48 protein-coding genes, 3 pseudogenes and 1 riboswitch (1 of these 52 cut by a window edge) are annotated in these 56,486 nt (G+C 71.5%); of the genes and pseudogenes, 23 read left to right on the top strand and 28 right to left on the bottom strand.

From position 1 onward, the window contains the following. The 3 genes and pseudogenes from ABZ848_RS21720 to ABZ848_RS21710 form a co-directional block, all read right to left on the bottom strand. A protein-coding gene (locus tag ABZ848_RS21720) for a glycosyltransferase family 2 protein (protein WP_360834106.1) crosses the window boundary here: on the bottom strand, nt 1-1,118 show its 5' portion. 838 nt of this gene lie to the left of the window's left edge; 1,118 of the gene's 1,956 nt are visible here — the first part of the coding sequence; it begins with the start codon at nt 1,116-1,118; the stop codon falls past the left edge of the window. Between the two features lie 119 nt (nt 1,119-1,237). Beyond that, a pseudogene (locus ABZ848_RS21715) lies at nt 1,238-1,823 on the bottom strand (hydrolase). 59 nt (nt 1,824-1,882) lie between these two features. Continuing rightward, nucleotides 1,883-2,344: a MarR family transcriptional regulator gene (locus tag ABZ848_RS21710; protein ID WP_360834104.1), complete on the bottom strand. Its 462-nt coding sequence runs from the start codon at nt 2,342-2,344 to the stop codon at nt 1,883-1,885. 105 nt (nt 2,345-2,449) lie between these two features. Here ABZ848_RS21710 and ABZ848_RS21705 point away from each other — a divergent pair, with 105 nt between their 5' ends. Together ABZ848_RS21705 and ABZ848_RS21700 are read left to right on the top strand one after the other, a co-directional pair. Next, nucleotides 2,450-2,950, top strand: coding sequence for a metallophosphoesterase (locus ABZ848_RS21705; protein WP_360834102.1), 501 nt, complete (start codon nt 2,450-2,452; stop codon nt 2,948-2,950). Nucleotides 2,951-3,028: 78 nt separating this feature from the next. Then, nucleotides 3,029-4,420 carry an MFS transporter gene (locus ABZ848_RS21700; RefSeq protein WP_360834100.1) on the top strand — a complete coding sequence of 464 codons (1,392 nt, stop codon included), beginning with the start codon at nt 3,029-3,031 and terminating at the stop codon, nt 4,418-4,420. Nucleotides 4,421-4,594: 174 nt separating this feature from the next. Here ABZ848_RS21700 and ABZ848_RS21695 read toward each other — a convergent pair whose 3' ends face one another. The 7 genes from ABZ848_RS21695 to ABZ848_RS21665 are packed head-to-tail and all read right to left on the bottom strand — an operon-like array spanning nt 4,595 to nt 12,128. Then, nucleotides 4,595-5,206 (bottom strand): SRPBCC family protein, encoded by a 612-nt coding sequence (locus ABZ848_RS21695; RefSeq protein WP_360834098.1) that lies wholly within the window; start codon nt 5,204-5,206, stop codon nt 4,595-4,597. An 18-nt stretch (nt 5,207-5,224) separates the two neighbouring features. Beyond that, nucleotides 5,225-6,325 carry an XdhC/CoxI family protein gene (locus ABZ848_RS21690; RefSeq protein ID WP_360834096.1) on the bottom strand — a complete coding sequence of 367 codons (1,101 nt, stop codon included), beginning with the start codon at nt 6,323-6,325 and terminating at the stop codon, nt 5,225-5,227. Beyond that, nucleotides 6,318-7,550, bottom strand: coding sequence for a VWA domain-containing protein (locus ABZ848_RS21685; protein WP_360834094.1), 1,233 nt, complete (start codon nt 7,548-7,550; stop codon nt 6,318-6,320). Before ABZ848_RS21685 ends, ABZ848_RS21690 begins: the two co-directional genes overlap by 8 nt. Nucleotides 7,551-7,555: 5 nt before the next feature. After that, a complete protein-coding gene (locus ABZ848_RS21680) occupies nt 7,556-8,413 on the bottom strand; it encodes a MoxR family ATPase (protein WP_360834092.1) in 858 nt (285 codons plus the stop codon). A gap of 33 nt (nt 8,414-8,446) precedes the next feature. Beyond that, entirely contained in the window at nt 8,447-9,301 is an 855-nt protein-coding gene (locus ABZ848_RS21675) for a xanthine dehydrogenase family protein subunit M (RefSeq protein WP_360834090.1), read from the bottom strand. Continuing rightward, nucleotides 9,298-11,661 carry a molybdopterin cofactor-binding domain-containing protein gene (locus ABZ848_RS21670; protein WP_360834088.1) on the bottom strand — a complete coding sequence of 788 codons (2,364 nt, stop codon included), beginning with the start codon at nt 11,659-11,661 and terminating at the stop codon, nt 9,298-9,300. The genes ABZ848_RS21675 and ABZ848_RS21670 overlap by 4 nt, the downstream gene beginning before the upstream one ends. Further along, nucleotides 11,658-12,128, bottom strand: coding sequence for a (2Fe-2S)-binding protein (locus ABZ848_RS21665; RefSeq protein WP_360834086.1), 471 nt, complete (start codon nt 12,126-12,128; stop codon nt 11,658-11,660). The genes ABZ848_RS21670 and ABZ848_RS21665 overlap by 4 nt, the downstream gene beginning before the upstream one ends. Before the next feature lie 204 nt (nt 12,129-12,332). On the opposite strand from ABZ848_RS21665, the gene ABZ848_RS21660 reads away from it, so the two are divergent. Beyond that, nucleotides 12,333-14,189, top strand: a complete 1,857-nt coding sequence (locus ABZ848_RS21660; RefSeq protein WP_360834084.1) for an endoglycosylceramidase — start codon at nt 12,333-12,335, stop codon at nt 14,187-14,189. Between the two features lie 22 nt (nt 14,190-14,211). Here ABZ848_RS21660 and ABZ848_RS21655 read toward each other — a convergent pair whose 3' ends face one another. Both ABZ848_RS21655 and ABZ848_RS21650 read right to left on the bottom strand, forming a co-directional pair. Further along, a complete protein-coding gene (locus ABZ848_RS21655; RefSeq protein WP_360834082.1) occupies nt 14,212-15,468 on the bottom strand; it encodes an MFS transporter in 1,257 nt (418 codons plus the stop codon). Nucleotides 15,469-15,599: 131 nt separating this feature from the next. After that, nucleotides 15,600-16,853, bottom strand: a complete 1,254-nt coding sequence (locus ABZ848_RS21650; protein ID WP_360834080.1) for a YncE family protein — start codon at nt 16,851-16,853, stop codon at nt 15,600-15,602. A 221-nt stretch (nt 16,854-17,074) separates the two neighbouring features. Between ABZ848_RS21650 and ABZ848_RS21645 the strand changes: the two genes are divergently transcribed. After that, complete coding sequence (locus ABZ848_RS21645; protein WP_360834078.1) at nt 17,075-17,803, top strand: TetR/AcrR family transcriptional regulator; 729 nt, start codon at nt 17,075-17,077, stop codon at nt 17,801-17,803. Between the two features lie 67 nt (nt 17,804-17,870). Here the strand turns inward: ABZ848_RS21645 and ABZ848_RS21640 are convergent, their stop codons facing one another. Next, entirely contained in the window at nt 17,871-19,100 is a 1,230-nt protein-coding gene (locus ABZ848_RS21640; protein WP_360834156.1) for a glycosyltransferase, read from the bottom strand. A gap of 217 nt (nt 19,101-19,317) precedes the next feature. On the opposite strand from ABZ848_RS21640, the gene ABZ848_RS21635 reads away from it, so the two are divergent. From ABZ848_RS21635 to ABZ848_RS21625, 3 genes are all read left to right on the top strand, one after another. Beyond that, nucleotides 19,318-21,285, top strand: a complete 1,968-nt coding sequence (locus ABZ848_RS21635; RefSeq protein ID WP_360834076.1) for an RICIN domain-containing protein — start codon at nt 19,318-19,320, stop codon at nt 21,283-21,285. A gap of 139 nt (nt 21,286-21,424) precedes the next feature. Then, entirely contained in the window at nt 21,425-25,111 is a 3,687-nt protein-coding gene (locus tag ABZ848_RS21630) for a choice-of-anchor D domain-containing protein (RefSeq protein WP_360834075.1), read from the top strand. A gap of 19 nt (nt 25,112-25,130) precedes the next feature. Then, nucleotides 25,131-25,556, top strand: a complete 426-nt coding sequence (locus ABZ848_RS21625; protein WP_360834073.1) for a hypothetical protein — start codon at nt 25,131-25,133, stop codon at nt 25,554-25,556. On the opposite strand, the gene ABZ848_RS21620 is transcribed toward ABZ848_RS21625, so the two are convergent. After that, complete coding sequence (locus ABZ848_RS21620; RefSeq protein WP_360834154.1) at nt 25,553-25,894, bottom strand: hypothetical protein; 342 nt, start codon at nt 25,892-25,894, stop codon at nt 25,553-25,555. The two genes, ABZ848_RS21625 and ABZ848_RS21620, sit on opposite strands and share 4 nt — an antisense overlap. Nucleotides 25,895-25,899: 5 nt before the next feature. After that, nucleotides 25,900-27,507 (bottom strand): cytochrome c oxidase subunit I, encoded by a 1,608-nt coding sequence (ctaD, locus tag ABZ848_RS21615; RefSeq protein ID WP_360834071.1) that lies wholly within the window; start codon nt 27,505-27,507, stop codon nt 25,900-25,902. 105 nt (nt 27,508-27,612) lie between these two features. Here ctaD and ABZ848_RS21610 point away from each other — a divergent pair, with 105 nt between their 5' ends. Then, complete coding sequence (locus ABZ848_RS21610; RefSeq protein WP_360834069.1) at nt 27,613-28,161, top strand: sigma-70 family RNA polymerase sigma factor; 549 nt, start codon at nt 27,613-27,615, stop codon at nt 28,159-28,161. Beyond that, complete coding sequence (locus ABZ848_RS21605) at nt 28,154-29,155, top strand: CU044_5270 family protein (protein WP_360834067.1); 1,002 nt, start codon at nt 28,154-28,156, stop codon at nt 29,153-29,155. The genes ABZ848_RS21610 and ABZ848_RS21605 overlap by 8 nt, the downstream gene beginning before the upstream one ends. Here the strand turns inward: ABZ848_RS21605 and ABZ848_RS21600 are convergent, their stop codons facing one another. After that, a complete protein-coding gene (locus ABZ848_RS21600) occupies nt 29,156-30,004 on the bottom strand; it encodes a bifunctional 5,10-methylenetetrahydrofolate dehydrogenase/5,10-methenyltetrahydrofolate cyclohydrolase (RefSeq protein WP_360834065.1) in 849 nt (282 codons plus the stop codon). Nucleotides 30,005-30,027: 23 nt separating this feature from the next. Then, nucleotides 30,028-30,111, bottom strand: a riboswitch (ZMP/ZTP riboswitch). A gap of 4 nt (nt 30,112-30,115) precedes the next feature. Further along, nucleotides 30,116-30,970 (bottom strand): hypothetical protein, encoded by an 855-nt coding sequence (locus ABZ848_RS21595; RefSeq protein WP_360834063.1) that lies wholly within the window; start codon nt 30,968-30,970, stop codon nt 30,116-30,118. A 61-nt stretch (nt 30,971-31,031) separates the two neighbouring features. Between ABZ848_RS21595 and ABZ848_RS21590 the strand changes: the two genes are divergently transcribed. Next, complete coding sequence (locus ABZ848_RS21590; protein ID WP_360834061.1) at nt 31,032-31,535, top strand: MarR family transcriptional regulator; 504 nt, start codon at nt 31,032-31,034, stop codon at nt 31,533-31,535. A gap of 45 nt (nt 31,536-31,580) precedes the next feature. On the opposite strand, the gene ABZ848_RS21585 is transcribed toward ABZ848_RS21590, so the two are convergent. Continuing rightward, entirely contained in the window at nt 31,581-31,949 is a 369-nt protein-coding gene (locus tag ABZ848_RS21585) for a nuclear transport factor 2 family protein (RefSeq protein ID WP_360834059.1), read from the bottom strand. Between the two features lie 173 nt (nt 31,950-32,122). On the opposite strand from ABZ848_RS21585, the gene ABZ848_RS21580 reads away from it, so the two are divergent. Then, nucleotides 32,123-32,413, top strand: a complete 291-nt coding sequence (locus ABZ848_RS21580; protein ID WP_360834057.1) for a hypothetical protein — start codon at nt 32,123-32,125, stop codon at nt 32,411-32,413. 133 nt (nt 32,414-32,546) lie between these two features. After that, complete coding sequence (locus ABZ848_RS21575) at nt 32,547-34,007, top strand: aldehyde dehydrogenase family protein (protein ID WP_360834055.1); 1,461 nt, start codon at nt 32,547-32,549, stop codon at nt 34,005-34,007. A 40-nt stretch (nt 34,008-34,047) separates the two neighbouring features. Here the strand turns inward: ABZ848_RS21575 and ABZ848_RS21570 are convergent, their stop codons facing one another. The 4 genes from ABZ848_RS21570 to ABZ848_RS21555 are packed head-to-tail and all read right to left on the bottom strand — an operon-like array spanning nt 34,048 to nt 39,425. Further along, nucleotides 34,048-35,802 carry an ABC transporter ATP-binding protein gene (locus ABZ848_RS21570; RefSeq protein WP_360834053.1) on the bottom strand — a complete coding sequence of 585 codons (1,755 nt, stop codon included), beginning with the start codon at nt 35,800-35,802 and terminating at the stop codon, nt 34,048-34,050. Between the two features lie 28 nt (nt 35,803-35,830). Next, nucleotides 35,831-37,327, bottom strand: coding sequence for a TIGR00730 family Rossman fold protein (locus ABZ848_RS21565; RefSeq protein ID WP_360834051.1), 1,497 nt, complete (start codon nt 37,325-37,327; stop codon nt 35,831-35,833). Beyond that, complete coding sequence (locus ABZ848_RS21560; protein WP_360834049.1) at nt 37,324-38,616, bottom strand: FAD-binding protein; 1,293 nt, start codon at nt 38,614-38,616, stop codon at nt 37,324-37,326. The genes ABZ848_RS21565 and ABZ848_RS21560 overlap by 4 nt, the downstream gene beginning before the upstream one ends. 50 nt (nt 38,617-38,666) lie before the next feature. Further along, on the bottom strand, nt 38,667-39,425 hold the full coding sequence (locus ABZ848_RS21555; protein WP_360834047.1) for an isopentenyl transferase family protein: 759 nt from the start codon (nt 39,423-39,425) through the stop codon (nt 38,667-38,669). A gap of 227 nt (nt 39,426-39,652) precedes the next feature. Between ABZ848_RS21555 and ABZ848_RS21550 the strand changes: the two genes are divergently transcribed. The 5 genes and pseudogenes from ABZ848_RS21550 to ABZ848_RS21530 all read left to right on the top strand — a co-directional run bounded on the left by ABZ848_RS21550 (nt 39,653) and on the right by ABZ848_RS21530 (nt 43,549). Continuing rightward, complete coding sequence (locus ABZ848_RS21550; protein ID WP_360834045.1) at nt 39,653-40,231, top strand: transketolase; 579 nt, start codon at nt 39,653-39,655, stop codon at nt 40,229-40,231. Between the two features lie 88 nt (nt 40,232-40,319). After that, on the top strand, nt 40,320-41,405 hold the full coding sequence (locus ABZ848_RS21545; protein WP_360834043.1) for an S-(hydroxymethyl)mycothiol dehydrogenase: 1,086 nt from the start codon (nt 40,320-40,322) through the stop codon (nt 41,403-41,405). After that, nucleotides 41,405-42,034, top strand: coding sequence for an MBL fold metallo-hydrolase (locus tag ABZ848_RS21540; RefSeq protein WP_360834041.1), 630 nt, complete (start codon nt 41,405-41,407; stop codon nt 42,032-42,034). Before ABZ848_RS21545 ends, ABZ848_RS21540 begins: the two co-directional genes overlap by 1 nt. Nucleotides 42,035-42,128: 94 nt before the next feature. Continuing rightward, nucleotides 42,129-42,539: pseudogene (locus ABZ848_RS21535) on the top strand (DUF4180 domain-containing protein). A gap of 95 nt (nt 42,540-42,634) precedes the next feature. Beyond that, entirely contained in the window at nt 42,635-43,549 is a 915-nt protein-coding gene (locus tag ABZ848_RS21530) for an SDR family oxidoreductase (RefSeq protein ID WP_360834039.1), read from the top strand. Between the two features lies 1 nt (nt 43,550). Here the strand turns inward: ABZ848_RS21530 and ABZ848_RS21525 are convergent, their stop codons facing one another. Then, nucleotides 43,551-44,084, bottom strand: a complete 534-nt coding sequence (locus tag ABZ848_RS21525) for a hypothetical protein (RefSeq protein ID WP_360834037.1) — start codon at nt 44,082-44,084, stop codon at nt 43,551-43,553. Nucleotides 44,085-44,133: 49 nt separating this feature from the next. On the opposite strand from ABZ848_RS21525, the gene ABZ848_RS21520 reads away from it, so the two are divergent. Continuing rightward, complete coding sequence (locus ABZ848_RS21520; RefSeq protein WP_360834035.1) at nt 44,134-44,928, top strand: SDR family NAD(P)-dependent oxidoreductase; 795 nt, start codon at nt 44,134-44,136, stop codon at nt 44,926-44,928. A gap of 3 nt (nt 44,929-44,931) precedes the next feature. Here ABZ848_RS21520 and ABZ848_RS21515 read toward each other — a convergent pair. After that, nucleotides 44,932-46,232 (bottom strand): annotated as a pseudogene (locus ABZ848_RS21515) (aminotransferase class I/II-fold pyridoxal phosphate-dependent enzyme). A gap of 158 nt (nt 46,233-46,390) precedes the next feature. On the opposite strand from ABZ848_RS21515, the gene ABZ848_RS21510 reads away from it, so the two are divergent. Continuing rightward, entirely contained in the window at nt 46,391-47,089 is a 699-nt protein-coding gene (locus ABZ848_RS21510; RefSeq protein ID WP_360834033.1) for a L,D-transpeptidase, read from the top strand. 99 nt (nt 47,090-47,188) lie between these two features. On the opposite strand, the gene ABZ848_RS21505 is transcribed toward ABZ848_RS21510, so the two are convergent. From ABZ848_RS21505 to ABZ848_RS21495, 3 genes are read right to left on the bottom strand one after another with little or no spacing between them, the layout of a single operon-like run. Further along, a complete protein-coding gene (locus tag ABZ848_RS21505) occupies nt 47,189-47,608 on the bottom strand; it encodes a hypothetical protein (protein WP_360834031.1) in 420 nt (139 codons plus the stop codon). Nucleotides 47,609-47,649: 41 nt separating this feature from the next. Continuing rightward, on the bottom strand, nt 47,650-48,513 hold the full coding sequence (locus ABZ848_RS21500) for a sensor histidine kinase (protein WP_360834029.1): 864 nt from the start codon (nt 48,511-48,513) through the stop codon (nt 47,650-47,652). Between the two features lie 20 nt (nt 48,514-48,533). Further along, nucleotides 48,534-48,803, bottom strand: coding sequence for a hypothetical protein (locus ABZ848_RS21495; RefSeq protein ID WP_360834027.1), 270 nt, complete (start codon nt 48,801-48,803; stop codon nt 48,534-48,536). A 195-nt stretch (nt 48,804-48,998) separates the two neighbouring features. Between ABZ848_RS21495 and ABZ848_RS21490 the strand changes: the two genes are divergently transcribed. From ABZ848_RS21490 to ABZ848_RS21475, 4 genes are all read left to right on the top strand, one after another. After that, nucleotides 48,999-51,866, top strand: coding sequence for a BTAD domain-containing putative transcriptional regulator (locus tag ABZ848_RS21490; protein ID WP_360834025.1), 2,868 nt, complete (start codon nt 48,999-49,001; stop codon nt 51,864-51,866). 79 nt (nt 51,867-51,945) lie between these two features. Then, entirely contained in the window at nt 51,946-52,194 is a 249-nt protein-coding gene (locus tag ABZ848_RS21485; RefSeq protein WP_360834023.1) for a hypothetical protein, read from the top strand. A gap of 11 nt (nt 52,195-52,205) precedes the next feature. After that, nucleotides 52,206-54,095, top strand: coding sequence for a RiPP maturation radical SAM C-methyltransferase (locus ABZ848_RS21480; RefSeq protein WP_360834021.1), 1,890 nt, complete (start codon nt 52,206-52,208; stop codon nt 54,093-54,095). A 5-nt stretch (nt 54,096-54,100) separates the two neighbouring features. After that, nucleotides 54,101-55,570, top strand: coding sequence for a S8 family serine peptidase (locus ABZ848_RS21475; protein WP_360834019.1), 1,470 nt, complete (start codon nt 54,101-54,103; stop codon nt 55,568-55,570). 50 nt (nt 55,571-55,620) lie between these two features. On the opposite strand, the gene ABZ848_RS21470 is transcribed toward ABZ848_RS21475, so the two are convergent. Continuing rightward, nucleotides 55,621-56,355, bottom strand: a complete 735-nt coding sequence (locus ABZ848_RS21470; RefSeq protein WP_360834017.1) for a hypothetical protein — start codon at nt 56,353-56,355, stop codon at nt 55,621-55,623. Between the last annotated feature and the right edge of the window lie 131 nt (nt 56,356-56,486).

The following is a 56,486-nucleotide window of genomic DNA, read 5'->3' as shown; positions in this document are numbered from 1 at the left end:
TCCGGCGGCGGACCGCCCAGCGGGGCGCGCACCCCGCCGCCGGGGAACGTCAGCGGCGCGCCGCCCGCGGTGAACTCCGCGGCCAGGTCGATGCGCAGCGCGCCCTCGTGCCACCGGATGCTCCCGGGCGTGGCCTTGAGGGTGAGCCCGGCCTCCCACTCGGCGAACGTGACGACGTCCTCGTACCGGTCGGCGGCGATCAGCGCGGAGACCACCTGCTGGGTCGGCTGGAGACCGGCGGCGACACCGGGGCCGAAGCGCTCGGCGGTGATGTGGTGGATCTCCTGGAACAGCTTGCGCCGGTAGTCGTCCGGCATCTTCAGGAACCGCTTGCCGCGCAGCCGCTCCACCATCTCGACCCGCAGCCACCGCCGGTGCAGGCTGTCACGGACGTCGCCCGGCTCGGTGTACTCCTCGACGACGTCGAGCGCCTCGCGCAGGTTCTTGAAGTAGCCGGCCGGGTCGAACTGCTGGATGCCCGCGTTCGCCTCGTCGTCGCGCCGGATGTGGTAGTAGCAGACGTAGTCGCCGATCACGGAGACGTTGGCGGCGCGCAGAAACGCCTCCACCACGAAGACGTGGTCCTCCAGGCGCCGCCTGCCCTCCGGGAAGCGCAGCCCGGTCTCGTCGAGGAACGCCTTCCGGAACATCTTGTGCGGGGTGAGGCTGTCGATGAGCGGGGCGTTCTCCACGGAGGCGCGCGGGCGGTTCTGCCGGAACAGCTCCACCGGCACGGACCGGCCCTTGCCCGCCATCTTGCCGACGATCACGTCGGCGCCGTTGGCCACCCCGTAGCCGTACATCCGCTCCAGGGCCTCTTCGCCGAGCGAGTCGTCGTTGTCGACGAACATCACGAACTCGCCCCGGGCGGCGGCGATACCGACGTTGCGCGGCTTGCCGGACCAGCCGGAGTTCTCCTGGTGTATGACCTGGACCCGGGGTTCCTTGGCGGCGAGCTCGTCGAGCCGGGCCGGGGTCTGGTCGGTGGAGCCGTCGTCGACGAAGATGACCTCGTACTCGTCCGGAGGCAGGGACTGCTTGAGCAGCGAGGCGATGCAGTCCTCGATGTAGGGCCCCGGGTTGTAGACCGGGACGATGACGCTGACCTTGACCGGCATCGGGCTTCCGAGCCCCCTCGGTTCGCTCGCCGTGAGTTGTGGTGCGGTGGCCAGATGCTATCCCGGCCGGGGGCTTTGTCCCACCTTCCCCTGCCTGTTTGATCCCTTTCGGGTCTCGCTCAGCCGTGCGTCTTTGCGAGGAGTTGAAGGATCTCGTCCGTGCTGCCGGTCTCGCCCAGCCGGGGGAAGATCCGCTCCACGCTGTTCCTGTGGCCCTCGGGGCTCATGTCACTCATCGCGTCCGTGGCGAGAGTGACGTGATAGCCGTGCTCATGGGCGGCGCGCGCGGTCGACTCCACGCCGATGCCGGTGGCGATGCCGGTCAGCACGATCTGCGTGACACCGCGGCGGCGCAGCTGCACGTCGAGACCGGTGCCGTGGAAGGCGCCCCAGTTTGCGCTTGGTGACGGTGATGTCCCCGGGGTGACCGGCCAGTTCGGGGACGATCTCGTCCCAGCCCTCGGGCCGGGCGCCTGCTCGCGGGGCTGCCTCGGTGCGCCCGGGCACGATGTCCGCGCCGTCGGCGGCGAAGGAGACCCGCACCAGGACGACGGGCAGGCCGTGGGCGCGGAACGCGTCGGCGAGCCGGGCCGTGCGGGCCACCACTTCGGCGCCGGTGTACGGCTGGGTGGGGGCGCCGACGATGCCGGCCTGGAGGTCGATCGCCACGAGGGCGGTGCGCTGGTCGAGGGCGGTGACGGTCATGGGAATGCGGGCCTTTCGAGTGTGCTCGGGGGAAGCGGCGGGGGCGTCGGGCGCCGCTGTCACGGTCCGGTCAGGCGCTCCAGCAGCGCGAGGCCGTCCAGGACCGTCTGCCGCTCCGCCTCCGTGAACCGGTCCTGCAGGGCCCGCGCGAGCCATTCCTCGCGGGCCTGCCGGTCGCCCGCGACGCGCAGGCGTCCGGCCTCGGTGAGGGTGACCAGCTGGCGGCGGCCGTCGTCCGGGTCGGGACTGCGCCGGATGAGCCCTTGCCGGTCGAGGGCGGCGAGCGTCGTCGCCATCGACTGCGGGCGTACGCCCTCCGCCGTGGCCAGCGCGCTCGCCGTGGCGGCGCCGTGCTTGGCCACCAGGGTGAGCGCGGAGACCTGCGGCGGAGTGAGCTCGTCGTCCTCCGCGACCTCCCGGATCCGGCGGCGCAGCCGGCTGAACACCACCCGCAGATCCCGCGCGGCACGCGCGGCGGACTCGGTGATGCCCTCGGAAGGGCCGGCGGGCTGTACGTCCATGCCCTCACCGTAAAACCATCAGCCGAAACTGTCCAGTCCAGACTGAACAGCCCCAGCTGTAGATCTGGATCGCCACACCGTCGGACGCGCCCCTAGGCTGAATCCGTGCGCCTGCTCCTCATGTCCGACACCCATCTCCCCAAGCGCGCGAAAAGGCTGCCCGACCAGCTCCTCGCCCAACTCCCGCGCGTCGACGTCGTGTTCCACGCCGGGGACTGGGTCGACACGGACACCCTCGACCTGCTGGAGAGCCGCAGCCACCGGCTGGTCGCCGTGTACGGCAACAACGACGGGCCCGCGCTGCGCGAGCGGCTGCCCGAGGTGGCGTACGCCGAGATCGGCGGCCTGCGTTTCGGGGTCGTGCACGAGACCGGCGCGGCGCAGGGCCGCGAGGCGCGCTGCGCGGCCCGCTTCCCCGACCTGGACGTGCTGGTCTTCGGGCACAGCCACATCCCGTGGGACACCACCGCCCCCGGCGGTCTGCGGCTGCTCAACCCCGGCTCACCGACCGACCGCCGGCGCCAGCCGCACTGCACCTACCTGACCGCCACCGCGGCCGACGGCCGGCTCACGGACGTACAGCTGCACCGGTTGCCCCCGAGATAGCCGCCGGTTTCGGCGCACCCGCGCGGGGCACCCGCCGGGAACATGGCTGATACACCGGTAACGCTTCTGAGGCGCGCGGTGGATCCCGCCCGGCACGCGGGATCGCCGCGCACCGTCCTCGTCGTGATGTGCGCCGGGTACTTCCTGGTGCTGCTCGACGTCACGATCGTCAACGTCGCGCTGCCCGCCATCGGTTCGGGCCTGGGCGCCGACGTCGGCGGCCTGCAGTGGGTAGTCGACGGCTACGCGCTCGCCCTCGCCTCCCTCATGCTGACCAGCGGCACGGCCGGCGACCTCTACGGGCACCGGCGCGTGGTCCTCGCCGGCCTCGCCGTGTTCGGGGCGGCCTCGCTCGCCTGCGGGCTGGCTCCCGGCATTCCCGTGCTGGTCGCCGCGAGGGTGGCGCAGGGCGTGGGTGCGGCGCTGCTGCTGCCCGGCACGCTGGCCATCATCAGCCGGGCCTTCCCCGACGACGCGGCCCGCGCACGCGCGATCGGCGTCTGGGCGGGCATCGGCAGCCTGGCGCTGCCCGCGGGCCCGCTGCTCGGCGGCGCGCTCACCGAGGCCTTCGGCTGGCGGGCGATCTTCCTGCTCAACGTGCCGATCGTGCTGGTCGCCCTGGTGTGGGCCGCCGCGACCGTGCGGGAGAGCCGCGAGGAGCGGGCCCGCCGCCTCGACCTGCCCGGCGTGCTGCTCGGCGGTCTGCTCCTGCTGGCCACGACGTACGCCTTCATCGAGGGCGGACGCGCGGGCGCCGGCAGTCCGCAGGTGCTGGTGGCCGTCCTGGTCGCGGTCCTCGCCCTGCCCGCGCTGGCCCTGGCCGAACTCCGGCGCGGGGACGACGCGATGCTGCCGGTGTCGCTGCTGCGCCGCCCCGCCTTCGACGCGGCGAACGTGACCGCCGGGATCATGAACCTGGGCACCCTCGGCACCCTCTTCGTGCTGATGCTGTTCCTGCAGTCGGTCCAGCACCGCTCGGCGCTGCTCGCGGGCCTGGCGGTCATCCCGCTGTTCGCCCCGCTGGCGGTCATCGCGCCCTTCGGTGGCCGTATCACCAGCCGGATCGGCGCCCGCCTGCCGGCCGCCGCCGGACTGCTCATCGCCACCGCCGGCCTCGCCCTGCTGGTGCGCGCCGGAGCCCACTCGGCGTATCCGGTCCTGCTGCCCGGGTTCCTGTTGTGGGGCACCGGCATGGGCCTGCTGACCCCGGCCGTCGTCGCCGCGGCCATCGAGGCGGTACCCGGCGAACGCGCCGGGCTGGCCTCCGGCATGAACAACACCGCACGTCAGACCGGCGGCGCGATAGGCATCGCGGTGGCGGGCGCGGTCGCGGGGCAGCCCGCCGACGGGACGCGCTTCGTACGGGGATTCCACGCCGTCGCACTGGGAGCGGCAGGTCTCTACGCCGCGGCCGCCGTGCTGGCGCTGGTCCTGCTGCCCGGGGCGCTGTTCCCGGGCGGCGAGAGGTGATCCGATCGGCGCCGGGGCAAGATCCGGGCCGCTTCAGGAGAATGGAAGCGGCCCGGGCGCTGCGAGTGTGTGTGCGCTGTCACGGACCTCCTTCCCACAGAGGTGCTTTGTGCCGCGACTACCCTTCCGGGGGCCGGCTCACACATCCCGGTGCGGGGGAGTTCGAAGGCGCCGTCAGTGCCGCCGCCGGCGCCGTATCCGAGCGAACACCACCGCCACCAGAACCACACCCGCCACCCCCACGGCGGCCCGTTTGGCCACCGGCACCCCCGCGGTGCGGAACAGGTCGAGGGGCTCTGGCTCCTCCCGTTTCTGCTCCTGCTCCTCCGTCACCGGCACGGCCGGCTCGGTGATCCGCTCGGACAGGCACTGCGCGAACTGGCCGACGAGACGGTCTCCCACCTCCGCCATCACCCCACGCCCGAACTGCGCCGGACGCCCGGTCACCGTCAGATCGGTGCGGACCGAGACGGTCGTACCGCCGTCGCTCTCGCTCAGCGTGCCGGTCACCGTGGCGCGTGCGGTGCCCTGGCCGCGGGTCTCCCGGCCACTCGCGATCAGCACCATGCGGTGCGCCGACTCGTCCTGCTCCTCGAAGACGGCGGTGCCCTTGTAGGTCACGGTGATCGGGCCCACCTTGACCTTCACCGAGCCGGTGACCGTCTTGCCGTCGTACTCCTCGACGGCGGCCCCGGGCATGCAGGGCGCCACCCGCTCGATGTCGAGGAGTGTGTGCCAGGCGTCGTCGACCGGGACCGGCACGGTGAACTCGTGGTGCAGTTCCATGACTTCCTCCAACGGGCCTTACGTCGACGGATGGATGGCCCCGGCCGTGGCCGCGAGCGGTGTGCCGCTGCCGCCCCAGCGCAGGGCGACGATCTCGGCGGCGACGGACACGGCGACCTCCTCGGGCGTACGGGCCCCGAGGTCGAGGCCGACGGGGGAACGCAGCCGGGCCAGCTCGGCGTCGGTGAGCCCGGCTTCGACCAGGCGTTTCATCCGGTCGTCGTGGGTACGGCGGCTGCCCATCGCCCCGATGTACGCGGCCGGCCGGCGCAGCGCCTCCTCCAGCAGCGGTACGTCGAACTTGGGGTCGTGGGTGAGGACGCAGATCACCGTGCGCTCGTCGGTGTCCGTGTCCCGGAGGTAGCGGTGGGGCCAGTCGACGACCACCTCGACGGCGCCCGGGAAGCGCTTGGGCGTGGCGAACACCGGGCGGGCATCGCACACGGTGACCCGGTAGCCGAGGAAGCTGCCGATGCGGGCGACGGCGGCCGCGTAGTCGATGGCGCCGAAGACCAGCATGCGCGGGGGCGGCGCGAAGGAGTGCAGGAAGACGGTGACGGTGTCCTCGCGGCGCTCGCCGCGCGGGCCGTAGTGGCGCAACCCCGTGGCGCCGAGGGCCAGTTCGCCGCGCGCGTCGGCGGTGACGGCGACGTCCAGGCCGGTCGAGCCCAGCGTGCCGGCCACCCTGTCCGGCCAGACGGCGAGGGTCGCTCCAACCGACGCGGGCCCGTCGGTCACCGTCGCCACGGTCACCGGGCGGCCCGCGGCGACCGACTCCGCGACCTCGGCGAACCCGGGGTCGGTCGCCCGCGTCACCGGACGGACCAGCAGGGTGATCTCGCCGCCGCAGGTCAGGCCTACCGCGAAGGCGTCCTCGTCGCTGTACCCGAAGGTCTCCAGACGGGCCTCGCCGCTCTCCACGACCTCCTTGGCCAGTTCGAACACCGCGCCCTCGACACAGCCCCCGGACACGCTCCCCACCGCCTCGTCGCCGGGCCCCACGGCCATGGCCGCGCCGGGGTCGCGCGGCGCGCTGCGGCTCACGCCGACGACCGTCGCCAGGCCGAACGGCACCTCGGCCGCGTACCACTCGGCCAGCGTCGGCAGAATCTCACGCACGTTCCGCTCCTTCCACGGGGGCCGCCTCGGCCCCCTGGGCCCTGTCGTCGGATTCCCGCCTGCCCGGCTGTGCCTGGCACGCACGCTCGCCCCGCACCACCGCGGCCAGCCGCTCCAGCGCCGCCAGGCTGTGTCCCTCGACGAACGCGTCCACGCTCGGCAGGGCCGCCGCCATCCCGGCCGCCAGCGGCGCGTAACCGGGCCGCGCCTTGCGGGGGTTGGCCCAGATCACCCGGTGGGCGAGCCGGTGCAGACGGCGCATCTGGGCGCCGAGCAGCTCCGGGTCGCCGCGCTCCCAGCCGTCCGACAGCAGCACCACGACCGCGCCGCGCGCCATGCCCCGCTGCCCCCAGCGGTCCAGGAACTCCCGCAGCAGCTCTCCGAGCCGGGTGCCGCCGCGCCAGTCGGGCACGGCCGCCGCGAGCGCGGTCATCGCCAAGTCGGGGTCGCGGTGCGAGAGTTCACGGGTCACGCGGGTCAGCCGGGTGCCGATCGTGAACACCTCCGTACGGCTTCCACGGGTGGCCGCGTGCGCGAACCGCAGCAGCGCGTCGGCGTACGGAGCCATCGAACCGCTGACGTCCACGAGCAGGACCACCCGCCGCGGCCGGTCCGTCCGGGCGTGCCGCCGCAGCCGCGCCGGTTCCCCGCCGCGCCGCAGCAACTCCCGTACCGTCCGGCGCGGATCGACCTGCCCGCGCCGGGCCGGCCGCCGCCGCGCACTGCGACGCGTCTCGCCACGCAGGGCGAACGCGGCCAGCAGCCGGCGCAGTTGCTCCCGCTCGGCGGAGTCCAGCTCGACGACGTCGCGGTGGCGGAGCACCTCGGTCGAGCTGGCAAGCGCAGCGGCGGGCGGGGCGGGTTGGTGGTCGGGCCGGGTGGTGCTACGAGGCACGGGACCGTCCCTGACGACGAGCCGCGGCCGGGGCGGGGGAGCCGTGGCCATGGTCCGCCCGTTGGGCACGGCGCCGTCGAAGTAGGCGGCGAAGACCCGCTCGTACCGCTCCAGATCGTCCCGCCCACCGCACAGGGTCAGCCGCCCCGCCCAGTACACGTCCGCCCGCAGCCCCGGCCGCAGCTCGCCGACGGCCCGCAGAAAGGCGTACACCCGCTCGGAGCTCGCATCCACTCCGGCCGCCCGCAGCGCACGGGCGAAGCCGAGGAGGACCGCGTCGCCCGGCGCGGGCTCGGGCCACCCGCTTCCCGGCCTCGACCCGCCGCCCATGCCGCTCACGCTCCCCGAGCGGCGAGCACCGCGGTCAGATCCAGTCCCCGCGCCCGTTCCGCGTCCTCCCGGTACTTCAGGACCGAGCCCAGTGTCGCCACCGCCAGCTCCGCGTCCACCTCGTCCGCGCCCAGCGCGTCGAGAGCCTGCGCCCAGTCGATCGTCTCGGCCACGCCCGGCGGCTTGAGCAGGTCCTGCGAGCGCAGCTCCTGCACCAGCGCGGTCACCTGTTCCGCCAGGCGGGCCGAGACGCCTGGCAACCGCCGCCGTACGATGGCCAGTTCGCGGGCGAAGCCGGGATGGTCGAACCAGTGGTACAGGCAGCGCCGTTTGAGCGCGTCGTGCACCTCGCGGGTGCGGTTGGACGTCAGCACGACCACCGGGGGAGTCTCGGCGCGCAGGGTGCCGAGCTCCGGGATCGTCACCGAGAACTCCGACAGCAGCTCAAGGAGGAACGCCTCGAACTCGTCGTCGGCCCGGTCGATCTCGTCCACCAGCAGCACAGACGGCTGTGTCTCCAGCGCCTTCAGCAGTGGCCGGGCTACCAGGAAGCGGCGGTCGTACAGCTCGCTCTCGAGGCGCTCCGCGTCCTTCACGCCGGCCGCCTCGGCGGCCCGCAGGTGCAGCAGCTGACGTGGGAAGTCCCAGTCGTACAGGGCCTGCGAGGCATCGATGCCCTCGTGGCACTGCAGGCGGATCAGCGGTGCACCGAGCGCCTCGGCGAAGGCCGAGGCGAGCGCCGTCTTTCCGACGCCCGCGTCGCCCTCGCAGAAGATCGGCCGGTGCAGCCGCAGGGCCAGGAAGCAGGCGACGGCCAGCCCGTCGTCGACGAGGTACCCCGTCTCCTCCAGGCGGGCCCGCACCCGCTCCGGGCCGTCGATGTCCGCGATCGCCTCTCACCCCATTCCGGAGGCGGCCAGCACCGCCCGTTTGGTCAGCACCCGCGCCAGCTGCTCCCGGTACTCGGACGACGCGGACACGTCCTGCGCGGGCCGGGTCCCCTCCGCCGCCGCGTCCGAGGCCTGGGTGATGGCCTGCGCGTCCCCGGCCCCGGCGAGGGCCTCCTCGGCCGCGGTGGCCCGCAGCGGGGTCGCGCCCATGTTGGTCAGGCCGACCCGGGCCTCGGCGATCCGCCCGTTGTCGCGCCGCACCAGCGCGGCCACGCCGACGATCGCGTAGGCCTGCGCGACCCGGTGGAACTTCTCGTAGTGGAAGCCCCAGCCGTCCGTCTTCGGCACCCGCACCTCGACGAGGAGCTCGTCGGGTTCCAGGGCGGACTGGAGGTAGTCCACGAAGAAGTCCCGGGCCGCAATCGTGCGCCGACCGCGCGGGCCCTGCGCGACCAGTTCGGCGTTCAGCGCCAGTACGACCGCCGGGAGGTCCCCGGCCGGGTCGGCGTGCGCGAGCGAGCCGCCGAGCGTGCCCCGGTGCCGTACCGCCGGATCCGCGACCGTCGCCGTGGCGGCCGCGAGCAGGCCCGCGTGGCGGCGGACCAGCGGGTCCCGGACGACGTCGTGGTGGGTGGTCATCGCGCCGATGGCGAGGGTGTCGCCGTCCTCGCGCACCCCGCGCAGCTCGGGGATGCGGCCGACGTCCACGACCAGCTCGGGGAAGGCCAGCCGCAGCCTCAGCAGCGGCAGCAGGCTCTGCCCGCCGGCGAGCACCTTCGCGTCCTCGCCCGCGTCCGCGAGGGCGCGCACCGCCTCGTCGACGCTGCTCGGCCGGGCGTAGTCGAATGCCGGAGGAATCATGACCGGGCCTCCCTCACCGCTCGCCAGACCCGTTCGGGCGTACAGGGCATCCGGATGTCGTGGACGCCGAAGGGCCGCAGCGCGTCCACGATCGCGTTCACCACGGCCGGAGTCGAGGCGATCGTGCCCGCCTCGCCAACTCCCTTGACCCCCAAGGGGTTCGAGGTCGCCGGCGTCTCCGTCCGCTCCGTCGTGAACTCGGGCAGGTCGACCGCCGACGGCACCAGGTAGTCGGCCATCGTGCCGGAGACCAGGTTGCCTTCGTCGTCGTACACGGCCTCCTCGTAGAGCGCCTGCGCGATGCCCTGCGCCAGCCCGCCGTGCACCTGGCCCTCGACGATCATCGGGTTGACGACCTTGCCGACGTCGTCGACACAGACGTACGACCTGATCCGCGTCTGTCCTGTCTCGGTGTCGACCTCGACCGCGCACAGGTGGGTGCCGTGCGGGTAGGAGAAGTTGTCGGGATCCACCAAGTGCTCGGCGTTGATGGTGGGTTCGAGGCCGTCGGGCAGGTCGTGCGAGGTGAACGTCTCGAAGGCGATCTCCTGGATCGTCTTGCGGGCGTCCGGCGAACCCTTCACGGAGAACACGCCGTTCGTGAACTCCAGGTCGTTCTCGTTCGCTTCGAGCAGATGCGCGGCGATCTTCCGTGCCTTGTCGACCACCTTCCGCGCCGCGTGGTGCACGGCCGCCCCGCCCACCACCAGCGAGCGCGAGCCGTACGTGTCCATGCCCTGCGGGGCCGCCTTGGTGTCGCCGTGCACCACTTCGACGTCCTCGAACGGCACGCCCAGCACATCCGCGGCGATCTGGCTCCAGCAGGTCACATGCCCCTGCCCGTGCGGGCTGGTGCCGGTGACCACCTCGACCTTGCCGGTCGGCAGCATCCGGATGGTGGCCGCGTCCCAGCCGCCGGCCGCGTACCGCAGATCCCGCAGCACCCGGCTCGGCGCGAGCCCGCACATCTCGGTGTACGTCGACACACCGATCCCGAGCCGCACGGAGTCCCCGCGGTGATTGCGGTCCGCCTGCTCGGCACGGAGTTTGTCGTAGTCGAACAGGGCGAGGGCCTTCTCGGTCGCCGCCTCGTAGTTGCCGCTGTCGTACGTCAGACCCGCGATGGACGTGTAGGGGAACTCCTCGTGCCCGATCCAGTTCCGGCGCCGCAACTCGACCGGATCCAGGCCGAGTTCGACCGCCAGCTCGTCCATGATCCGTTCGATGGCGTACGTCGCCTCGGGGCGCCCGGCGCCGCGGTAGGCATCGGTCGGCGTCCGGGTCGTGAAGACGCCGGTGCACGTGAAGTCGTAGGAGTCCATCTTGTAGATCGCCGGGTACATGAAGGCACCGAGGAGCGGGATGCCCGGGGTGACGAGCATCAGGTAGGCGCCCATGTCGGTGAGCAGGTCGACCTTGAGGCCGAGCAGCCTGCCGTCCCGCATCGCGGCGATCTCGACGTCCTGGATCATGCCGCGGCCGTGATGGGTGGCCAGGTAGCCCTCGGAGCGGGACTCGGTCCACTTCACCGGGCGGCCGATCTTCCGGGCGACCGCGAGGGCCAGGGCCTCCTCGCCATACACCTGGAGCTTGGAGCCGAAGCCGCCGCCCACGTCGGGGGCGATCACCCGGATCTTGTGCTCGGGGATGCCGGTGACCACGGCCATCATCACCCGCACGATGTGCGGGATCTGGGTGGAGGAGTAGAGCGTGTACTCGCCGGAGGAGGCGAGCGGGGTGACCACGACCGCGCGTGGCTCCATCGCGTTCGGGATGAGCCGCTGGTGGTGGTAGCGGCGCTTGACCGTGACCTCGGCGCGCTGCCGTACGGAGTCGAAGTCCTCGCCCGTCTTCAGGGGCCAGACGTAACTGCGGTTGGTGCCCTTGTCGGAGTGGACCAGCGGGGCGTCCTCGGCGAGCGCGGCCTCCAGGTCCAGGACCGGGGGCAGCGGCTCGTAGTCGACCTCGATCGCCTCCAGCGCGTCGGCGGCCGTGTACCGGTCCCGGGCCACCACGAGCGCCACCGGGTCGCCGGCGTAGCGCACCTCGTCGACCGCGATCGGCGGATGGTCGGGCAGCACGATGTCCTCGGTCACCGGCCAGGCGCAGGGCAGTGAGCCGAGGCCCTCGGCCAGGTCGGCGCCGCTGAACGCGGCGATGACGCCCGGGCGTTCGCGGGCCGGTGAGACGTCGACGCGGGTGATGCGGGCGTGCGCCATGGGGCTGCGCAGGATCGCCATGTGCAGCAGTCCGTTGACGCTGATGTTGTCGGTCCAGTTGGTCTGCCCGGTGATCAGCCGGGCGTCCTCCTTGCGCGGCCGGGCGCGCCCGACCTCCGGTTCCACGGTCTGGTCGGTCATGCCGGGACCTCCTGTTCGGAGGCGGCCTGGACGGCCCGCACGATGTTCTGGTAGCCGGTGCAGCGGCAGAGGTTGCCCTCCAGGCCGTGCCGGATCTCGTCCGCGCTGGGGTGCGGGTTCTCGCGCAGCAGGTCGCGGGCCGCCATGAGCATGCCCGGGGTGCAGTAGCCGCACTGCAGGGCGTGCTTCTCGTGGAAGGCCCGCTGCAGGGCCGACAGCTCCCCGTCCTTCGCCAGCCCCTCGACGGTGGTCACCTCACCGCCGTCCGCCTGGACGGCCAGCACCGAGCAGCTCTTGACGCTCACGCCGTCCAGTTCGACCGTGCACGCCCCGCAGTTCGAGGTGTCGCAGCCGATCGGGGTGCCGGACAGGCCGAGGCGGTCACGCAGGTAGTGGATCAGGAGAAGACGGGGTTCCACTTCGTCCTGGTAGGTCGTGCCGTCCACCTTCACCGAGATGTGGGTCATGTGCCCTCCAGTGGCCGTACGGGCGGAAAGTGAGGGAAACCAGCGACCAATCGTGATGTAGGTCACTCTATGACCGCGCACGTGAGGGGGCGAGTGGTCGGGCGGTGTTCGTTGACCGCTCAAAGAGCGGGTACGAAAATCCTGAAACTTACTCAATAGTCAGAAGTATTGACGATGTCCGGAGATCGCCGGACTGTAGTGGACATGCCGAATATCCGGGCTCGTCTGCTCGTTGTTCTGGTTGTCCTCAGTGGATTGCTCGCGGTCGTGGGCGTCTCACCCGCCTCCGCCGCCACCGTCCCCGACTCCCTCTCCTTCGACGGCACGGCGCTCACCGTCTCGAACGGCCACTTCGTCGACGGCAACGGCCGCGAGGTCGTGCTGCGCGGCTACAACGTCTCCGGCGAGACCAAGCTGGAGGAGAACAGCGGCCTGCCCTTCGCCTCGGTCGCCGACGCGAAGAAGTCGGCCACCGCACTGCGCGCCCTGGGCGGCGGCAACTCCGTCCGCTTCCTGCTCTCCTGGGCCCACGCCGAACCCGCGCAGGGCCAGGTCGACACCGCGTACCTGGCCGCCGCCACCGACCAGATGCGCGCCTTCCTCGACGCCGGTATCCGCGTCTACCCCGACTTCCACCAGGACCTCTACTCCCGCTACCTGTTCAACTCCGGCAGCTGGTACACCGGCGACGGCGCTCCCGAGTGGGCGGTGGAGCTGGGCGACTACCCGCAGGAGTCCTGCGGGATCTGCCTGTTCTGGGGTCAGAACATCACCCAGAACGGGGCGGTCAAGGCCGCCCAGTACGACTTCTGGCACAACAACCACGGTCTCCAGGACGCCTTCCTGGCCACCGCCCAGAAGACCATGACGTACATCCGGCAGAACCTGAGCACCGAGGAGTTCACCGGCGTCGTCGGCTTCGACCCCTACAACGAGCCGTACGCCGGCACCTACGACTCCGGGCAGACCTCCCGCACCTGGGAGCAGAGCCTGCTGTGGCCCTTCTACCAGAAGTTCCGGGCCCGGATGGACGCGGCCGGCTGGCAGGACAAGCCCGCCTTCGTCGAGCCGAACCTCTTCTGGAACGCCAACATCGACTCCCAGAAGCAGGAGGGCGGACTGCTCGACGCCGGCACGCTCGGCTCGCGCTACGTCTTCAACACCCACTTCTACGACCAGAAGGCCATCTCCGGGATCCTGATGTGGGGCAACGCCTCCGACGGGCAGTACTCGACGGACTTCGGCACGATCCGCGACCGGGCGTCGGCCGCGGCGACGACGGCGATCGTCAGCGAGTTCGGCCACCCGCTGTCCGGGACGGTCGCGGGCAAGGCGCCCACCGTCCTCAAGGCGATGTACCAGGCCCTCGACTCCCGTCTGCCGGGCTCCAGTTGGTGGTCGAACCCGTCCGCCTCCGGTCCGGTGCTCTCCGGCAGCCAGTGGCAGTGGGACATCTACAACGGCCGTCACCACGAGCTGATGAACGACAACCCCGACAAGGTGCAGACCTCCGGCGACGCCTGGAACGACGAGGACCTGTCGGCCGTCGACATGACCGACTCGGGAACGGTGACGCTCCGTCAGGACGCCCGTCTCCTCGACCGTCTCTACCCGAGCGCCACCGCCGGCACGACCCTCGCCTTCACCTACGAGGACCGCTCGCGCGACGGTTCGACCACCCTGACCTGGAACCCGGTGCCGAGCTCACTGCCGAACGTGTCCCAGCTGGTCGGCTCCGGCCAGTACGGGCTGCTGGTCTGGAAGTCGGGCTCCGGCTCGGCACCCACCGAGCTCCACTTGCCGGCGTCCTTCCCGACCGCGGCGACCACGGTGGTCTCCGACCTCGGCACGGTCTACGGCCCGCCGTCGTACACGAGCTCCACACCGGTCGGCGCCGCTCTCGAGCCGGGCGGCACCGGCAGCCGCCGGCTGCTGCTGACCGACTCCGACTCGGGCGTCCTGCACTACGCGCTGGTCACCAACGGGGCGACCTCCCCGTCGGCCAGCCTGCTCAGCGCGGCCAAGTCCGAGCTGGCGGCCTGGGCGGCGGCACGCTTCTGACCGGGCGATCCGGGCGGGCCCGCTAGCCGGGGACCTTCTCCGACACACCCGCCCGGGACTCCTCCGCCGGGGCGCCACGACCCGCGTCGCGCATACGGCCGTACGCATAGACACAGCCCGCGAGCGCGAGGTCGGACAGCAGCATGAAGCCGATCGAGTACGAGTTCTTGGCGCTGTAGACCGCACCCATCACCAGCGGCGGGACGAAGCCGCCGAGGCCGCCCATCGCGCCGACGATGCCCGTCACGCTGCCCACTTGCGGCTGCGGGGTGACCCGAGCGACCAGGGCGAACACCGAGCCGCTGGCCGTGCCGAGGCCGGCCGCCATCACCAGCAGGCAGATCGTCGCGCCGGGCGTCAGCGCGGGGTCGAAGGCCTGGACGACCGCGAGGAGCGCCACGACGCCCAGGGCGAAGGAGGTGACCACCGCCGGGTGCACGCGGTCGGCGAGCCAGCCGCCGATGGGCCGGAACACCACGGTGACCACCGCGAACCCGGCCGCCTTGGTGCCCGCGTCGGTGGGGCTGAGCTCGTACCAGGTCTTGAGATATGTCGGCAGGTAGACGCCGAACGCGACGATCCCGCCGAAGCCGATCGCGTAGAGCGCGGACAGCTCCCAGGTCACCCGCAGCCGGCCGGCCTGAGCGAGGCGCTGGGCGAGCGGGGTGGACGGGATCGGGCGGCCGGGGCGGTCGTTGATCAGCAGGGCCGCGAGCACGGCGTAGACCGCGAGGGCGATCGCGAGGACCAGGAAGGGGAGGTTCTCGCTGTGCTTGAACATGCGCGGCGTGAAGTACCCGGACGCGGCCACACCGCCCATGCCCATGCCGAAGACGCCGAGTGCGGCGCCCCGGTGGGCCGGCGGGAACCAGGCGTTGACCAGGGGGACGCCGATGGCGAAGGTCGTACCGCCCAGGCCGAGGAAGAAGCCGACCGCGATGAGGGCGCCGTAGGAGCTCTTCGCCGGGATCAGCAGCAGGACCGGCACGATCGTCAGCGCGCTCAGCAGCGGGAACATCAGACGGGCGCCGTAGCGGTCGGTGAGGGCGCCGACCGGGATACGGCCCACCGAGCCGACCAGGACCGGGACGGCGACCAGCAGCGACTGGGCGGACGAGCTCATGTGCAGGCGGTCGTCGAAGTCGCCGGCCAGCGGGGCGATCAGGTTCCAGGCCCAGAAGGTCAGACCGAAGCCGAGGGTCGCCATCACCAGGTTGCGCCAGGCCGCGGCGGGCGGCCGGTCCGTCGTGGCCGACAGGTCGCTGATGGGGCCGGTCATGGGCACGCTCCCAGCTACGCCGTGCGGGCACCCGCGGCCGACGGCGGCGCGGGCGCATCCGATCTCCCGACAATCGATCCCATGATCGGCGGTGACCGGTGCGCCCGCATCTCGGAGCGTGCGGTGCAGGCTCAGCCGGTGGCCGGCCCCGTCCAGTCGGCCTGCACATGCCCCAGCCGCACCCGCTGCGGATGGTCGCCGACGGATACGGAGGTGACCTTCTGGCCGGTCGCGAAGTCGATGGCCGTGACCTGGTCGGCGCCGCTCTCGGAGATGATGCAGTCCTTGCCGTCGCCGCTGACCGTGGCCCAGTAGGGCTTGGAGGCGGTGACGAGGGGACCCTCCTGGAGGGTGCTGCGGTCCACGACGGTCGCGTAGTCGTCCATCGTCCCGGCGACGCAGAGCTTGGTGCCCGCCGGGTTCATCGAAATGCCGTGGTGGCGCGAGTCGTTGACCCAGGTGGTGCGGTCCTCGCTGGTCGCCGGGTTCTTCGGCAGCGTCTTCATCCGGGTGATCTTGTCGGTGGCGACGTCGTACTCCAGGAAGCCGTTGAAGAAGGACACCTGGAAGTAGAGCTTCGACTCGTCGGGCGAGAAGACGGCCGGCCGGACGGCGTCGGAGAAGTCCGTCAGCCCGAAGGCGTCGAGCCGGTCCCGCATGTCGATGATCTTCACCTGCTTGTACGTCGTCGCGTCCACGACGGTGATGTGCCGGTCGCCCTTGGTCCAGTCCCAGGCCGGGTCGTCGAGGGAGGTGTTGACGTCCCCGATGGCCATGTTCCAGATGTACTTGCCGTCCTTGGTGAAGATGTTCTCGTGCGGCTTGTCGCCCGTCGCGAACGAGCCGAGCTGCTTGCCGGTGTTGATGTCCAGCACGTGCACGGTGTTCGCGGTCGAGGCGGAGACCGCGACCCGGGTGCCGTCGGGGGAGACCGCCATGTGGTCGGAGCGGTAACCCGACACGGGGAAGCGCCAGTTGATGGTCCCGGTGGCGAGGTTGATCGAGACGACGTCGGCGAAGCTCGGCCGGGAGACGACCACCGACTTGCCGTCCGGCGTGGAGTACATGTCGTCGGCGAACTGGTCGTGGCCCTCGCCGACGCCGTTGCGGATCGCCATGAAGTAGATCCACTTGATCGGGTCGGCGTTGATCTCCGCCATCCGGGCGTCCTTGTCCGGGATGACGTTGAGCCGGCCGACCTTGGCGAAGTCGCCGGAGGACTTGATGACGTCGGCGGTGCCGTCCCAGTTGTTGCCGACGAACAGCACCTCGCGCAGGGCGGCGGCGGAGGAGTCGGCGGCGGTGGCGGCGGTCGCGGGGGCGGCGATGGTCAGGACGAGGGCGGCGGCTACGGAGCAAAGGTGCCTGGTTCTGAAGGCAGGCATGGCTGCTCTCTCCTCTGGGGTGCGGCGGGTGGCGGGTGACGGGGGCATGCCAAGCAGGTCACACGGGCGCTCGGCGTGAAGGGCGTGGCGTGAAGGGCTCGGCAAGAATCTGAAAAGAAGCTCCTTCAGATTCTTACTTACTGGAAAGTAAGGAAGAGGCGCCCTTCTCCACAAGACTGCGTACACGACAAAATTGGGGATCGGGCGACAAAGGAGGGTCCGTGACGGGGAGGCTCAAGGCGCCGACAGGGCGGTACGGAGGCAAGACCGCCGCTCAGCGGCAGGCCGAGCGGCGCAGCAGGTTCCTGGCCGCCGCGCTGGAGCTGTTCGGCGCCGACCCCGGCTACCGGGCGACCACGGTCGCCGCGCTCAGCGAGGCGGCGGGGTTGTCGACCCGTCAGTTCTACGAGGAGTTCCGCACGCTGGAGGACGTGCTGGCCGCGCTGCACCTCCAGGTCAACGACTGGGCCGAGGAGGCGGTGCTGACCGCGTTCGCCGAGGCGGAGGGCCGCCCGCTCGCCGAACGGGTCACCGCGATCTTCCGCGCCTACGCGGCGAACGTCACCGGCGACCCGCGCCGCATCCGCATCACCTTCGTCGAGATCATCGGCGTCAGCCCCCGCCTTGAGGAACAGCGCCTGGCCCGTCGGGCCCGCTGGGTCGACCTCATCTGCGCGGAGGCGAACGCGGCCGCGGCGCGGGGGGAGGCGGCCCGCCGCGACTACCGCATCGCGGCGACGGCCTTCATCGGCAGCGTGAACGGGCTGCTCCACGACTGGAGCGCGGGGTGGGTGGAGGCGACGCTGGACGAGGTGGTGGACGAACTGGTCCGGCAGCTGCTGGGGATTCTGCGGCCGGCGGGGTGGGATCTGTCGGCGGGGGAGGGCGGGGTGGCTGACGTGGCCGACGCGGCGGCCGTGCCCGACGTGGCTGACGGAGCCGGTCAGTGAGGCGGCTGCGTTCGGCGGGCGGGTCGAGCCGGGTCCGGAGGCGGCTGCCTCTTGATGCAGCGCGCCGCTAGGTCCCCGACCGACTCACCGCCTCCAACACCGGCCCCGCGCCGTCTTCCGCCCGAATCCGCGCCCCGACCTCTGCCGCGCGCCGCTCGAACGCCGGATCGCGGGTCGCTCGCATCAGCGCGGCGCCCAGGGCGTCGGCCGTCAGTCGGCGCAGCGGCAACGCGCGCGGCGCCACGCCCAGTTGCACCAGGCGCGATGCCCAGAAACCCTCGTCGAACTGGATCGGCACCGGGACCGCCGGGACGCCTGCGCGCAGGCCCGCTGCCGTCGTGCCCGCGCCCGAGTGGTGGACCACCGCGGCCATGCGGGGGAACAGCGCCGCGTGCGGGACCTCGTCGATGGTGAGCATGTCGTCGCCGGAGGCCTCCAGGTCGGCCCAGCCGCGCTGGATCACGCCCCGCAGTCCGGCCCGGCGCAGGGCGCGTACGACGGCCGTACTCAGTCGCGCCGGGTCCGGCACGGTCGCGCTGCCCAGGCCGACGTACACCGGAGGCGGGCCCGCGTCGAGGAAGTCCCGTAGCTGCGGCGGGAGTTGGGCTTCGGCGTCGTACGGCCACCAGTAACCCGTCACCTTCAGGCCCGGGCGCCAGTCGGACGGGCGGGGCACCACGAGCGGGCTGAAGCCGTGCAGGATCGGGTGCCGCTGCCGTTCCCGCGCCCGCCAGGCCGTCGTGGTCCGTACGCGGGGCAGGCCGAGACGTTGCCGTACCTCGGGCAGGGCCCCGGCGAAGACCAGCTCTACCGCCAGGCCGACCCCGTGCCCGGCGACGCGGTTGCCCGCGGCCCCCAGCGAGCGGACGCCCAGCATCGGAGGGCCGAACTCCCTTGTGGGAGCGAGGGGTTGGAGCGGCACATCCAGATACGGCAGCGACAGGCCCTCGGCGATGGTGTGGCCCAGCGGGCCCACCGAACCGGACAGCAGCAGCATGTCGCTTTCGCGGGCCGCCGCCAGCAGGTCGTCCGTCATGCGTCCCGCCAGGGCCCGCGCCATCGCCACGACCCGGACCAGCTTGCCTACTCCGGTCCCGCTGCGATGGAGCCCCTGCCCGCGCGAGGACTCCAGTTCGGCCCGCGGGTCCACCGGCAGCGGGTGGAAGCGGACACCCGACCCGGCGACCAGTGGTTCGAAGCGGGCGTGTGTCACCAGGGTGACCTCGTGCCCGGCTTGGCAGAGCCGGTGGCCCAGTCCGGTGTACGGGGCCACATCACCCCGCGAGCCCGCCGTCATGATCGCTACGCGCACGACGCCAGTATGGCGCCGGGAAGCGCCGCGGGACGAGAACGACCCGTCCACAACGGCCACTTCACGCCTGTCACATCCGTTGACTTCCCTCTCCCGGTGGCTCTAGTTTCGGCGCGCGACGCGTTCGGTTCACCGATCCTTGTTCGGTATATCGAATAGCCGCCTTTGTTTACCCGGGAGTTCCCCCGCCCGAAGGAGCCGCATGTACCCCCCGCCGCGCACCACCCGCAGAGGTCTCGTACGACGCCTCAGAGCCACCGCCGTACGCCTCGTCGTCCTCGCCCTGACCGCAGCCGCCGCGCTTCTGTTCGCCGCGCCCGGCCCGGCGCAGGCGGCGACGAGCCGTCAGATGGCCGTGCCCACAGCCCCGATGGGCTGGGCCTCCTGGAACAGCTTCGCCGCCAAGATCGACTACAGCGTCATCAAGCAGCAGGTCGACGCGTTCGTGGCCGCGGGCCTGCCGGCGGCCGGCTACAAGTACATCAACATCGACGAGGGCTGGTGGCAGGGCACCCGGGACAGTGCCGGGAACATCACCGTCGACGAGTCCGAGTGGCCGGGCGGCATGAGCGCCATCGCCGACTACATCCACAGCAAGGGCCTCAAGGCCGGCATCTACACCGACGCCGGCAAGAACGGCTGCGGCTACTACTACCCGACCGGCCGCCCCGCCGCCGCGAACACCGGCAGCGAGGGCCACTACGACCAGGACATGCTCCAGTTCTCCGAGTGGGGCTTCGACTTCGTGAAGGTCGACTGGTGCGGCGGTGACGTGGAGGGCCTGGACGCGGCGACGACGTACCAGTCGATCAGCGACTCGGTCGCGAAGGCCGCGGCCGCCACCGGCCGTCCGCTCACCCTCTCGATCTGCAACTGGGGCAAGCAGAACCCCTGGAACTGGGCACCGGGCCAGGCCCCGATGTGGCGCACGAGCACGGACATCATCTACTACGGCAACTCGCCGTCGATGACGAACCTGCTCTCCAACTTCGACCAGACCCTGCACCCCCTGGCACAGCACACCGGCTACTACAACGACCCGGACATGCTGATGGTCGGCATGTCCGGCTTCACCGCCGCCCAGAACCGCACCCACATGAACCTGTGGGCGATCTCCGGCGCACCCCTCCTCGCGGGCAACAACCTCGCCACGATGACGACGGAGACCGCCGACATCCTCAAGAACCCCGAGGTCGTCGCCGTCGACCAGGACGCGCGCGGCCTCCAGGGCGTCAAGGTCGCCGAGGACACCACCGGGCTGCAGGTCTACGGCAAGGTCCTGTCCGGCACCGGCAACCGCGCCGTCGTCCTGCTCAACCGCACCTCCTCCGCGCAGAACATCACCGTGCGCTGGTCGGACCTGGGCCTGACGAACGCCTCCGCGACCGTCCGTGACCTGTGGGCCCGTTCCAACATCGGCTCCTACGGCACGAGTTACACCACGAGCGTCCCTGCGGGCGGCTCGGTGATGCTCTCCGTCACCGGCGGCACGGAGGCGTCGAGCAGCACCTACACGGGCACGTCGAGCTTCTCCGGCGTGGTGGCCGGCAGTACCGGTGTGAAGGTCGTCGACGTCGCCTACACCAACAACACCTCCGCCGCCCGCACCGCCACCCTCAAGGTCAACGGCCAGGGCACGACGACCGTCTCCTTCCCGCCGACCGGCTCCTCGCAGGGCACGATCTCGGTGATGGTCGGCCTGGCCAAGGGCTCCTCGAACACGCTGACCTTCTCGAACGCGCCGACCCTCGCCGACATCACGGTCCGCCCCCTGCCGGGTGCCAACGGCAGCCAGGTCGTCGGCAGCCAGTCGAGCCGCTGCCTCGACATCTACAACAACACCATCACCAACGGCACCCAGGCCGAGCTGTGGGACTGCAACGGCGGCCAGAACCAGGCCTGGACGTACACCTCCCGCAAGGAGCTCGTGGTGTACGGCAACAAGTGCCTGGACGCCTACAACCAGGGCACGACCAACGGCACCAAGGTCGTGATCTGGGACTGCAACGGCCAGAACAACCAGAAGTGGAACGTCAACAGCGACGGCACGATCACCAATGTCAACGCCGGGATCTGCCTGGACGCGTACAACAACGGCACGGCCAACGGCACGCTCCTCGACCTGTGGACCTGCAACGGCCAGACCAACCAGAAGTGGGCGCTGAACTAGCGCCCTCCGCTTGGCCCGTCCGGGTGGACCCGGGCGGGCCGTGCACCATGATCGCCTCTGCCCGGCACGATCCCGCCGACCATGACGGTCGGCGGGACCTGCCGGTCTCCGCGCCGGGACAGCGAGGGCGGAGGCACGGATGCGCGGCAGAAGAGTCTCGGGCGGGCTGCTGGCCGTACTGCTGACGGTGTGTCCGACACTTCTGTCACCGCAGCCCGCCCGTGCCGACGAGACGACCGTCTCGGCGGACGCCGACCGCACGGGCTGGGACCCCGACGAACCGGGCCTCGCCCCCGACCAGGTCTCCAGCTCCGACTTCGGGCAGCAGTTCTCCACCACCGTCGACGGGCAGGTCTACGCCCAGCCGCTCGTGGTCGGCAGGACGGTCGTCGTGGCCACCGAGAACAACAAGGTCTACGGCCTCGACTCGGCGAACGGCGCCATCACCTGGACCCGCAGCCTGGGCGCTCCCTGGCCGGCCTCGGCCATCGGCTGCGGCGACCTCGTCCCCAACCTCGGCGTGACCTCGACACCCGTGTACGACGCGGCGACCGGCACGGTCTACCTCACCTCCAAGGTCAACGACGGCGCGGACACCCAGCACCCCAGCTGGTACGTCCACGCCCTGGACGCCAGCACCGGCGCCGAACGCGGCGGCTGGCCCGTGAAGGTGGCCGGCGCACCGGTCAACGACCCCGGCCGCCCCTTCAACGCCTTCACGGCCGGGCAGCGCCCGGGCCTGCTGCTGATGGGCGGCTCGGTCTACGCGGGCTTCGCCTCGCACTGCGACGTCAAGCCGTACGTCGGCTATGTCCTGGGCGTCGACACCTCGACCCGCGAGCAGACCCTGTGGGCGACCGAGGACTCGTCCGCCAACGGCATGGCCGGGATCTGGATGAGCGGCGGCGGCCTGGTCTCCGACGGCCCCGGACAGATCCTGTTCTCCACCGGCAACGGTGTCTCCCCGGCGCCCGGCCCAGGCTCCCGGCCTCCCGGCCAGCTGGCCGAGTCGGTGGTCCGGCTGGGCGTCAACAGCGACGGCACCATGTCCGCACAGGACTACTTCAGCCCCAGCAACGCCTCCACCCTCGACCAGAACGACACCGACCTGGGCTCCGGCGGCCCCGTCGCCCTGCCCGCGCCCGCCTTCGGCACGATTCAGCACCCACATCTGCTCGTCGAGATCGGCAAGGACGGGCGCCTGTTCCTCCTCGACCGCGACGACCTGGGCGGCCGCAGCCAGGGCAGCGGCGGCACCGACAAGGTGCTCGGCACCTTCGGCCCGTACGAAGGCGTCTGGGGACACCCCGCGGTGTACGGCGGCAGCGGGGGTTACGTCTACACCATCGGCAGCCGCGGCCCGCTGCGCGCCTTCCGTTACGGCACCACCGGTTCGGGCCTGCCCTCCTTCAGCAACACCGGCACCAGTACCGAGAAGTTCGGGTACACCTCGGGCTCGCCCGTGGTCACCTCGGCCGGGACGACGCCGGGCTCCGCGCTCGTGTGGGCCGTCTACTCGGACGGCTCCAACGGGGCGGGCGGCCAGTTGCGCGCGTACGACGCCGAACCGGTCAACGGCACGCTGAAGCTGCGCTGGTCCGGCCCGATCGGCACCGCGTCCAAGTTCTCGGTGCCCGCGACCGACGGCGGCCGGGTCTACGTCGGCACTCGCGACGGACATGTGCTCGCCTTCGGGCGGCCGTCCAACGCGGCGCTGATCGGGGACGCCGTGGACCTCGGGAAGGTACCGGTGGGGGAGAGCGTCCAGGGCACGGTGACCGTCACCGCCACCCGGGACGTGACGATCAGCGGGGTGAGCACGCCATCCGGGAGCCAGTTCTCCGCAGCACCACCCGGACTGCCGCGCACCCTGCACACCGGCGACACGTACTCGGTCCCGGTGACCTTCTCCCCGACCACACCCGGCGCGGACACCTCCGTGCTGAGCTTCGCCACCGACGTCGGCGACATCGGTCTCGGGCTCACGGGATACGGCACCAGACCCGGCCTCGTCGCCTCGCCGTCGAGCCTGGTGTACGGCACCGTCGCGACCGGCACGAGCAAGACCTTCGGCGTCAGCTTCACCAACACCGGCACCGAGGCCGAGACGGTCTCGGCGAGCGTGCCGCCCGACGGCCCGTTCAGCGCGGAAGGGCTGCCCGCCGACGGGACGGTCGTCCAGCCGCAGCAGTCGGTCACCGTCCAGGTGGCGTACACGCCGACGGCGGCGGGCGACGACTCCGGCACGCTGTCCGTCACCGGGCAGAACGGCACCGCGAGCGTCGCCCTCACCGGCACCGCGGTCGTCGGCGTGGCACGGCTGGCCGTCACGCCCTCCTCGACCGACTTCGGGCAGGTGAAGGTCGGCCAGTCGGTGACCAGGACCTTCGACATCAGCAACACCGGCAACATCCCGCTGACCATCACCAAGGCGGCGCCACCCGCGGCCCCCTTCCGTGTCACCGACCCGATCAGCGAGGGCCAGGTGCTCGGTCCGGACGACGTCGTGCACCAGTCGGTCACCTTCTCGCCGACCTCCGTAGGCGCCGTCACCGGCACCTACCAGCTGACCTCCGACGACGGCCGCGGCCCGCAGAACGAGACGCTCACCGCGACCGGAACCGCCGGCACCGGAGTCGTCCTGCCGGCCCCCGGAGCCGGCGGCTGGAAACTCAACGGCTCTGCCCAGCTCTCCGGCGACGACCTCCAGCTCACTCAGGCGAGCCCCGACCAGGCGGGCTCGGCCGTCTTCCCCGTCCCCGTCCTCACCGACGGCCTCAAGGCCGCGTTCACGACCGTCGTCGGCGGCGGCACCGGCGCCGACGGCCTCACCTTCAGCCTGATCGACCCGGCCCGGGCGACCCCGACCGCCCTGGGCGCCAAGGGCGGCGGCCTCGGCTGGACGGGAGTGCCGGGAGTGGCGGTCACCTTCGACACCTACAAGAACGGCACCGACCCCTCGGCCAACTTCGTCGGCATCGCCACCGCGGGCACCGGCACCTCCCTCACCTACGCCTCGACCACGACCGGCGTGCCGAATCTGCGCGCGGGCCCGCACACCGTCGTCGTGTCCGTCGCCGGCAAGACCCTCACCGTCACCATGGACGGCGTCCAACTCCTCAGGACGACAGTGGCCTCGCTGAGTCCGACGGCCTTCGTCGCCTTCACCGGCGGGACCGGCGGGAAGACCGACATCCACACCGTACGGGACGTGGCCGTCACCGCCGGCTCGTACGCCGTGCCGCCGCCCGGTCCGAACGGCTGGACGTACAACGGCAGCGCGGCCTTGTCCGGCACCAGCCTGGTCCTCACCCCGGCCACCGCCTCCGTCAAGGGCTCGGGTATCCAGGCCACCGCCGTACCCTCGGCCCGGCTGCGCGCCCGCTTCAGCGCCACGATCGGCGGCGGCACCGGCGCCGACGGCCTCGCCCTGCTGCTGCTCGACGCGTCCAAGGCGACCCCGAAGGCGCTCGGGGCGGGCGGCGGCGGGCTCGGCTACGCGGGCCTGCCGGGTCTCGCCGTCACGCTCGACACCCACAGGAACGGCACCGAGCCGTCGAGCAACTTCGTCGGCATCGCCACCGCCGCCACCGGATCGACCCCGCACTACGTCGCCACCTCGACGGCCGTGCCCAACCTGCGCTCCGGCACCCACACCATCGACGCCAACGTCACCGGCGCCGGGCACCTGGTGGTGAGCGTCGACGGACAGCAGGTCCTCGACCGGGCGGTGACCCTGCCGAAGAACCTGCTCGTCGGATTCGCCGCCGCCACCGGCTCCAGCACCGACAAGCACACCGTCACCGGCGTACGCATCGCCTACTGACCGCCCTAGGAGAGACATCGTGCGCAGACTGCTGACGCTCCTGCTGGCCGCCGCGGCCGTGTTGTCCTGCCTCGGTGCGGCACCGGAACCCCCGCCCCTGACCGTCATGCTGGGCGACAGCGACACCCTGGGCCGGGTGCTCACGGACCTGTCCGGCCACACCCTCTACCGCTACGACCCCGAGACCGCCGCCGGTGCCGTCGTGTGCCTCGGCCCGTGCACCGAAACCCGTCACCCCCTGCTCACCGAGCCCGCCGCCGAACTCCGGCTCCCGCCCGGCATCGCGGGCACCCTCGGCCGCATCACCCGCCCCGACGGCACCGGCGACCAGGTCACCTACGACGGCTCGCCCCTGTACACCTACACCGGCGACGTCCAGCCCGCCGCGACCGAGGGCGTGACGCTGGACTGGCACGCCGTCCAGCCGAAGGACGCGGCGCGTTAGCGCAGCGGCAGGACCACCACGCCCAGGGCCACGCAAAGGGCCGGCCCCAGCAGGCAGAGCGCCAGCGTCCGCTCGCGGAGTCTTCGGTACATCGCCTCGTACTCGGCGCGCAGCTCCCGGCCCCGCGCGGCCGTGTGCTCCCAGGAGGCGCGGGCGAGTCTCAGGTGCTCCGCCTCGAAACGGCGTTCCACCTCGGCCCGTTGACCCTCCGTGAGCCAGTCGAGCGGGGCGGTGAAACGGCGGGCGGCCGCCCGGCTCTCGGCGCGGACCGAGGCGAGGAGCAGATGGCCCTCGATGTCGTTGAGGAAGGCCTCCGTGTCGACGGGGTGTTCGTCCATGGCGGTCACAGCGACGTCAACTCCCGGGCGGGAGAGGCGGTTTCGGGGTGGTGCAGGTCGAAGGCCGGGGACTCGCTGCGGATGCGGGGGAGGGTGGTGAAGTTGTGGCGCGGGGGCGGGCACGAGGTCGCCCATTCCAGGGAACGGCCGTAGCCCCAGGGGTCGTCGGCCTCGACCCTCTCGCCGTACTTGGCCGTCTTCCAGACGTTGTAGAAGAAGGGAAGCAGCGACGATCCCAGCAGGAACGAGAAGATCGTCGAGACCGTGTTGAGCGTTGTGAGCCCTTCGGCCGCCAGATAGTCGGGGATCCGGCGCTGCATGCCCTCGGCGCCCAGCCAGTGCTGGACCAGGAACGTGCCGTGGAAGCCGATGAACAGCGTCCAGAACGTGATCTTGCCGAGGCGCTCGTCCAGCATCCTGCCGGTGAACTTGGGCCACCAGAAGTGGAATCCGGAGAACATCGCGAAGACGACCGTGCCGAAGACGACGTAGTGGAAGTGCGCGACCACGAAATACGAGTCCGAGACGTGGAAGTCGACCGGCGGGGACGCGAGCATCACGCCGGTCAGACCGCCGAAGACGAAGGTCACCAGGAAGCCGGTGGCCCACAGCATGGGCGTCTCGAACGACAGCGAGCCCCGCCACATCGTGCCGATCCAGTTGAAGAACTTCACCCCGGTCGGCACGGCGATCAGGAAGGTCATGAAGGAGAAGAAGGGAAGCAGGACGCCACCGGTGACATACATGTGGTGCGCCCAGACCGTCACGGACAGCCCGGCGATCGCGATGGTCGCCCCGATCAGGCCCATGTAGCCGAACATCGGCTTGCGCGAGAAGACCGGGACGACCTCGCTGATGATGCCGAAGAACGGCAGCGCGATGATGTACACCTCGGGGTGGCCGAAGAACCAGAACAGATGCTGCCAGAGCAGTGCTCCGCCGTTGGCCGCGTCGAAGACGTGCGCGCCGAACTTTCGGTCCGCCTCCAGCGCGAACAGCGCGGCGGCCAGGACGGGGAAGGCGAGCAGGACGAGCACCGCCGTGAGCAGGACGTTCCAGACGAAGATCGGCATGCGGAACATGGTCATTCCGGGCGCTCGCATACAGATGATCGTCGTGATGAAGTTGACCGCGCCCAGGATCGTGCCGAACCCGGACAGCGCCAGACCCATGATCCACATGTCGGCGCCGACGCCCGGTGAGCGGACCGCGTCGGACAGCGGCGCGTAGGCGAACCAGCCGAAGTCGGCCGCGCCCTGCGGAGTGAGGAAACCGCCGACCGCGATGGTCGAACCGAGCAGATAGAGCCAGTAGGCCAGCATGTTCAGGCGCGGGAACGCCACGTCGGGGGCACCTATCTGCAGTGGCATGATCCAGTTCGCGAAACCCGCGAACAGCGGGGTGGCGAACATGAGCAGCATGATCGTTCCATGCATCGTGAACGCCTGGTTGAACTGCTCGTTCGACATGATCTGCAGGCCCGGGCGGGCCAGTTCGGCGCGCATGAACAGGGCCATCACGCCACCGACACAGAAGAACGAGAACGCCGTGACCAGATAGAGCGTTCCGATCGTTTTGTGATCCGTGGTCGTGAGCCACTTGAGGTTCCTCATGCCCCGCCTGTGTCCGGACCGGTCGAAGCGGTCACACTCGACCGGTGCGACGAGCGTCACGGAGGAGGGTGTGACGATCCGGAAGGTGCCGGACATGAACGGGACATGAGCAACGACGAGATCTTCGCCGCTGCCTATCGCGAGCACTACTGGGCGGTCAGCCGCTATGTCGCGCGGCGACTGGACGGGCGGACCAGCGAGGTGGAGGAAGTGGTGGCGGAGGTGTTCACGGTCGCCTGGCGCCGCCGGGCCGACCTGCCGGGAGCCCCGCTGCCCTGGCTGTACGGCGTGGCACGCAACTGCCTGGCCAACGCGGTGCGCGGGTACGGGCGGCGGCGCCGGCTGATGGACCGGCTGGGCAACGACGACACCGCGCACGGCCGGCAGGTCGTGATGGGCCCCGAGACCGAAGCGCCCGGCGCCTGGGTGCACGAGGCGCTGGCCCGGCTCTCCGAGGCCGACCGGGAGGTGCTGCGCCTGACGGCCTGGGAGGAACTCGGCGTCGACGAGGTCGCCGTCGCGCTCGGCTGCGGCAAGCGGGCCGCGGCGATGCGGCTGCACCGGGCCCGGCGCCGGCTGAGAGCCGAGATCGACCGCATGCGCCCCACCCTCACGACCGGTACGACAGCCACGAAGGAGCACCACCATGGCTGACGAACTCGAACTCCTGCGCCGCGCGAACCCGATGCCGGTCGACGGCCCCCACTACGGCGACGGACCCCTGGACCACAACGGCGAACGGCACCTCGCAGAGCTGTTGCGGCAGCGGCCCGCCGGCCGCCGCACATGGCTGCGCCGCACGGCGGGGGTCCACCGTGCCCGGTTCGCCTGGGGCCTCGTCGCCGCGGCCGTCGTCACCGCCATCACGCTGACCCTCGTCGTCAGCGGTCCCGGCACGCCGCCCGCGGTGGCCGCACCCCGCCCGCTGGTCGTGCAGGCCGACTCCACCCCCGTACCCCTGAAGGTTCTGGCGGAGCGGGCGGCGGCTGCCGCTGGCGACGGGGAGCCGGAGTTGCGCAAGGGCACGCATGTGCAGTCCTGGAGCATGGGGATGAGTGACGACAAGCCGCCGGTCACCCTCCCGGAGGAGCGGGTCGTGCGCTGGAAGGCGGACGGCAGTCACACCGAGCTCGTGGTGGCCACTGATCCGCGGCACCCGGGTCGGCCGGTGCTGCGCGACGACGGTGGCGATCCCCACCTGGTCGAGGACGGGCACGTCATCAGCCGGCAGAGCTATCCGCCGAGCTGGAGCGACGCCCCGCCGGAGTCCCCGCCGCCGCACGACGTGGACCGGCTGCGCGGCTACCTCCAGGAGGCCGCGTCCCTCCACACCACGCCGGACACCGGTGAACTCCTCGACGCCGTCGACGTGTTGCTCGACCACTGGACCCTCGGCGCCCGAGAGTCCGCGACGCTCGCCCGGCTGCTGGCCGGCACCGAGGGGCTGCGGCCGGTGGGGCAGGTGACCGACCGGCTCGGCAGGCGCGGGCAGGCGTATGTGTACGAGGGGTCCGGTACCCGCCGGATGCTGATCATGGACCCGGCGACGGGCGCCGTACTCGGCCTGGAGACCACGTTCACGCAGGCCGAGCCCGAGTACGGCGTGCGAGCGGGGGATGTCATGGACTACAGCGCCTGGATGCGCTGATCACACCCCGAGCTGCCGGGCGGCGGCGTCCACGGTCTGCTCCAGCAGCGTGGCGATCGTCATCGGACCGACGCCGCCCGGCACCGGTGTGATCAGGCTTGCCCGCTCCACGGCCGAGTCGAAGTCGACGTCGCCGACGTTGCCCGGGTTGTAGCCGGCGTCGATCACGACCGCGCCCGGCTTGATGTCCTCGCCGCGGATCAGGCGGGGCCGGCCGACCGCGGCGACCACGATGTCCGCCTCCCGTACCACCGACGACAGATCCCGGGTGCGGGAGTGGCAGTAGGTCACCGTGGCGTCGCGGGCGAGCAGCAGCATCCCGGCCGGCTTGCCGAGGATGGCGCTGCGGCCGACGACCACCGCACGCTTTCCGGCCGGGTCGACGTCGTACTCGTCGAGCAGCCGCATGATGCCGCCGGGCGTGCACGACACGAACCCCGGCAGGCCGAAGCTCATCGTCGCGAACGAGGCGAAGGTGACGCCGTCGACGTCCTTCTCGGGCGCGATCGCCTCGAACGCGGCTCGCTCGTCGATGTGCTCGCCCATCGGGTGCTGGAGCAGGATGCCGTGCACGGCGGGGTCGTCCGACAACTCGCGCAGAGCGGCGGTGAGTTGGGCGGTGGTCGTGGCCGCGGGCAGTGCCACGTGGCGGGACTCGATGCCGGCCTTGCGGCAGCGGTTCTGCTTCATCCGGACGTAGGTGACGGAGGCGGGGTCCTCGCCGACCAGCACGGTCGCGAGACAGGGCGCCGTGCCGGTGCGCTCGGTGAGGTCGGCCGCCTTCTTGGCGGTGGCCTCGACGATGCGCCGGGCGAGCGCGGAGCCGTCCATGAGACGTGCCTGGGACATGATCCACTCCTGGGCTGTGGTGACCGGATCGCCCAGGCGCACGGCATCGACTCTGCGGGACCGCTCCCCGGTGGTACTCCACCTCAGCGCCAGTCACGGCCCGCCACGAGCCTAACCGACGCTCTCGTCCTCCTTCGGCGAGCCCATCGGATCGATCCCGGCGAGGAAGGCGGTCGCCTGTGCGTTGAGGCGGTCGGCGCCGATCGCGCCGGCCCAGCGGGCGACCTCGGTCGCGAGGGCCCTGGCCCCGGGCTCGTCGCCCGTGTCGCGTGCCAGCATCGCCAGCAGCAGTTGCTGGGAGAGCGTGCCGGGCAGGTTGCCCGCGCCGGCGCCCAGCTCGGTGGCCCGGCGCCAGCGTTCCAGGGCTCGGTCCTGGTCGCCGGTGGCGTGGGCGTGACCGCCGAGGTGACGCAGGGCCTCCCGGGCCAGCAGGGGATCGGCGCCCGACTCGCCGGCCTCCAGCGCGGCCGTGTAGTGGGCGGCCGCGGCGTCGCCCTCGCCGAAGTGGTTGTCGGTGATCAGACCCAGGTACATCGAGGCCCAGCCGCCGCGCACCACGTCCGGGGATCGGTCCCGCAGCGCGTACACCTCGCGTCGAACCGCGGCCAGGGCCTCGGGATCCTTGCCGTCGGGGCCGAAGCACACGGTGCCGTCGATGCGGAGCAGCCCGAAGTAGGTGTGTCGCAGCCGTGCGAAGCCGAGGTCCCAGTCGTCCTCGGGCAGCAGCTGGGCCGCGGCCCCGACACGGGCCGGAGTGAGGTCCGTACCCGCGAACCAGTCGCTCTCCAGGGCGACTTCGGCCGCTGCCAGCGCGAGCCGGGCGCGGTCGGCGGACTCGGTGACGGCGGTCGAGTCCAGCAGTGCGAGGGCGCGGGGCCAGCGGGCCGCGAGGGACAACTCCCGTGCGGAGGCGATCAGTTCGTCGAGATCCACGGATGTGCGCGAAGCACTCGTCGTGTTCGTCATGACGGGAGAAGGTAGTTATGCGGAAAACCATCCACAAGAAAACCACTGCGGGAGACAGACGATGGAGGACTCGGCCGACCGGCACGTCGAGGAGTGGCAGAAGGAACTGGCCTGGATGGACCCGGTCAAGGAGGCGATCTTCGTCCGGCTGGCGTTGCTGGCCCGGCACGCGACACAGGCCCGGCGCGAGGCCCTGGACTCCGACGGACTGCGGCGCTGGCAGTACAAGGTGCTGCTCACGCTGCGGCGGCTCGGCCCGCCGTACACCGCGAGTCCCTCGCTGCTCGCCGAGCGGCTGGGGCTGACCCGGGGCGCGCTGTCGGCGCGGCTCGGGCCGCTGGAGGAGGCGGGGCTGATCAGTCGTACGCACGAGACCGCCGACCGGCGGCGGGTGCGGGTCCGGCTCACCGAAGCCGGAAGTGCCGCCTTCGAGCAGCATGCGGCGACGGAGGAAGCCGGCGAGGTCGCGCTGCTCTCAGCACTGACCGCAGCAGAGCAGCGGACGCTAGCCGACCTGCTGCGGAAGCTGGTCGTGGCGGCCGAGGCCGACCGAGCCGGGCGGTGAAGGTCCAGGTCAGCCGGGTGGTGACCTGGACCCTCGGGGCTCTCCCTACTGCTCGTCCCATGCCTGGATCAGGATTTCCTCGGCGATCTTCCCGTCGCGCAGCGTGATCATCGACTCGGCCAGGACCCGGGTCCCGTCCGCGTACTGGCACGACTGGCTGTAGGCGGCGTGGTCGCCCTGGATGATGCACTGGTCGACCTTGTGCGTCATGTCTCGGCTGTATATGTCCTCGAACAGCGCGCCGATCTCGGCACGGCCGTGCAGGACCTTGGGTTGGCTCGGCTGGGTGTTGCGGTCCACGATGCGCACTTGCGCGTCGTCCGCGTAGAGCGACAGAAGATCCGTCGCCGTGTGTCCTTCGACGCCCTTGCGCAGCGTATCGGCGCTGAAGGCGGTGCTTGCCGCGGTGCCCATGGTTGACCTCCTTCGAGGGCCGCGACCCGGCGAGGAGCGGGCCGCGAAGGGCCTCTCCCTCCGAGACTCCTCCGCCCCGGCAGGCTCGGCAAGCGCAGCGGCGTGCTGCGCCTGACGGGTGAGCGGCGCGGCACGCCCGTGACCGCCGGGCGCCGGCCGCCGTTGCTGAAAGCATGATCTCAACACGACGTATCGTCGCCGCCGTTGGCCTCGCAGCGGGCATCACCGGTCTGGCGGCCCCGATGGCGAACGCGGCCACGGTCGCGCCGAACGAGGGCCGGATCAACCCGATGGCCACCCTCGACTCGCTGACCGTGAGCGACATGCCCGAGGAGCACAAGGCGCAGATCCCGCGGCCGTCCGCGCAACTGCAGCAGCTGAACCGGCTCAACGACCTCAACCAGCTGCACCAGGTGACCGACATGGCGGCCCCCGCGTACGGGCTGCTCGGCGCCTTCGAATAGGCCGCGCCCCAGCGCACCTCTCCCTCAAGGGCCGCCCGGGAACGGGCGGCTCTTGACTTTGCCGCGACCTGCTCGGAGCATGCAGATCGAAAGGTGAATGAAATTTCACACGGCGAACGCAAAGGTGCGGACGATGCCCATCACCCGTGAACTGTTCATCGGCGGCAAGGACGTCCCGGCGGTCTCCGGCCGGACCACGGACGACCTCGCCCCCTACACGGGCGAGGTGTACGCGACGGTGGCGGCCGCGGGGCCGGAGGACGTGCGGCGGGCGGTGGACGCGGCCGACGCGGCGTTCGAGGAGTGGGCGGCGCTGGCCCCGTTCGCCCGGCGCGCGATCTTCCTGAAGGCGGCCGACCTGCTGGACGCCCGCGGTGAGCAGGTCGCCGAGCTGATGGCCCGGGAGGCGGGCGGCACCCGGCCGTGGGCCTACTTCAACGTGGCCCTCGCGGCGAACATCCTGCGCGAGGCGGCCGCCGCCGTGACCGCGCCGCGCGGCGAGGTGCTCACCGCCCAGGAGACCGGCGCCCTCGGGCTCGCGGTGCGCGAACCGCTGGGCGTGATCGCCGCGTTCGCGCCGTGGAACGCGCCGGTCATCCTCGGCGTACGGGCGGTCGCGGCGCCGCTGGCCGCGGGCAACACCGTGGTCGTCAAGCCGAGCGAGGACGCGCCGATCGCCTGCGGTCTGCTGATCGCGGACGTCCTGCGGGAGGCCGGGCTGCCGGACGGCGTGCTCAACGTGGTCACCAACGCCCGCGAGGACGCGGCCCAGGTCGCCGAGGCGCTGATCGCGGACGAGCGGGTGCGCGGGGTGAACTTCACCGGCTCCACCGGCGTGGGCCGTATCGTGGGCGAGCTGGCGGCCCGTCATCTCAAGCCGGCCGTACTGGAGTTGGGCGGCAAGAACGCGGTGATCGTGCTCGACGACGCCGACGTGGACTACGCGGTCGACGCCGCCGCCTTCAGCGTGTTCATGAACGCCGGGCAGATCTGCATGTCCGGCGACCGCATCCTCGTACACGAGTCGCTGGCCGAGGAGTTCGCCGGGAAGTTCGCGGCGAAGGTGGCGGCGCTGCGGGCGGGCGACCCGTCCGACCCGCACACGGTGGTCGGGCCGCTGGTGAGCGCGTCGGCCGCCGAGCGGGTGGCCGGGCTGGTCCGGGACGCCGTCGGCAAGGGGGCGAAGGTCCTGGTCGGCGGTGGTGCGCCGGAGGGTGCCGTGCACCCCGCGACCGTGCTGACCGATGTGCCGAAGGACGCCGACCTGTACTACGCGGAGGCGTTCGGGCCGCTCTGCGTGGTCGACACCTTCGCCGACGACGCCGATGCGGTGGCCGTCGCGAACGACACCGACAACGGGCTGACCTGCGGCATCATCACCGAGAACGCCACCCACGGGCTCGCCGTCGCACGCCGTGTCCGCACCGGCATCGTGCACATCAACGACCAGTCGGTCGCCGACGAGCCCCAGGCCCCCTTCGGCGGCGCGAAGGCCTCCGGATACGGGCGGTTCGGCGGGCGCTGGGGCATCGAGGCGTTCTCCAACACCCGCTGGGTGACCATCGCCACCCAGCACGCCCACTACCCCTTCTAGGCCGGTCCCTGCCAGACCGGTCCCTTCTACGAACCGTCCCTCAACCGGCCGTCGCGAGGAACTGCGTGGCGGCCAGCTCCGCGTACAACGGGTCCGCGGCGACCAGTTCCCGGTGCGTCCCCACCGCCCGCACGCGCCCGGCGTCCATCACCACGATCCGGTCCGCCATCGTCACCGTCGACAGCCGGTGCGCGACGACGAGCACGGTCGTCGTACGGGCGACGTCGGCGACCGTGTCCCGCAGCGCGGCCTCGTTCACCGCGTCCAGCTGCGACGTGGCCTCGTCGAGCAGCAGCAGCCGCGGCCTGCGCAGCAACGCGCGGGCGATGGCGACCCGTTGGCGCTCGCCACCGGAGAGTTTGGTGCCGCGGTGTCCCACGAGGGTGTCCAGGCCCTTGGGCAGCCGGGCGATCAGACCGTCGAGGCGGGTGGTCTTGAGCACGCGGGTGATCGTGGTCTCGTCGGCCTCCGGGTTACCCAGCAACAGGTTGTCCCGCAGCGAACCCGACAGCACCGGCGCGTCCTGCTCGACGTAACCGATCGCCGAACGGAGCTGGGGCAACTCCCAGTCCCGCAGGGCGCGTCCGTCCAGGGTGATGGTCCCGGACTCGGGGTCGTAGAAGCGCTCGATGAGCGAGAAGACCGTCGTCTTGCCCGCGCCGGACGGTCCGACGAAGGCTGTCATGCCGCGTGCCGGGACGGCGAACGTGACGCCGTGGTGGACGTAGGGGAGGTCGTCGGCGTAGCGGAAGCGGACCTCGTCGAAGGCGAGTTCGGCCGGCTCCGCGCCGGGGGAGGGGAGCGGGGCGGGGCGGGAGACCGGCTCGGAGGGCAGGTTCAGCGCCTCCTGGATGCGGGCCAGGGCCGCCGCACCCGTCTGGTACTGCGTGATCGCGCCGACCACGCTCTGGATGGGCGACATCAGATAGAAGACGTACAGCAGGAACGCGACCAGCGTACCGACCTGGATGGCGCCGGTCGCGACCCGCGCGCCGCCCACCGCCAGTACCGTGATGAACGCGATCTGCATGGCGAGCCCAGCCGTGTTGCCCGCGGCCGCCGACCACTTGGCGGCCCGCACGCTCTGCCGCCACGACTCCTCGGCGGCGTCGTGCAGCGTCCGCTCCTCGCGGTGCTCGGCGCCCGACGCCTTGACCGTGCGCAGCGCGCCGAGGATACGTTCCAGCGAGGCGCCCATCACGCCGACCGCGTCCTGGGCCCGTCTGCTGGCCCGGTTGATGCGCGGCACGATCACCCCGAGCACCGTGCCCGCGCCCACGATCACCGCGAGGGTGACCCCGAGCAGCACCGGGTCGACCAGACCCATCATCACGATCGTCGCGACCAGCGTGAGCCCGCCGGTGCCCAGGCCGACCAGCGAATCGGTGGTGACCTCGCGCAGGAGAGTGGTGTCGGAGGTGATCCGGGCCATCAGGTCGCCCGGTTCGCTGCGGTCGACCGCCGGGATGCGCAGACGCAGCAGATACGAGGACAGGGCGCGCCGTGCGCCGAGGACGACCGACTCGGCGGTGCGGCGCAGCACGTACGAACCCAGCGCGCCCAGCGCCGCGTTGGCGACCACCAGCGCCGACATGGCGAGCAGCGCGCCGGTGATGGCCCGGTCGTGCGAGAGATCGTCGATCAGACCCTTGGCCACCAGCGGCAGCAGCAGCCCGGTCCCGCCCGTGACCAGCGAGAGGAGGGCGCCCGCGAGCAGGGGCCACCGATGGGGTCGTACGTAGCCGAGGAGCAGCCGCCAGGCGGGCGGGCCGGTCTCGGTCTCAGCGATGCTCACGGCGCTCCTTCGGCAGGCGGGTGAGCATTCAGGCTACGTCGGCACCCTCCCGCGACCACGAACGATTCCGGGCCACCGACACCGCGTACGCCCCGGGCAGACACTCCTCCAGCATGCCCACCAGCACCTCGCCCGGGCCCAGTTCGAGCCAGACGGTGGTGCCGTCCCGGCGCAGCCGGTCGACCGCGTCCGCGAACCGCACCGGGTGGCGCAGCTCCCGCACCCAGAACTCGTCCCGGGTCGCCTCGGCCCCGACCGGCCGCGCGGTCACGTCGGAGACGAGCGGGATCCTCGGCGCGCGCAGTTCCATGGCGGCCACGGTGGCCCGGAACTCGTCCAGGAGCGGGTCGAGATGGGGCGAGTGCGGCGCCATGTCCACCCGCAGCAGATGGGCCCGGCGGCCCTTCGCCGACCACTCGGCGCAGACCCGCGCCACCGCACTCCGGTCGCCCGACACCACGACCGACCGGGGCCCGTTGACCGCCGCGATCACCACGTCGTCCGGCAGCTCCAGCTCACCCTCGGACGCCTCCAGCGCCACCATGCCGCCCGTGCCGGACAGCCCGCCCATGAGCCGCGACAGCGTGCCCACCGCACGACAGGCGTCCTCCAGCGAGAACACCCCGGCGGCATACGCGGCCGCCATCCGCCCCGCCGAGTACCCGAAGAGCACGTCCGGCCGCACGCCCCGGCTCTCCAGCAGCCGGAACTGCGCCACCTGCAGCGCGAAGACCGCCGGATTGCCGTACGCGATCCGGTCCAGCAGCGCGGCCGTCCGCGTGCCCGCGCCCGCGAACATCACGTCCCGCAACGGGACTTCGAGATACTGATCGAGCCGCTCGCACACCTCGTCGAGCGCCTCGGCGAACACCGGGCTGCGGGCGTGCAGTTCACGCCCCATGCCCGGCTGCTGCGAGCCGCCGCCCGAGAACAGGAACGCGGTCCGCCCGGCCGGCAGCCGCGGAGGATCGGCGCGTACGGCGGGCTCCGGAGCCGTCAGCAGCTCGACCACCTCCCGCGGCGACCGGCACACCACCACCCGCTCCAGGTCCCCGTCCCGCAGGAACCCCTCGTCGCGGGCGTGTTGAAGGAAGGCCAGCAGCGGCTCGTAGAAGCCGTCCGAGTCCAGCAGGACGCACGGTTTGCGGTGGATGTTGAGCTGCGCCCAGGCCAGCGCCTCCAGCAGTTCTTCCGCCGTGCCCAGGCCGCCGGGCAACGCCACGAAGGCATCGCCGAGTTCGGCCATGCGCGCCTTGCGGGCGTGCAGGTCCGGCACGATCTCCAGCGCGGTGAGTCCGGCGTGGTTGATCTCGTACGGCAGCATGCGGCGCGGCACGACTCCGGTGACCGCGCCGCCCGCGGCCAGCGCCCCGTCCGCGACGGCGCCCATGAGGCCGGTGCGGGCACCGCCGTAGACGAGTCGCAGCCCCGACTCGGCCAGCGCGCGGCCGAGTTCGCCGGCCGTGCGCAGGTGGGTGGGCCGGTGGCCGGGGGAGGCGCCGCAGAACACGGTCACCGAGGTCACGGCCACAGCCCGTACCCCCGGGTGAGGACGCGGTGGGTGTCGTAGAGGGCCTTGGCGCGCACGAGTTCGTCCCAGTCGGGGCCGAAGTGCGTTCGCCAGTCGGCCGGTGTCATCGGGAGCGCGCCGCCCGGGTGCAGGACTCCGCCGACGGCGGTGGCGCGGGTGTGGAGCGCGCGGTTCGCGGTCACCAACTGCCGTACGACGTCCGGGCGGTCGGGTGGTGCCGTGCGCATCAGGGAGAGCAGGCAGAGCAGTTCGCCGGGCGGCCTGCGCAGCAGCGGCGCGTGCAGGGTGCTGCCCGTGAGGGGGCGCAGCTGGACCGTGCCGCAGACGCGCAGCGCCTGTTGGGCGTCCTCGGACAGCACGGACGGCACGAACGAGGTGGCCGCCTCCTCCGGTAGCAGCAGCGTCAGCCACGGGTGCGGGCGGTGCCACTCGCCGGTCGCCCGCAGCAACCGCTCGTCGCGGTCGAGGCGGTGCAGGTACTCCGCGTAGGTGAGGTCCTCGATCTCCCCGGTGTCCGGGTCGTGGTCGAGGTCGCCGATGAACAGGCCGTCCTCGGGCGGGAGTTGGCCGGTGTGCGGGGCCACCGCCTCGATCATGTAGTGCCAGTCGCCGCCCAGCGCGGGGCGCGCCTGGCCCGCGACATGGCTGAAGCGGGCGTCGCGGGCCAGCCGGCGCTGGTCGGTGAAGAACGTGCCGGGCGTGTGGTGGTAGAGGCGGTAGCGGCGGACCTGGGCCGGTGCGGGCAGGAGCTGGAGCGTGGCCCGGACGATGAGCGCGCACTGGCCGAGACCCGCCAGCACCGCGCGGAACAGGTCCGGGTGCTCCTGCCGCGAGCAGACCAGCCGCTCCCCTGCGCCGGTGACGACCTCCAACTCCCGCACCCAGTCGGCGACAAGGCCGAACCGGTGACTGGAGCCGCCGAAGCCCCCGGTGCTCAGCACCCCGCCGACGCTGCCGCCGAGATGGTCGGGCACCACAGGCGGCGCCAGCCCGTCGGCGAGGGAGGCCCGCACCACGTCGCTCCACAGCGCACCCGCCCCGGCGACCAGCAGCCGGTCCTCCGGCACACAGCGCACCTCGTCGAGTCCCGCCATGTCGACGACATAGCCGCCGTCGGCCTGCCCCTGCCCGTACAGCGCCTGGCCGCCCCCGCGCGCGGTCACCGCGATTCCGCGCGGCCCGGCGAAGGCGACGAGTTCCTGTACGGCGCCCACGGAACGCGCCGTCAGGACGCCGAGCGGACGCGAGCCGACGATGTGCCCGAAATCGGCTGAGGCCCGCAACAGATCCTGCTCCTCGGCATTCGCCGGGGGAACGAGACCGGACGCTCCTTTCACGCAGCACGCTCCAGCAGATCGGCATCGAGACCGGAATCGGCCATTCGTCCCTCGAAAATCTCGGCGAACACGCGGTGCTGGAGAAAACCGTGCTCCGCGTGCCGCTCGGCGATCAGCGCGGCCATACGGTCCAGCAGACGCTCCGGAAGGTGTTCCTCGCCGAGGCTCTCCACGTCGACCGAATACTTCGCGCAGCATTCCAGAACGGCCTCGAAACCGTTGACCGAGGCCGCGAACAGCCGCTGCTCGGGCTCGTGCCACAGCGCGGCCAGCTCCGCCAGAAGACTGCGGCCCGGCGGCTCGGGAGCCAGCATCTCCCGGGCCCGGCGGGTGAGCGCGTCGACGTACACGGCCTGTTCCGGCACCGGGAGCAGTTGGACCGTCAGCCGCCAGGACAGGGCGGGAAGGCGGGCCGACAGCTCCCGCAGCAGCGAGATGGAACCCCCTTCGACGATCACCGGCCGGTGCCGGGCGCCGAGCCGTTCCACCAGCTCCACCAGGGCGTCGGCGGCCCGCTCCGCGCACAGGTCGCCGTCGGCGCAGGTCCGGTCGCCCAGCCAGTGCCGGCGCGCGCCCGGAACGTCGGCGCCGGCCCTGGCGCTCGTGGTGGCCAGGTCGGTGAAGCACTGTAAGCGGTCGGCGACCACGATCGGGGCTCCGGTACTTCGGGCCAGTGCGGTGGCGGCCGCGCTTTTGCCGACGCCGGTCGGTCCCGCGATCAGATGGACATACGGACGTGAAGTGTTCTCGGCCATGACGCCAAAATACGGAGGACCGGCATGGTCAAGAACCAGGCGTACATCTGGACCGGGCAAAGAGATTTCCACATTCCTGTGACCCTGTTAAAGGTTGAATTACCCGGATTGGCGGGCTGCGGTCCGGGGAATCCAGGGAAATATGAACGAGCGTTGAGAAACGCCTTTTGTTTCTTAACCATTTCTTCCCGAATCGAAATGAACGACCATCCCCAGGAGGCCGTCCCGTGCAATCCGACATGCTGCTGGCCGTCGCCGAGACCGTCGCCGAGTCGCGGGGGAGCGGCGCCGTCCTGGTCGGTTACGGAGCCGTGGCGGAGCTGACCAGATTCGCCGCCGACCCGGGCTGGAGCGTGCACGTCCCCGGGCATCCGGCCGAGGTCCGCCGGGTGATCCTGGACGCCGTGCGCGGCGGCGACCGGGCCTACGTCCATGTGTCCGCCGAGTCCAACGCCGAGCCACGGGAGGCGACCGAGGGCTTCCGGATCGTCCGGGAGGGACGCACCGGCGTGGTCCTGGCCGTCGGCGCCACCCTCGACCCCGTGCTGCGCGCCACCACCGGCCTGGACCTGTCCGTCCTGTACGGCGCCACCATCCGCCCCTTCGACGAGATCGGCCTGCGCACGGCGGTCCTCGCCGCGGACCACGCCGACGTGATCCTCGTCGAGCCGGGACTGCCCGGCACCTCGGCCCGCCAGGTGGCCGACACCCTGGTGCACGTACCGCACCGGCTGTGCGCCCTCGGCGGGGCGGACGGCCTCGACGAGCAGGCCCTGGCCCGGTCCGTGCGCGACTTCCTGCGCTGAGCGCCGGTGGGGGCCGCGATGCCGTTACCGATCAGTCACCCGTAGGGTCGAAAGACAGGGACAGCGGCCGACGAAAGGGTTCAACACCATGGCGCAGGAAGTACGCGGCGTGATCGCACCGGGCAAGGACGAGCCGGTGCGGGTGGAGACGATCGTCGTGCCGGACCCCGGCCCCGGGGAAGCGGTCGTACAGGTGCAGGCCTGCGGGGTCTGTCACACCGACCTGCACTACAAGCAGGGCGGCATCAACGACGAGTTCCCGTTCCTGCTCGGGCACGAGGCCGCGGGTGTCGTGGAGTCGGTGGGGGAGGGCGTCACCGATGTCGCGCCCGGCGATTTCGTGATCCTCAACTGGCGTGCCGTGTGCGGTAATTGCCGGGCCTGTCTGCGTGGCCGCCCGTGGTACTGCTTCAACACCCACAATGCCGAGCAGAAGATGACCCTCACCGACGGCACTGAGCTGTCGCCGGCGCTGGGCATCGGCGCCTTCGCCGAGAAGACGCTGGTCGCGGCCGGGCAGTGCACCAAGGTCGACCCGAGTGTGGCACCGCAGGTGGCCGGGCTGCTCGGCTGCGGTGTGATGGCCGGCATCGGCGCGGCGATCAACACCGGTGGCGTCGGCCGCGGGGACAGCGTGGCGGTCATCGGCTGCGGTGGCGTGGGCGACGCGGCGATCGCCGGGGCGAACCTCGCGGGCGCGGCGAAGATCATCGCCGTGGACATCGACGACCGGAAGCTGGAGACCGCCCGGTCCATGGGCGCCACCCACACCGTCAACTCCCGCGAGTCCGACCCGGTCGCGGCGATCCAGGAGCTGACCGGCGGCTTCGGCGCCGACGTCGTCATCGAGGCGGTCGGCCGCCCCGAGACATACCGGCAGGCCTTCTACGCCCGCGACCTCGCCGGCACCGTCGTCCTCGTCGGTGTGCCCACCCCGGAGATGAAGCTCGAACTGCCCCTGCTGGACGTCTTCGGCCGCGGCGGATCGCTCAAGTCCTCCTGGTACGGCGACTGCCTTCCCTCCCGTGACTTCCCCATGCTCATCGACCTGCATCTGCAGGGCCGCCTTCCGCTCGACAAGTTCGTGACCGAGACGATCGAACTGACCGATGTGGAGAAGGCCTTCGAGCGGATGCACCACGGTGACGTCCTTCGCTCGGTGGTGGTGCTGTGATGACCGCTCGTATCGAACACCTTGTCACTTCAGGTCAGTTCAGCCTCGACGGCGGCACCTGGGACGTCGACAACAACGTGTGGATCGTCGGCGACGACCACGAGGTCATCGTGATCGACGCCGCCCACGACGCCGACGCCATCCTCGGAGCGGTCGGCGACCGCCGGCTCAAGGCCATCGTGTGCACACACGCTCACAACGATCACATCGACGCCGCGCCGGCCCTGGCCGACCGCACCGGCGCGACCATCTGGCTGCACCCCGACGACCTGCCCCTGTGGAAGCAGACCCACCCCGACCGCGACCCCGATGCCCATCTGGTCGACGGCCAGGTCATCGAGGCCGCCGGCGCCGACCTCACGGTGATCCACACCCCGGGCCACGCGCCCGGCGCCGTCTGCCTCTACGACCCCGCCCTCGGTGCGGTCTTCACGGGCGACACCCTCTTCCAGGGCGGCCCCGGTGCCACCGGCCGCTCCTTCTCCCACTTCCCGACGATCATCGACTCGATCCGCGACCGCCTGCTCGCCCTCCCGCCCGAGACGAAGGTCCTCACCGGCCACGGCGATTCGACCACCATCGGCGCGGAGGCTCCGCACCTGGAGGAATGGATCGCCCGAGGCCACTGATGCCGGCCGGAGGGGCGCGGCCGGGGCCACTGATCCGGCTGGGGGAGCGCATCGCCCGGCCAGTGACCCCGGGCGCGCAATACGATCACCGGTCATGACCACCAACACGCTCGTGACCCTCCATGACACCCGCGCCCTGGTCTGCGCCCCCGACGGCCCGCCGCTCGACGGGGAGCAGGCCGCGCTCGATCTCATCGGTGACGCGATGGGCCACGACGCCGAGCTGGTCGTGGTGCCTGTGATGGGGGTCCCCCCGCTCGAACGGAGTTGAGAGTGGGGGAGGGTGGCCGAGGACTTCTTCCGGCTGCGGTCGGGGGTCGCGGGCGCGGTCATGCAGAAGTTCGTGAACTACCGGCAGCGCCTCGCCGTCGTCGGCGACATCTCCCGGCACCTCGCCGAGAGCACCGCCCTGCGCGACTTCGTCCAGGAGACCAACCAGGGCGGCCACATCTGGTTCCTCGCGGACCGCGCCGCCCTGGAGGCGAAACTGCGCCCGGCCGGGTGACCGTCCGAGGTCCGCGCCAAAACACGACAGGAGATGTCCGGCTTCCCCGGCACCCTCGACAGTGACAGCAGTCGCAGCGGAACGGGAGGCCGGACATGTCGGCAGCACTCGAAGGCAAGGTGGCGCTGGTCGCCGGGGCGACCCGGGGCGCCGGGAGGGGGATCGCGGTCGAACTCGGCGCGGCCGGCGCCACGGTCTACGTCACCGGACGCAGCACCCGCGCCCAGCGCTCCGAGTACGACCGCCCCGAGACCATCGAGGACACCGCCGACCTGGTCACCGAGGCCGGCGGCCACGGCATCGCCGTACCCACCGACCATCTCGACCCGGACCGGGTCCGTGCCCTCGTCGACCGCATCGCCGACGAACAGGGCCGCCTCGACGTCCTCGTCAACGACATCTGGGGCGGCGAGAACCTCTTCGCATGGGACACCCCGGTCTGGGAGCACGACCTCGACAAGGGCCTGCGCCTGCTGCGGCTCGCCGTCGAGACGCACGCGATCACCAGCCACCACGCCCTGCCCCTGCTGCTGCGCCGGCCCGGCGGCCTGGTCGTCGAGGTCACCGACGGCACCGCCGACTACAACCGCGACAACTACCGGGTCTCCTTCTTCTACGACCTCGCCAAGACGTCCGTACTGCGCATGGCCTTCGCGCTCGGCCGTGAACTCGGCCCGCGCGGAGCCACAGCCGTCGCGCTGACGCCGGGCTGGCTGCGCTCGGAGATCATGCTCGACCACTTCGGCGTCCGCGAGGACAACTGGCGCGAGGCCCTCGACCGCGTCCCCCACTTCGCCATCTCCGAGACCCCGCGCTACGTCGGCCGAGCCGTCACCGCCCTCGCCACCGACCCGGACGTCTCCCGCTGGAACGGCGAGTCCCTCTCCAGCGGCGGCCTCGCCCAGGTCTACGGCTTCACCGACCTCGACGGCAGCCGCCCGGACGCCTGGCGGTACCTGGTGGAGGTGCAGGACGCGGGGAAGCCGGCGGACACGACGGGCTATCGGTAGGTCAGGAGGACTGCACCGGCAGCTGCCACCGCACCGTGAGACCCGGTGGCAGCGCCAGATCCTCGCGTACGGCGGCGTAGTAGCCGTCCCGTCCGCCCCGATGCCGTTCCAGCAGCGCCTGCCAGGCGGCCGGATCGCGCGTCCCGTCGCGCAGGAACTGTTCCATCTCCAGCACCACCGTGACCCATACCCGCGCCTTCTCCACCACCTGCGGGCTCCCCATCAGCAGCAGCGCTTCCCCGTCCGGGTCCCGGGCGAGGGTGGCCGCGGCCAGCTGCGGTGCGGCCTCCTCGGGGGAGAGCGGATGCGGATGGGGATCGTTGCCGAAGTGGGACGCCACCCGGCACGCCAGAGTGATCGTCTTCTTGAGCGTCCGCGCATAGTCGATGTACACGGCCAGCCGCCGTTCCTCCCAACGGGCCGCCTGCTCGCGGCGGAACCGCGCGCGGTCACTGCGCACGACCGCGAAGTACGAACCGAGCGCACCGATCACGACACCGATCAGCGCGGGAAGCTGCTGTATGAACGCGGACATGCGCGCACGCTATCTGCCCGGTAGATCATTCCGGGAGTAGCTTCGGCTCATGGCTGACTCAAAGCGCTTCGAGGGGTACGGGGTTCTCGTCACCGGCGCGGCCCGCGGCATCGGCGCCGCCGTGGCCCGGCGGCTCGCGGAGGAAGGTGCGCGTGTCCTGCTGACCGACGCCGACGCGTCCGAGGCCGAGAAGACCGCGGCCGTACTCCGTGAACAGGGCTTTCCCGCCGAGGCGTTGGGCTGTGACGTGGCGGACCGCACGCAGGTCGAGGCGGCCGTCGCGCACGCGGTCGAGGCCTTCGGCACGCTGGACGTCCTGGTCAACAGCGCGGCCTCCTGCACCCCGGACCCCCCGCTCTTCGAGGACGGCACCGACGAGGCATGGGACCGCGACCTCGACATCACCCTCACCGGCACCTACCGCTGCTGCCGGGCGGCCCTCCCGCACCTGGCCGCCTCCGGCCGCGGCGCCGTCGTCAACATCGGTTCCATCAACGGCCTGCAGAACTTCGGCAACCAGGCCTACAGCGCGGCGAAGGCCGGGCTCCTCTCCCTCACCCGCACCATGGCCGGACACGCCGGCCCGCGCGGCGTCCGCGTCAACCTCGTCGTGCCCGGCACGGTCCGCACGTCCGCGTGGGAGGGTCGCGACGACGAACTCGAGGCGCTCCGGCCCCTCTACCCGCTCGGCCGGGTCGGCGAGCCCGAGGACATCGCCGCCGCCGTCGCCTTCCTCGCCTCCCGCGACGCGGCCTGGATCACCGGCACCGCCCTGACGGTCGACGGCGGCCTCACCTCGATGAACTCCGGTTTCCTCGCGAGGGTCCGATACACCGACGGCTGAGAGTCAGACGACTCGGGCAGCGGCGACCACAGCGTCCGACACCCGCTCCATATCGGCCTCGGACGTGCGCCATTTGCCGAACGCGGCCCGCAGCGCGGGCGTCCCGCGATGGACCGTCGGCGTCAGAAAGGTCTCCCCGGAGTCGGCGACCGCCCGAGCCGGCGCGTCGACGCGTTCCTGGGACGGATCCCCGGCCGGGCCGAAGCAGACGACGTTGAGCCGCACCGGCGCCAGCAGCTCCAACTCCGGCCTCTTCGCGATGCGTTCACCGAGCTTCCGGGCGAGGGCGACATTGCGCTCGACGATCTCGCGATGCCCGTCACGGCCGTACGCCATGAGGGAGAACCAGGCCGGCAGCGCCCGCAGGCGCCGGGAGTTCTCGGGGGTGAGGTGCAGGAAGTCCGGTTCACCGGTGGGGAGTCCGAGGTACGGGGAGGCGTTGTGGAAGACGGCGGTCTGCAGGTCGCGGCGGCGGGTGAACTGGACGGCCGGGTCATAGGGCACGTTGAGCCACTTGTGCAGGTCCACGCAGACCGAGTCCGCCGCGTCGAGTCCGGCGACGAGATGCGCGTGCGCGGGGGAGAGCGCGGCGAAGGCGCCGAAGGCCGCGTCCACGTGGAGCCAGAAGTCGTGCCGTTCCTTGAGGGCGGCGACGGCCCGCAGGTCGTCGAGGTCGACGGTGTTCACGGTGCCCGCGTTCGCCACGACGATCGCGGGCCGCCCGCCCAGCGCGGTGAGCGCCTCGTCCAGGGCGGCCACGTCGACGGCCTCCCGGTTGCCGTCCAGCAAGGCCACCGGCCGCAGTCGATTCCGCCCGATCCCCAGCACCGAAAGGGCCTTGGCGATGCTGGAGTGCGGGCTGCCCGACAGCACGTCGACCGGGCCCAGCGCCGACGCGCCGTCCCGTGACACGTCCACGCCGAGCCGCTCGCCGAGCCACTCCCGGGCGACGGCCGGCCCCACCGTGTTGGACACGGTCGCCCCCGTCACGAAGGCCCTGGAGTGCGCCTCGCCCAGCCCGAACAGCTCCCGCAGCCAACCCACCGTCTCCCGCTCCAGGGCCGCCGCCCAGGAACCCACGGCCCCGGCCACGTTCTGGTCGAACGCGCTGGTCAGCCAGTCACCGGCGACCGCCGCGGCGTCGTACCGCCCGTCACGAAACCGAGACGGCGCGGACCGGCCGACCCCGAGAACCCGGGCGCCCACCGCTCGGCGAACCGCGCGAGCGCGCCCTGGGCCCCCGCCCCGCCGACCGGCAGCCCCTCGGGAAGCCGGGAGAGGTCGTCGGCGAGCGTGCGGTGCATGACCGGCAGCCTAGGCGCGACCGTGTGATCTGCCCCACTGCGATTGTCACCGTTTGGTCTTAGCGTGCGGGGCTCTACAACCGATCACCCCGGACACCGGTCTAGCTGGCAGAGATCGCACAAGGGACGACCATCGAGCGCGAAAGGCAAGGCCGGCCATGGGGGACATACGCAGACGGGGAGCCGTCGTACTGGGGATCACCGGACTGGTGGCACCGCTCACTCTCGCACTGGGCACCGGGTCCGCCCAGGCGTCCACGGGGTGCACGACGTCGACCGGGCCGTACCAGAAGCAGGTGGAGAAGTTCCTCGGCCTGCCGGTCGACGGAAAGCAGTCCGCGAGCGACTGCAAGGCCATCAAGGCCTTCCAGACCAAGCACGGCATCACGCCGAACATCGGCTACGCGGGCTCCGTCACCTGGGGCGTGATGGACCTGATGAACAAGCAGAAGGCCGTGGGGCACAACCCCAACAAGGACGGCAAGTGCCCGACGAACAAGGGCCGCATCGCCTGCGTCAACCTGACCCTCCAGCTCAGCTGGATCCAGGACGGCAACACCCTCGTCTACGGCCCGGTCCCGGTCCGCACCGGCCGCAAGGGGTACGTCACCCGCACCGGCCTGAAGAAGATCTACTGGCGGGACATCGACCACGTCTCGAACATCTACGACGTGCCGATGCCCTACAGCCAGTTCTTCGACGGCGGCCAGGCCTTCCACTCGGTCAACCTCAGCATGTGGAACCCGCCGGGCTCCCACGGCTGCGTCAACATGACCACCAAGGACGCCAAGAAGTACTGGTCGCTCCTGAAGAAGGGCGACGACGTGTTCGTGTACGGGCGGAAGCCGGGCACCTGACGGGCAGTGGCCGGACATGCCCGCGTCCCGCCCTGCCGTGGTGGCGGGACGGGACGCGGACTCCCCCGGTGTGAAAATGGACCGGTGGACCGTCGCCGGTCAGAGCAGGACGTTGACCGTGCCGACGTTCACGTAGCCGCCGAGCGGAGCGGGTCCGCCGGCGGGGTTGCGGTAGGCCAGCGAGGCGATGAGCGAGTAGGTGCGCCCGGCCTGCAGCGACGTCAGGACGATGTCGCGGCGGTAGTCGGGAGCGCCGTTGAGCGGTACGGACACCGGCGTCGGGGGCTCGTTGAAGTCGTGCGGGCCGCCGATCTCGTCCACGCTGACGTGCACGTTCCATGTGCCGCCCAGCAGCGGAACGAGGAAACCGGTGAGGTTCCACTCGATCCGCACGGTGATCGGAGTGCCCTTGTTGACGACGTCGGCCGGGTTGCCGCCGGGGTCCAGGACGATCGCGCTGATACGGCCGTCGAGTGCCGTCGTCGGTACGGGAAGGGACTGGAAGGTTCCAGAGGCCATGTGATGACTCCTTGTAGGGAACTCGCCGTTGATGGCTGACCTCACGGTGCGGCGTCCGACCCGAGGGCAGCAGAGGCAGGAGTCCTCTCCGTGCCGGGACGACGTCCCCTCGGACCCGGGCCCCGCCCGGGCGCCGCGCGGTTGTGCGGCAGCGGGAGCCGCACGCGCACCTCGGTGCCGCTGCCGGGAGCGGTACGGACCGAGAGCCGCCCGCCCGCGGCCTCGGCCCGGTGCCGGATGGACGTCAGCCCCACCCCGGCCGGGGACCGGGCGATCCCGCGCCCGTCGTCGGCGACGCTGACCAGCAGGGAGCGGCGCCGTACGGTCAGCGCGACGGTGGCGTGCCGGGCGTCCGCGTGCCGCACCACGTTGGTCACCGCCTCCGTGACGATCCGGTACACGGTCGCCTCCAGCGACGGGGGCAGCACCGGCAAGGCAGCCGCCACGATCTCGACAGCCGTCGTGGGCGCGACGAACCGGGCGTGCCGGTGCAGTGCCTCGACGAGCCCGTGCGCCTCGACCGCCGCGGGCGGCAGCGCCTCGATCACCCGCCGCACCTCCGTCGCGGCATGGGACAACTCGGCCCGGATACGGTTCAGCAGTGCCCGTTCCGTGTCCCCGCTCCGCTCGCCGAGCAGGTCCGACAGGGCCCGGGCGCACAGCCCGATGCCGGACAACAGAGGACCGAGGCCGTCGTGGAGGTCGTGTCGCAGCCTGGTGCGCTCCACGTCGAGGGCCTCCCGGACACGCAGCTCCGCAGGCGCCCCGGGCCGCGCCCCGAACCGGGCCACGAAGACGACCGCCGCACCCAACGAGCCCAGGCCGCACAGAACAAGCGGTGTGCGAGCCCACTCCAGGAGGAAACCGGAGACGGCGACGACGGACAGGCACGTCTGAACGCCCACGACGAGCCGTGTCGTCCCGTTCACGCGTCGCGCGTCCGCACGAGGCGTGGCAGCGTCCGCGGATAGGCCGCCACGATCTGGCGCAGGGCCCACCGCATCCTGGGCACGGCCGTCTCGGGGCGCTCGCCGTAGGCACGGGCGAGCGTGCCCGCGCAGCCGCGGCTACCGCCGTTGACCTGGATCGCCCGCCGGATCGCAGCGCCGATCTCGGACGGCGTCGGCTCGGACCCGGTGGCCAGTTCACTGCTGAACAGCGCCTCGGCCCGGGCCGCGGTCAGTACGTCTGTCATGGAGAGCCCCCGTGCTCGTAGGGTCGAAAGGGCCGCGCGGGAACGGCACTTCGCATGCCGGCGCGGGCCGGGCACCATGCTGCGAGGCCGGGTTGCAGTCCCCGTTGCAGCAACCGCTGCAGTCCGGGCGGGCGGTGCCGGCGCGGGTTCGGCGCTAGCGTGGACGACAGGCGCTGCTTGAGGTGGGAGCCCGTGATGACTGGGCCGGAGCCGTTCACCGGACTGCGTTTCCAACTGCTCGGACCACTGCGGGCCTGGCGAGGTGCGACCGAGCTCGACCTGGGCCAGATGCAGCAGCGTGTCGTGCTCGCGGTACTGCTCCTGCACGCCGACGCCCCCATCAGCCGGGACCAGCTCGTCGACGCCGTCTGGGGGCAGGCCGTGCCGGCGCGCGCGGCCAACCTGCTGCAACGGCACGTCTCCGGACTCCGTCGTGCACTGGAGCCCGAACGCCCGCCCAGGGCACCCTCGGGGCTGCTCAACTGGACCGAGGCCGGCTATCTGCTGACCCTCGGCGCGGGGCGGCTGGACGTGCGCGCCTTCGACGAGCTCATCGACCGGGCACACGCCGCTCGGGCCCGGGGCGAACTCACTGTCGCGGCGCAGGCCCTGCACCGCGCCCTCGGCCTGTGGCACGGCCGCCTCTGCGAGGGGATGACCAGCCCCCTGCTCGACACCGAACGCGACCGGCTCACGGAACGCCGGCTCAGCGTCCTGGAGGAACGCATCGAGGTCGACCTGGCGCTCGGCGACGACTTCGACCTGGTGGGCGAGGTACGGCAGTTGACGGTCGACCACCCGCTCCGGGAAGACCTCCACGCCCTGCTCATGCTCGCCCTGCACCGCGCCGGCCGGCAGGCGGAGGCACTCGCGGCCTACCACCACGCCCGGGCTCTGCTGCGTGGCGAACTCGGAGTGGAGCCGGGCCGCAGGCTGCGCCAGGCGCACGCCCGGATCCTGGCGGCCGATCCCGGGGGCGACATCCAGCCCGTCGTGGCCCGCGCCCCGGCGCCGACGGTCGTACCCGCCCAACTCCCGCACCCCCTCAGCGGGTTCGTCGGCCGCGAGGAGGCCCTGGAGCGACTGGACGCCATGCTGCCGGACAGTGCGACAACCCGCGGTACGGTCGTGGTCTCGGCGATCGGCGGCACCGCCGGGGTCGGCAAGACCGCCCTCGCCGTGCACTGGGCCCATCGCGTCCGCGACCGGTTCCCCGACGGACAGCTCTATGTCAACCTGCGCGGCTACGACCCGGGCGGCCGCGCGGTACGGCCGTCCGACGCGATCCGAGGCTTCCTCGACGCCCTCGGCGTACCGCCCGAGCGCGTCCCCGTCGACCCGCAGAGCCAAGCCGGCCTGTACCGAAGCCTGCTGGCGAACCGGCGCATGCTCGTCCTGCTCGACAACGCCCAGGACGCCGACCACGTACGCCCGCTGCTGCCCGGCTCGCCCGACTGCCTCAGTGTGATCACGAGCCGCAACCGGCTCACCGGCCTGATGGTCACCGACGGCGCCCAGCCCGTCGTCCTCGGCCTGATGTCCGACAGCGAGGCACGGGACATACTGGCAGGCCGCATCGGCCGGCAGCGCCTCGCCGCCGCCCCCGACGCGGTGCGTGACATCGTGGCTTCCTGCGCCCGCCTCCCGCTGGCCCTGGCCGTCGTCGCCGCGTACGCCGCCACCCACCCCCAACTGCCGCTCGACGCCGTGGCCAAGGAACTGCACGCCGCCGGCGGGGCGTTGGACCTGCTCGGCGGGACGGACGCGGCCACCGACGTCCGCAAGGTCTTCTCCTGGTCCTACCGGCGGCTGACGGGCCCGACGGCGCGGCTGTTCCGGCTGCTCGGCCTGCAACCCGGCCCCGACATCGGCTTCGCGGCAGCGGCCGGGCTCGCCGACCTGGCGCCAGGTCAGATCCGTCCGCTGCTCGACGAGCTGACGGACAGTCATCTCGTCACGCGCCCCGAGGCCGGGCGCTATGGGTTCCACGACCTCCTGCGCAGCTACGCCGCCGAACTCGCCGAAACACACGAGCCGCCCGCCGTGCGGCACGCCGCGGTCCACCGCCTCCTCGACCACTATCTGCGCAGCGCCTACCGCGCGAGCCTGCGGCTGAACCCGAACCGGGACGACCCGATCACCCTCCCCCTGCCCGGATCACCCGCGCCCGGCGAGGACTTCGACGACCACGACGCGGCGCTGGCCTGGTTCCGCAAGGAGCACGCTGTTCTCGTGGCCGTGCAGCAGCAGGCCCAGAGCACCGGACTGGACGCCCACGCCTGGCAGTTGGGCTGGACGCTGCGCCCCTATCTCGACCGTCGCGGGCACTGGCAGGAGTCCGAGACCGTGTACCGGCGTGCGCTGGAGTCCGCCCGGCGCACGCGGAGCGCCCACGGTCAGGCCGTCAGCCACGGCTGCCTGGCCTATGCGTACATGCGACTCAGCAGGTATGAGGACGTCGCCACCCACCTGTGGCAGGCCCTCGACCTGTACGAGACGCTCGACGACCCCCTCGGGCAGGCGCATTCTCATCGGACGCTGGCCTGGCTCGGGGACCAGCAAGGACAGTACGACCTGGCTCTTGACCACTCCCGCAAGGCGCTGGCCCTCTTCGAGACGGCCGGCCATCGCACCGGCCAGGCCCGGGCCCTCAATGCCCTGGGCTGGTTCTGCTCCCGACTGGGCCTGCACCAGGAGGCCCTCGTCCACTGCGAGCGGGCTCTGCGGCTGCACGAGGAGGCGGGGGACCGGTTCGCCCAGGCCGACACCTGGGACAGTCTCGGGCACGTCCACCACCACCTGGGCGGGTACGCGCAGGGCGTCGACTGCTATCGGCGGGCGCTGGCGATCTACCGGCAGACGGGGGACCGCTACAACGAGGCCGACACCCTCTCGTCCCTGGGTGACCTGCACCTCGCCGCCGGTGACCCCGGCGCCGCACGGGAGGCCTGGGGGCGCGCGGTGATGCTGCTGGAGGAACTCGGCCATCCCAGGGCCGCGGAGATACGCGCCAACCTCGGCGCCGATCCGGAGCCCAATCCTCTGGAAAAACCCGCTACTTGACGAAGTTCCGGACCGTCGCCAGACTCCCCGGCATTCAATCTCCGCACACCCTGTGCGAGTTCGAGTGACGGGGGGCGTCATGAGCCGGAAAGAGCTGCATTGGCACGAGGTCGATCAACTCAGGCAAGCTCTGGGAGTCTTGAGTCCTCTTTTCACTCCTGGGGACAGGAGGGCATTGCGGCTGGTGTTCGAGGCGGCCGAGCGCGCGTTCAACGACGACACGTCGCTGCAGGACTTCGACGCGAAGTTCATTCCGGGAAAGGAATCCGAGCAGAACTTCGAGGTCTTCAAGATCGAGGGCCAATTCCGCGGGACTCCGTCGGAGTAACCGGACCCGCCATGCCGAGCGCCCCTGCGACGCGGCGCGACCTTCCGCCGGTCCTCTTGGTGTGCATGCCGTTCATGGACGACCGGCGTCCCTCGCTCCAGATCGGCCTCCTGAAGGCGATCGCGCGGACCCACGGATTCCCGGCACACACGCTCCACGCCAACCTCGACTTCGCCGCCGCACTCGGCGTGGACCGCTACCGACTCCTGGCCGGGGAATCCGGCTGTCAACTGGGCGACTGGCTGTTCTCGCCGGAGGCCTTCGGCTCTGCGGCCCCCGATTCGCAGGAGCGCTTCCTCGACCTGTACGTCGACGGGATCGCCCGCGCCCACGAGATGTGCCCCGACACCCTGAGGGCCGGCCTGCTGCGTATCCGGCAGCACGACGTACCCGCCTACCTGGACGCACTCGTCGAGGCGTACCCCTGGGACCGGTTCCGGCTCGTCGGGTTCACCTCGACGTTCCAGCAGAACACGGCCTCGATCGCACTGGCGCGACGGCTGAAGGAACGGTACCCGGACCTCTTCATCGTGTTCGGCGGCGCCAACTTCGACTCCGTGATGGGCATGGAACTCGTGCGCGGCGTGCCGTGCGTCGACGCGGCCATCATCGGGGAAGCCGACACGGCCTTCCCGATCCTGCTGGAGGCGCTGGCCGGCGACGGCGATCTCGACGCCGTACCGGGTCTGGCACGCAAGGTGTCGGGACACGTCGTGACCGCACCCCCCTCGCCCCTCGTCACCCGTCTCGACGACCTGCCGGCACCCGACTACGACGAGTACTTCGAGCACGCCGAGCACCTCGGCCTGCTGCCCGCCACGGCACGTCGCTCGGTGTACCTGCCCATCGAGACGGCCCGCGGTTGCTGGTGGGGAACGAGACACCACTGCACCTTCTGCGGGCTCAACGGCAAGACCATGGAATTCCGCTCGAAATCGGCCGAACGCGTGCTGGACGAATTCGCCCACCAGACGCGCAGATACCGCAGCTTCCGTTTCGAAGCGGTGGACAACATCCTCGACATGCGTTACTTGCGCACCCTGTTCCCCGCTCTGGTGGAAAGCGGCGCACAGTACGAGCTCTTCTACGAGGTCAAGGCCAATCTCTCCCGTCGGCAGCTCGAACTGCTCGCCGACGCCGGTGTGGTGCAGATGCAACCCGGGATCGAGTCGTTCAGTTCACACGTCCTGCGCCTCATGCGAAAAGGAGTCACCGCCGCGCAGAACGTCAATCTGCTGCGCTGGGCACAGCACTACGGAATCCGGGTCTCCTGGAACCTGTTGTGGGGATTTCCGGGCGAGACCCGTGAGGACTGCGCCGACCAGGCGGCGGCCCTGTGGCAGCTGGAGCATCTGCAGCCGCCCGGCAGCGCCGCCCGCATCACCATGGAGCGATTCAGCCCGCTCTTCACCGACCGGGAGGGGATCCTCCGCGACCTGCGCCCCGACCCTAGCTATGCCCACATCTACCCGGCGGACCTGGACCTTGCCCGGATCGCCTACTTCTTCTCGTGCGACATCGACGGCGCACTGCCCGACAGCGCGTACGTCTCCCTGCGCCGTGCGGCCGCCGACTGGCAGGACGCCTGGCGGGACGAGGCGGGCCCGCCGGTACTGGAGTACCGGCAGGCCCCGCACTACGTACAGATCCACGACAACAGACGGAAGGGAAGCGAGGGCACCTACCTCTTCGAAGGGTTCGCGGCCGACCTCTACCTCGCCTGCTGCGAGCGCCCGGTCACGGCGGACGCGCTCCGTCGACGGCTCGCTCCGCGCGGATCCGTCGAAGCGGTGGAACGCGCACTCAAGGAATTCGCGGAGGCGGGACTCGTCTTCAGGGACGGTCCGCTGACCGTGGCCCTGGCCGTCCCTGCGGCCCGGACTCGACTCATCGGGGGTTGAAGCACATGGCACAAAGCGCTGACAAACGCCTGCCCGAAGTGGTGTACGCCCACGCGTCACCGCGCTCCATCGGGCCCGTGTCGCTCTTCGACGCGCAGAACATCACCGTGGACAACGCCTTGCAGTTCGTGTCGGACCCCGATGCGGTCCGGCGGGCGAAGGCGGCGTTCAAGGACTGGGGATTCAGGATCCTCGGAGAATCGGCGACGACGATCCACATCGCCGCACGGCCCGAACTGTACGAGAGGCACTTCGAGACCAAGCTCTTCACCCAGCAGCGGGAAGTCATCCCGCCGAGCGGGGTGCTGCCACGGGTGATGCGCACCTTCATCAACAGTCCCTCCAGCGGCCGGCCCGGCCTGATCGCGACCGACAGCGGCCCTGCGGCCGAATTCCTGGAGGGAGTGGCCCTGGAACAGCCGGCCATCCCGATGTCCACGTCCGCACAGGAGCCGGACCCCGGCTACTGGGCCCTCACCCTCGACCAGGTCGCCGAACATCTGGGGGCCCAAGCCCTGCATGCGGAACGCGTCACCGGGGTCGGAGTCCGGCTGACCATGGTCGACACCGGGTGGGAGCGCCACCCGTACTTCGTGGACAAGGGATACAACGGCACCGTCGTGTTGGGGCCCGCGGCCACCACCGTGGACGTCGACGAGGACGGGCACGGCACCTGCGAGTCGGCGAACGCGTTCGCGGTGGCCCCGGGCATCGACTTCACCATGGTCAAGGCCGGGCCCAACAACCTGAAAGGGGCCTTCGACGCGGCCGTGGCGCAGTCCGACCGGCCCGACATCATCAGCATCAGCCTCGGCTACAACGCGCCGTATCCGCCGCTCCCGGCCCCCGCACAGGCCCTGGCCTCCTCGATCGCCCTCGCGGTCAGGAGCGGCATCGTCGTCGTGTGCGCCTCCGGCAACGGCCATCACGCCTTCCCGGGGCAGCATCCCGACGTGATCTCCGCCGGCGGCGTCTACCTGGACGAGGAGTGGAAGCCCCAGGCGTCGGACTACGCGAGCGGATTCGACAGCGGCGTCTATCCGGGCCGAAAGGTACCCGACGTGTCGGGCCTGGTCGGCATGCAGCCCGGCGCGGCCTACATCGTGCTGCCCGCACCGCCCGGCTCGGACATCGACCGCCGGCGCTCCCAGCCCGACGAGGACCGGGACGGCATCCTCGACTGGCCGGGCGACGGGACCCCGCCCGACGACGGCTGGGTCGTCGCCAGCGGTACTTCGGCCGCCGCCCCTCAAATCGCCGGAGTCTGCGCCCTGTTGAAGCAGGCCTGCCCGTCACTGTCCCCGGCCGAGATCCGCGAGGCGCTGGAGAACTCGGCCCGCGACGTGGAGACAGGGGTGAGCAACCCGGTGACCGGCGGCAAGGCTGGAAAGGGACCGGACAACGCCACCGGCTACGGCCTCGTGTCCGCCGTCGACGCACTGAGGTACCTGGAGAAACAGGGGAAGAGGGCATGAGAGCCGCCGTGGGGCGTCGTCCCGTGCGGCCGGCGCCCCACGGACGGCGGTCAGCGCTCGGTGCGCCGCCACTGCTCCCTGACCGCCTGCGTGAGGTCGAAGAGCGCCTGCGTGCGCATCGCGTACCGGCGGGCGAGGAGACAGACCAGCCAGGCCGACGCGCCGAGCACGAGAGGCACGTAGATGTCCTCCGCCATCGGCTCGCTGTCCCAGTGCCGCACCAGCACCAGGTTGGTGGTGAGCACCGCGACGGTGTACAGGACGCTGGTGACGAACAGCGCGGACGCCGCGACTTCGTGCAGGCGGTGCGCCATCGCCACGGCGAGGACGAAGATGCCGGGCAGCAGGACCAGGAGGCTGCGCAGCACCACCGCACGGTAGATCTCCGATGGGTCGCTGGGGTACTTGCCGCTCCAGTAACCCAGGCTGCCCAGCCCCATCCAGGTGGTGAGGAGGTCCAGCAGCCAGAACACGGCGACACCCAGGGCCACGGTCAGGACGACGGTGGTCGGGCTCGGTGTGATCCTGGGCCGTGGGCCGATCAGGGGTGGCACCTGGCCGGGAGGGTCGACGGCTCGCCGGCAGTCGGCGCTGGTCGAGCGCTGCAGGAACGGCCAGCCGAGCGCGACGAGCGTGGTCACGCCCGCCGCGACCTGGGCGATCTTGTCGGCATCGCTGGTGTGCAGCATCAGCGAGAGGGCGCCGGACAGCAGCGGCGGAATCGCCTGGAGCAGGGTGGTCATGCCCGGGGCGGCGGCCGGGGCCGCGGGCGGAGTCGTCGACATGGTGCTCCCTTGGTTCGGGCTCTGGGCCGGATGCGGGGTGGGCGCCATGTTTGCCCGGAACGGGCGTTCTGTCGTGATGCGTACGTCCCGTCCCGGCCGGGAGAACCGGCAGCCGCCCCCGGGACACCCGG

This window comes from Streptomyces sp. NPDC047081 (genome assembly GCF_040643775.1).
In the GTDB taxonomy this organism is placed as follows: Bacteria; Actinomycetota; Actinomycetes; order Streptomycetales; family Streptomycetaceae; genus Streptomyces.
The sequence above is the reverse complement of the archived record's forward strand: the minus strand, read 5'-3'. Positions and strand labels throughout refer to the sequence as shown.

What these genes read in the sequence shown, in the direction of transcription:
- ABZ848_RS21590 (WP_360834061.1), top strand. Translation starts at nt 31,032, where the DNA reads ATGGAGGACTCGGCCGACCGGCACGTCGAGGAGTGGCAGAAGGAACTG.
- ABZ848_RS21495 (WP_360834027.1), bottom strand. Translation starts at nt 48,803, where the DNA reads ATGACAGACGTACTGACCGCGGCCCGGGCCGAGGCGCTGTTCAGCAGT.
- ABZ848_RS21650 (WP_360834080.1), bottom strand. Translation starts at nt 16,853, where the DNA reads ATGCCTGCCTTCAGAACCAGGCACCTTTGCTCCGTAGCCGCCGCCCTC.
- ABZ848_RS21485 (WP_360834023.1), top strand. Translation starts at nt 51,946, where the DNA reads ATGAGCCGGAAAGAGCTGCATTGGCACGAGGTCGATCAACTCAGGCAA.
- ABZ848_RS21605 (WP_360834067.1), top strand. Translation starts at nt 28,154, where the DNA reads ATGGCTGACGAACTCGAACTCCTGCGCCGCGCGAACCCGATGCCGGTC.
- ABZ848_RS21600 (WP_360834065.1), bottom strand. Translation starts at nt 30,004, where the DNA reads ATGTCCCAGGCACGTCTCATGGACGGCTCCGCGCTCGCCCGGCGCATC.
- ctaD (WP_360834071.1), bottom strand. Translation starts at nt 27,507, where the DNA reads ATGAGGAACCTCAAGTGGCTCACGACCACGGATCACAAAACGATCGGA.
- ABZ848_RS21595 (WP_360834063.1), bottom strand. Translation starts at nt 30,970, where the DNA reads ATGACGAACACGACGAGTGCTTCGCGCACATCCGTGGATCTCGACGAA.
- ABZ848_RS21710 (WP_360834104.1), bottom strand. Translation starts at nt 2,344, where the DNA reads ATGGACGTACAGCCCGCCGGCCCTTCCGAGGGCATCACCGAGTCCGCC.
- ABZ848_RS21610 (WP_360834069.1), top strand. Translation starts at nt 27,613, where the DNA reads ATGAGCAACGACGAGATCTTCGCCGCTGCCTATCGCGAGCACTACTGG.
- ABZ848_RS21630 (WP_360834075.1), top strand. Translation starts at nt 21,425, where the DNA reads ATGCGCGGCAGAAGAGTCTCGGGCGGGCTGCTGGCCGTACTGCTGACG.
- ABZ848_RS21530 (WP_360834039.1), top strand. Translation starts at nt 42,635, where the DNA reads ATGTCGGCAGCACTCGAAGGCAAGGTGGCGCTGGTCGCCGGGGCGACC.
- ABZ848_RS21575 (WP_360834055.1), top strand. Translation starts at nt 32,547, where the DNA reads ATGCCCATCACCCGTGAACTGTTCATCGGCGGCAAGGACGTCCCGGCG.
- ABZ848_RS21635 (WP_360834076.1), top strand. Translation starts at nt 19,318, where the DNA reads ATGTACCCCCCGCCGCGCACCACCCGCAGAGGTCTCGTACGACGCCTC.
- ABZ848_RS21540 (WP_360834041.1), top strand. Translation starts at nt 41,405, where the DNA reads ATGACCGCTCGTATCGAACACCTTGTCACTTCAGGTCAGTTCAGCCTC.
- ABZ848_RS21475 (WP_360834019.1), top strand. Translation starts at nt 54,101, where the DNA reads ATGGCACAAAGCGCTGACAAACGCCTGCCCGAAGTGGTGTACGCCCAC.
- ABZ848_RS21545 (WP_360834043.1), top strand. Translation starts at nt 40,320, where the DNA reads ATGGCGCAGGAAGTACGCGGCGTGATCGCACCGGGCAAGGACGAGCCG.
- ABZ848_RS21685 (WP_360834094.1), bottom strand. Translation starts at nt 7,550, where the DNA reads ATGGGCGGCGGGTCGAGGCCGGGAAGCGGGTGGCCCGAGCCCGCGCCG.
- ABZ848_RS21510 (WP_360834033.1), top strand. Translation starts at nt 46,391, where the DNA reads ATGGGGGACATACGCAGACGGGGAGCCGTCGTACTGGGGATCACCGGA.
- ABZ848_RS21660 (WP_360834084.1), top strand. Translation starts at nt 12,333, where the DNA reads ATGCCGAATATCCGGGCTCGTCTGCTCGTTGTTCTGGTTGTCCTCAGT.
- ABZ848_RS21580 (WP_360834057.1), top strand. Translation starts at nt 32,123, where the DNA reads ATGATCTCAACACGACGTATCGTCGCCGCCGTTGGCCTCGCAGCGGGC.
- ABZ848_RS21490 (WP_360834025.1), top strand. Translation starts at nt 48,999, where the DNA reads ATGACTGGGCCGGAGCCGTTCACCGGACTGCGTTTCCAACTGCTCGGA.
- ABZ848_RS21520 (WP_360834035.1), top strand. Translation starts at nt 44,134, where the DNA reads ATGGCTGACTCAAAGCGCTTCGAGGGGTACGGGGTTCTCGTCACCGGC.
- ABZ848_RS21480 (WP_360834021.1), top strand. Translation starts at nt 52,206, where the DNA reads ATGCCGAGCGCCCCTGCGACGCGGCGCGACCTTCCGCCGGTCCTCTTG.
- ABZ848_RS21675 (WP_360834090.1), bottom strand. Translation starts at nt 9,301, where the DNA reads ATGATTCCTCCGGCATTCGACTACGCCCGGCCGAGCAGCGTCGACGAG.
- ABZ848_RS21670 (WP_360834088.1), bottom strand. Translation starts at nt 11,661, where the DNA reads ATGACCGACCAGACCGTGGAACCGGAGGTCGGGCGCGCCCGGCCGCGC.
- ABZ848_RS21655 (WP_360834082.1), bottom strand. Translation starts at nt 15,468, where the DNA reads ATGACCGGCCCCATCAGCGACCTGTCGGCCACGACGGACCGGCCGCCC.
- ABZ848_RS21665 (WP_360834086.1), bottom strand. Translation starts at nt 12,128, where the DNA reads ATGACCCACATCTCGGTGAAGGTGGACGGCACGACCTACCAGGACGAA.
- ABZ848_RS21640 (WP_360834156.1), bottom strand. Translation starts at nt 19,100, where the DNA reads ATGACGGCGGGCTCGCGGGGTGATGTGGCCCCGTACACCGGACTGGGC.
- ABZ848_RS21525 (WP_360834037.1), bottom strand. Translation starts at nt 44,084, where the DNA reads ATGTCCGCGTTCATACAGCAGCTTCCCGCGCTGATCGGTGTCGTGATC.
- ABZ848_RS21470 (WP_360834017.1), bottom strand. Translation starts at nt 56,355, where the DNA reads ATGTCGACGACTCCGCCCGCGGCCCCGGCCGCCGCCCCGGGCATGACC.
- ABZ848_RS21695 (WP_360834098.1), bottom strand. Translation starts at nt 5,206, where the DNA reads ATGGAACTGCACCACGAGTTCACCGTGCCGGTCCCGGTCGACGACGCC.
- ABZ848_RS21555 (WP_360834047.1), bottom strand. Translation starts at nt 39,425, where the DNA reads ATGGCCGAGAACACTTCACGTCCGTATGTCCATCTGATCGCGGGACCG.
- ABZ848_RS21585 (WP_360834059.1), bottom strand. Translation starts at nt 31,949, where the DNA reads ATGGGCACCGCGGCAAGCACCGCCTTCAGCGCCGATACGCTGCGCAAG.
- ABZ848_RS21505 (WP_360834031.1), bottom strand. Translation starts at nt 47,608, where the DNA reads ATGGCCTCTGGAACCTTCCAGTCCCTTCCCGTACCGACGACGGCACTC.
- ABZ848_RS21620 (WP_360834154.1), bottom strand. Translation starts at nt 25,894, where the DNA reads ATGGACGAACACCCCGTCGACACGGAGGCCTTCCTCAACGACATCGAG.